General features: G+C 55.1%; 49 protein-coding genes and 2 tRNA genes (1 of these 51 only partly in view). 27 read left to right on the forward strand and 24 right to left on the reverse strand.

The genetic code is table 11. The annotated features are described in order from the left end of the window. The 4 genes in view from glmM to LG297_RS07370 are tightly spaced (at most 50 nt apart) and all read left to right on the forward strand, a layout consistent with a single transcriptional unit that may run on beyond the window. On the forward strand, positions 1 to 652 hold the 3' end of the coding sequence (gene glmM, locus LG297_RS07355; RefSeq protein WP_404426277.1) for a phosphoglucosamine mutase. Its footprint begins 698 nt before the window's first position; the window shows 652 of its 1,350 coding nt (coding positions 699-1,350); the start codon falls outside the window, past its left edge; its stop codon occupies positions 650 to 652. Positions 653 to 702: 50 nt separating this feature from the next. Next, on the forward strand, positions 703 to 1,503 hold the full coding sequence (thiD, locus tag LG297_RS07360) for a bifunctional hydroxymethylpyrimidine kinase/phosphomethylpyrimidine kinase (protein WP_404426278.1): 801 nt from the start codon (positions 703 to 705) through the stop codon (positions 1,501 to 1,503). A gap of 32 nt (positions 1,504 to 1,535) precedes the next feature. Then, positions 1,536 to 2,078 carry a DinB family protein gene (locus LG297_RS07365; RefSeq protein WP_404426279.1) on the forward strand — a complete coding sequence of 181 codons (543 nt, stop codon included), beginning with the start codon at positions 1,536 to 1,538 and terminating at the stop codon, positions 2,076 to 2,078. Beyond that, positions 2,075 to 2,431 carry a hypothetical protein gene (locus LG297_RS07370; protein ID WP_404426280.1) on the forward strand — a complete coding sequence of 119 codons (357 nt, stop codon included), beginning with the start codon at positions 2,075 to 2,077 and terminating at the stop codon, positions 2,429 to 2,431. Before LG297_RS07365 ends, LG297_RS07370 begins: the two co-directional genes overlap by 4 nt. A 2-nt stretch (positions 2,432 to 2,433) precedes the next feature. Here LG297_RS07370 and LG297_RS07375 read toward each other — a convergent pair whose 3' ends face one another. Beyond that, entirely contained in the window at positions 2,434 to 3,309 is an 876-nt protein-coding gene (locus LG297_RS07375) for an AEC family transporter (RefSeq protein WP_404426281.1), read from the reverse strand. A 224-nt stretch (positions 3,310 to 3,533) separates the two neighbouring features. Between LG297_RS07375 and LG297_RS07380 the strand changes: the two genes are divergently transcribed. Next, positions 3,534 to 4,178, forward strand: coding sequence for a D-glycero-alpha-D-manno-heptose-1,7-bisphosphate 7-phosphatase (locus LG297_RS07380; protein WP_404426282.1), 645 nt, complete (start codon positions 3,534 to 3,536; stop codon positions 4,176 to 4,178). 4 nt (positions 4,179 to 4,182) lie between these two features. Here LG297_RS07380 and LG297_RS07385 read toward each other — a convergent pair whose 3' ends face one another. Then, positions 4,183 to 6,246 (reverse strand): tetratricopeptide repeat protein, encoded by a 2,064-nt coding sequence (locus tag LG297_RS07385; RefSeq protein WP_404426283.1) that lies wholly within the window; start codon positions 6,244 to 6,246, stop codon positions 4,183 to 4,185. A 500-nt stretch (positions 6,247 to 6,746) separates the two neighbouring features. On the opposite strand from LG297_RS07385, the gene ilvD reads away from it, so the two are divergent. Continuing rightward, positions 6,747 to 8,600: a dihydroxy-acid dehydratase gene (ilvD, locus tag LG297_RS07390; protein ID WP_404426284.1), complete on the forward strand. Its 1,854-nt coding sequence runs from the start codon at positions 6,747 to 6,749 to the stop codon at positions 8,598 to 8,600. 73 nt (positions 8,601 to 8,673) lie between these two features. On the opposite strand, the gene LG297_RS07395 is transcribed toward ilvD, so the two are convergent. Beyond that, complete coding sequence (locus tag LG297_RS07395) at positions 8,674 to 9,339, reverse strand: LysE family translocator (protein ID WP_404426285.1); 666 nt, start codon at positions 9,337 to 9,339, stop codon at positions 8,674 to 8,676. A 128-nt stretch (positions 9,340 to 9,467) separates the two neighbouring features. Beyond that, positions 9,468 to 10,583: an alanine dehydrogenase gene (gene ald, locus LG297_RS07400; RefSeq protein WP_404426286.1), complete on the reverse strand. Its 1,116-nt coding sequence runs from the start codon at positions 10,581 to 10,583 to the stop codon at positions 9,468 to 9,470. 169 nt (positions 10,584 to 10,752) lie between these two features. On the opposite strand from ald, the gene LG297_RS07405 reads away from it, so the two are divergent. Beyond that, positions 10,753 to 11,211, forward strand: coding sequence for an Lrp/AsnC family transcriptional regulator (locus LG297_RS07405; RefSeq protein WP_007092109.1), 459 nt, complete (start codon positions 10,753 to 10,755; stop codon positions 11,209 to 11,211). A gap of 50 nt (positions 11,212 to 11,261) precedes the next feature. Here LG297_RS07405 and LG297_RS07410 read toward each other — a convergent pair whose 3' ends face one another. Both LG297_RS07410 and LG297_RS07415 read right to left on the reverse strand, forming a co-directional pair. Continuing rightward, positions 11,262 to 12,344: a M48 family metallopeptidase gene (locus tag LG297_RS07410; protein ID WP_404426287.1), complete on the reverse strand. Its 1,083-nt coding sequence runs from the start codon at positions 12,342 to 12,344 to the stop codon at positions 11,262 to 11,264. Between the two features lie 12 nt (positions 12,345 to 12,356). Continuing rightward, on the reverse strand, positions 12,357 to 13,622 hold the full coding sequence (locus LG297_RS07415; RefSeq protein WP_404426288.1) for a YjgN family protein: 1,266 nt from the start codon (positions 13,620 to 13,622) through the stop codon (positions 12,357 to 12,359). A 479-nt stretch (positions 13,623 to 14,101) separates the two neighbouring features. On the opposite strand from LG297_RS07415, the gene LG297_RS07420 reads away from it, so the two are divergent. Beyond that, positions 14,102 to 14,815 carry a TetR family transcriptional regulator gene (locus LG297_RS07420; protein ID WP_404426289.1) on the forward strand — a complete coding sequence of 238 codons (714 nt, stop codon included), beginning with the start codon at positions 14,102 to 14,104 and terminating at the stop codon, positions 14,813 to 14,815. An 89-nt stretch (positions 14,816 to 14,904) separates the two neighbouring features. Here the strand turns inward: LG297_RS07420 and LG297_RS07425 are convergent, their stop codons facing one another. The 5 genes from LG297_RS07425 to LG297_RS07445 all read right to left on the reverse strand — a co-directional run bounded on the left by LG297_RS07425 (position 14,905) and on the right by LG297_RS07445 (position 20,882). Next, positions 14,905 to 15,744, reverse strand: a complete 840-nt coding sequence (locus tag LG297_RS07425) for an ABC transporter permease subunit (protein ID WP_404426290.1) — start codon at positions 15,742 to 15,744, stop codon at positions 14,905 to 14,907. Next, the gene (locus LG297_RS07430; protein WP_404426291.1) at positions 15,741 to 16,670 is read right to left on the reverse strand and encodes an ABC transporter permease subunit; all 930 of its coding nucleotides are present in this window, start codon (positions 16,668 to 16,670) and stop codon (positions 15,741 to 15,743) included. Before LG297_RS07430 ends, LG297_RS07425 begins: the two co-directional genes overlap by 4 nt. Beyond that, entirely contained in the window at positions 16,667 to 17,827 is a 1,161-nt protein-coding gene (locus tag LG297_RS07435) for an ABC transporter ATP-binding protein (protein WP_404426292.1), read from the reverse strand. The genes LG297_RS07430 and LG297_RS07435 overlap by 4 nt, the downstream gene beginning before the upstream one ends. Positions 17,828 to 18,224: 397 nt before the next feature. Further along, positions 18,225 to 19,328 (reverse strand): polyamine ABC transporter substrate-binding protein, encoded by a 1,104-nt coding sequence (locus LG297_RS07440; protein ID WP_404426293.1) that lies wholly within the window; start codon positions 19,326 to 19,328, stop codon positions 18,225 to 18,227. 204 nt (positions 19,329 to 19,532) lie between these two features. Beyond that, entirely contained in the window at positions 19,533 to 20,882 is a 1,350-nt protein-coding gene (locus LG297_RS07445) for a glutamine synthetase family protein (RefSeq protein WP_404426294.1), read from the reverse strand. A gap of 270 nt (positions 20,883 to 21,152) precedes the next feature. On the opposite strand from LG297_RS07445, the gene dgcN reads away from it, so the two are divergent. The 3 genes from dgcN (at position 21,153) to LG297_RS07460 (ending at position 24,710) form a co-directional block, all read left to right on the forward strand. Then, positions 21,153 to 22,157 carry an N-acetyltransferase DgcN gene (gene dgcN / locus LG297_RS07450; RefSeq protein ID WP_404426295.1) on the forward strand — a complete coding sequence of 335 codons (1,005 nt, stop codon included), beginning with the start codon at positions 21,153 to 21,155 and terminating at the stop codon, positions 22,155 to 22,157. Position 22,158: 1 nt separating this feature from the next. Then, on the forward strand, positions 22,159 to 23,139 hold the full coding sequence (gene dgcA, locus LG297_RS07455; RefSeq protein WP_404426296.1) for an N-acetyl-D-Glu racemase DgcA: 981 nt from the start codon (positions 22,159 to 22,161) through the stop codon (positions 23,137 to 23,139). Between the two features lie 413 nt (positions 23,140 to 23,552). Next, positions 23,553 to 24,710 carry a diguanylate cyclase gene (locus tag LG297_RS07460; protein WP_404426297.1) on the forward strand — a complete coding sequence of 386 codons (1,158 nt, stop codon included), beginning with the start codon at positions 23,553 to 23,555 and terminating at the stop codon, positions 24,708 to 24,710. Positions 24,711 to 25,474: 764 nt separating this feature from the next. Here LG297_RS07460 and LG297_RS07465 read toward each other — a convergent pair. Beyond that, positions 25,475 to 26,086, reverse strand: coding sequence for a GNAT family N-acetyltransferase (locus LG297_RS07465; protein ID WP_404426298.1), 612 nt, complete (start codon positions 26,084 to 26,086; stop codon positions 25,475 to 25,477). Further along, positions 26,086 to 26,952, reverse strand: coding sequence for an N-formylglutamate amidohydrolase (locus LG297_RS07470; RefSeq protein WP_404426299.1), 867 nt, complete (start codon positions 26,950 to 26,952; stop codon positions 26,086 to 26,088). Before LG297_RS07470 ends, LG297_RS07465 begins: the two co-directional genes overlap by 1 nt. Positions 26,953 to 27,158: 206 nt before the next feature. On the opposite strand from LG297_RS07470, the gene LG297_RS07475 reads away from it, so the two are divergent. The 3 genes from LG297_RS07475 (at position 27,159) to LG297_RS07485 (ending at position 27,803) form a co-directional block, all read left to right on the forward strand. Next, positions 27,159 to 27,235, forward strand: a tRNA-Val gene (locus tag LG297_RS07475). A 17-nt stretch (positions 27,236 to 27,252) separates the two neighbouring features. Next, positions 27,253 to 27,329, forward strand: a tRNA-Val gene (locus tag LG297_RS07480). A 213-nt stretch (positions 27,330 to 27,542) separates the two neighbouring features. After that, positions 27,543 to 27,803 (forward strand): SemiSWEET transporter, encoded by a 261-nt coding sequence (locus LG297_RS07485; RefSeq protein WP_082824739.1) that lies wholly within the window; start codon positions 27,543 to 27,545, stop codon positions 27,801 to 27,803. A gap of 23 nt (positions 27,804 to 27,826) precedes the next feature. On the opposite strand, the gene LG297_RS07490 is transcribed toward LG297_RS07485, so the two are convergent. After that, positions 27,827 to 28,516: a FadR/GntR family transcriptional regulator gene (locus LG297_RS07490; protein WP_404426300.1), complete on the reverse strand. Its 690-nt coding sequence runs from the start codon at positions 28,514 to 28,516 to the stop codon at positions 27,827 to 27,829. Between the two features lie 177 nt (positions 28,517 to 28,693). Between LG297_RS07490 and LG297_RS07495 the strand changes: the two genes are divergently transcribed. The 5 genes from LG297_RS07495 (at position 28,694) to hydA (ending at position 33,710) form a co-directional block, all read left to right on the forward strand. Continuing rightward, complete coding sequence (locus LG297_RS07495) at positions 28,694 to 29,491, forward strand: ABC transporter substrate-binding protein (RefSeq protein WP_404426301.1); 798 nt, start codon at positions 28,694 to 28,696, stop codon at positions 29,489 to 29,491. Between the two features lie 71 nt (positions 29,492 to 29,562). After that, entirely contained in the window at positions 29,563 to 30,234 is a 672-nt protein-coding gene (locus tag LG297_RS07500; protein WP_404426302.1) for an amino acid ABC transporter permease, read from the forward strand. Continuing rightward, entirely contained in the window at positions 30,234 to 30,971 is a 738-nt protein-coding gene (locus tag LG297_RS07505; protein WP_404426303.1) for an amino acid ABC transporter ATP-binding protein, read from the forward strand. Before LG297_RS07500 ends, LG297_RS07505 begins: the two co-directional genes overlap by 1 nt. Before the next feature lie 38 nt (positions 30,972 to 31,009). After that, positions 31,010 to 32,275, forward strand: coding sequence for a cysteine desulfurase-like protein (locus LG297_RS07510; RefSeq protein ID WP_404426304.1), 1,266 nt, complete (start codon positions 31,010 to 31,012; stop codon positions 32,273 to 32,275). Between the two features lie 13 nt (positions 32,276 to 32,288). Continuing rightward, positions 32,289 to 33,710 carry a dihydropyrimidinase gene (gene hydA / locus LG297_RS07515; protein ID WP_404426305.1) on the forward strand — a complete coding sequence of 474 codons (1,422 nt, stop codon included), beginning with the start codon at positions 32,289 to 32,291 and terminating at the stop codon, positions 33,708 to 33,710. 40 nt (positions 33,711 to 33,750) lie between these two features. On the opposite strand, the gene LG297_RS07520 is transcribed toward hydA, so the two are convergent. The 5 genes from LG297_RS07520 to LG297_RS07540 all read right to left on the reverse strand — a co-directional run bounded on the left by LG297_RS07520 (position 33,751) and on the right by LG297_RS07540 (position 40,491). Next, entirely contained in the window at positions 33,751 to 34,893 is a 1,143-nt protein-coding gene (locus tag LG297_RS07520; protein ID WP_404426306.1) for an ABC transporter permease, read from the reverse strand. Positions 34,894 to 34,898: 5 nt separating this feature from the next. Next, positions 34,899 to 37,664, reverse strand: coding sequence for a ribosome-associated ATPase/putative transporter RbbA (gene rbbA, locus LG297_RS07525; protein WP_404426307.1), 2,766 nt, complete (start codon positions 37,662 to 37,664; stop codon positions 34,899 to 34,901). Beyond that, on the reverse strand, positions 37,661 to 38,674 hold the full coding sequence (locus LG297_RS07530) for an HlyD family secretion protein (RefSeq protein ID WP_404426308.1): 1,014 nt from the start codon (positions 38,672 to 38,674) through the stop codon (positions 37,661 to 37,663). The genes rbbA and LG297_RS07530 overlap by 4 nt, the downstream gene beginning before the upstream one ends. A gap of 186 nt (positions 38,675 to 38,860) precedes the next feature. Next, the gene (locus LG297_RS07535; RefSeq protein ID WP_404426309.1) at positions 38,861 to 40,003 is read right to left on the reverse strand and encodes an endonuclease/exonuclease/phosphatase family protein; all 1,143 of its coding nucleotides are present in this window, start codon (positions 40,001 to 40,003) and stop codon (positions 38,861 to 38,863) included. Between the two features lie 164 nt (positions 40,004 to 40,167). Beyond that, positions 40,168 to 40,491 (reverse strand): Dabb family protein, encoded by a 324-nt coding sequence (locus tag LG297_RS07540; protein WP_404426310.1) that lies wholly within the window; start codon positions 40,489 to 40,491, stop codon positions 40,168 to 40,170. A gap of 260 nt (positions 40,492 to 40,751) precedes the next feature. Between LG297_RS07540 and LG297_RS07545 the strand changes: the two genes are divergently transcribed. Continuing rightward, positions 40,752 to 42,239: a PAS domain S-box protein gene (locus tag LG297_RS07545; RefSeq protein WP_404426311.1), complete on the forward strand. Its 1,488-nt coding sequence runs from the start codon at positions 40,752 to 40,754 to the stop codon at positions 42,237 to 42,239. A gap of 83 nt (positions 42,240 to 42,322) precedes the next feature. Here the strand turns inward: LG297_RS07545 and LG297_RS07550 are convergent, their stop codons facing one another. Beyond that, on the reverse strand, positions 42,323 to 43,642 hold the full coding sequence (locus LG297_RS07550; protein ID WP_404426312.1) for an aspartate aminotransferase family protein: 1,320 nt from the start codon (positions 43,640 to 43,642) through the stop codon (positions 42,323 to 42,325). 123 nt (positions 43,643 to 43,765) lie between these two features. On the opposite strand from LG297_RS07550, the gene LG297_RS07555 reads away from it, so the two are divergent. Next, on the forward strand, positions 43,766 to 44,626 hold the full coding sequence (locus LG297_RS07555) for a LysR family transcriptional regulator (RefSeq protein ID WP_097050571.1): 861 nt from the start codon (positions 43,766 to 43,768) through the stop codon (positions 44,624 to 44,626). A gap of 250 nt (positions 44,627 to 44,876) precedes the next feature. Here LG297_RS07555 and LG297_RS07560 read toward each other — a convergent pair whose 3' ends face one another. Further along, a complete protein-coding gene (locus LG297_RS07560) occupies positions 44,877 to 47,969 on the reverse strand; it encodes an FAD-binding and (Fe-S)-binding domain-containing protein (RefSeq protein WP_404426313.1) in 3,093 nt (1,030 codons plus the stop codon). Between the two features lie 707 nt (positions 47,970 to 48,676). After that, the gene (locus tag LG297_RS07565) at positions 48,677 to 50,122 is read right to left on the reverse strand and encodes a hypothetical protein (protein ID WP_404426314.1); all 1,446 of its coding nucleotides are present in this window, start codon (positions 50,120 to 50,122) and stop codon (positions 48,677 to 48,679) included. A gap of 423 nt (positions 50,123 to 50,545) precedes the next feature. Between LG297_RS07565 and LG297_RS07570 the strand changes: the two genes are divergently transcribed. The 4 genes from LG297_RS07570 to LG297_RS07585 all read left to right on the forward strand — a co-directional run bounded on the left by LG297_RS07570 (position 50,546) and on the right by LG297_RS07585 (position 54,602). After that, a complete protein-coding gene (locus LG297_RS07570; RefSeq protein WP_404426315.1) occupies positions 50,546 to 51,751 on the forward strand; it encodes a LysR family transcriptional regulator in 1,206 nt (401 codons plus the stop codon). Positions 51,752 to 51,903: 152 nt separating this feature from the next. After that, the gene (locus tag LG297_RS07575; RefSeq protein WP_404426316.1) at positions 51,904 to 52,608 is read left to right on the forward strand and encodes a hypothetical protein; all 705 of its coding nucleotides are present in this window, start codon (positions 51,904 to 51,906) and stop codon (positions 52,606 to 52,608) included. Between the two features lie 207 nt (positions 52,609 to 52,815). Then, a complete protein-coding gene (locus LG297_RS07580) occupies positions 52,816 to 52,965 on the forward strand; it encodes a hypothetical protein (RefSeq protein ID WP_404426317.1) in 150 nt (49 codons plus the stop codon). A gap of 134 nt (positions 52,966 to 53,099) precedes the next feature. Continuing rightward, positions 53,100 to 54,602 (forward strand): AAA family ATPase, encoded by a 1,503-nt coding sequence (locus tag LG297_RS07585; RefSeq protein ID WP_404426318.1) that lies wholly within the window; start codon positions 53,100 to 53,102, stop codon positions 54,600 to 54,602. A 50-nt stretch (positions 54,603 to 54,652) separates the two neighbouring features. On the opposite strand, the gene vapC is transcribed toward LG297_RS07585, so the two are convergent. Next, positions 54,653 to 55,051 (reverse strand): tRNA(fMet)-specific endonuclease VapC, encoded by a 399-nt coding sequence (gene vapC, locus LG297_RS07590; RefSeq protein WP_404426319.1) that lies wholly within the window; start codon positions 55,049 to 55,051, stop codon positions 54,653 to 54,655. 3 nt (positions 55,052 to 55,054) lie between these two features. Then, a complete protein-coding gene (gene vapB / locus LG297_RS07595) occupies positions 55,055 to 55,285 on the reverse strand; it encodes a type II toxin-antitoxin system VapB family antitoxin (RefSeq protein ID WP_404426320.1) in 231 nt (76 codons plus the stop codon). A 282-nt stretch (positions 55,286 to 55,567) separates the two neighbouring features. Here vapB and LG297_RS07600 point away from each other — a divergent pair, with 282 nt between their 5' ends. Next, positions 55,568 to 56,689 (forward strand): patatin-like phospholipase family protein, encoded by a 1,122-nt coding sequence (locus LG297_RS07600; RefSeq protein ID WP_404426321.1) that lies wholly within the window; start codon positions 55,568 to 55,570, stop codon positions 56,687 to 56,689. A 456-nt stretch (positions 56,690 to 57,145) separates the two neighbouring features. Further along, the gene (locus LG297_RS07605) at positions 57,146 to 57,616 is read left to right on the forward strand and encodes a hypothetical protein (protein WP_404426322.1); all 471 of its coding nucleotides are present in this window, start codon (positions 57,146 to 57,148) and stop codon (positions 57,614 to 57,616) included. The last annotated feature ends 55 nt before the right edge of the window (positions 57,617 to 57,671 follow it).

The following is a 57,671-nucleotide window of genomic DNA, read 5'->3' on the forward strand; positions in this document are numbered from 1 at the left end:
CGAAAAGGCCGATGTGGGGATTGCCCTGGATGGTGATGCCGACCGGGTTCAGATGTGTGATGAAAAGGGCCAGCTGATCGATGGGGATCAGTTGATGGGCCTTGTCACCACGCATTGGAAACGCACCGGGCAGTTGCGGGGTAACGCGCTGGTGGCGACCGTGATGTCGAACCTTGGGCTTGAACGTTATCTTGAAAGCAACGGGTTGCGCCTGATCCGTACCAAGGTCGGGGATCGTTATGTTGTCGAACAGATGCGCGCCCTTGATTGCAATGTCGGCGGGGAACAGTCCGGTCATATCGTGCTGTCGGATTTTGCTTCGACCGGGGATGGATTGCTGGCGTCCCTTCAGGTTCTGGCGGTTCTGGCCGATCGCGATGGCCCGGTTTCGGAAGTCAGCCGTGTGTTTGATCCGTTGCCGCAGATCCTTAAGAATGTGCGGTATGCGGCGGGTTCCGATCCGCTGTCACACAGCAGTGTGGTCGATGCGATTTCCAGTGCCGAGCGGGCCTTTGACGGGGATGGTCGTGTTCTGATCCGTAAATCGGGGACCGAGCCGCTGATCCGCGTGATGGCCGAAGGGGACGACGCGATCAAGGTTGAACAGATTGTTGATGGCATTGTTGCCGAAATCATGGCTGTTGCAGGTTAACGCAGCGGCACTATCTTGAAGCGAATATCAGAAGTGCTTGGAGGTCGATCATGAAAGGTCGCGTCTTGATCATTGCCGGTTCGGATTGTTCCGGCGGGGCCGGAATTCAGGCCGACATCAAATCCGTGACCGTTCTGGGCGGATATGCGGCAACGGCGATTACGGCGCTGACGGTGCAGAATACCACCGGTGTTTTTGATGTGCTGGGCATTGATCCGAAACTGATCGTCCATCAGGCCGAAGTCACGATTGATGATATCGGGGCCGATGCGATCAAGACCGGTATGCTCCATAGCGTGCCGGTGATCGAAGCGGTTGCAAAATTCATCCGGGACAAAGCCGCCGATATTCCGGTTATTGTCGATCCGGTGATGATATCGCAAAGCGGATCGCGGTTGTTGAATGAAGATGCGGTTGATGCCCTGATCAAAAACATGGTGCCGCTGGCGACCGTCCTGACGCCCAATATTCCCGAGGCCGAAGTGCTTTCGGGGATGAAAATCACTGATGAGGGCGACATGATCGAAGCCGCCCGCAAGATCGGTGAACTGGGTGCCAAGGCGGTGCTGGTCAAGGGCGGCCATGCCGACGGCGAGCGGATTGTTGATATCCTGTGGCGCCATGATGGCGACATCGAAGGGTTTGAGGCAGATCGTATTCCGTCGGAAAACAATCATGGTACGGGATGCTCGCTTGCCAGTGCGATTGCCACGGGGCTTTCGCAGGGCATGGGATTGAGCGATTCGGTGGCGCGCGCGAGGGCATTTGTGCGCGAAGCGATCCGCACCGCACCTGATTATGGCAAGGGGAATGGTCCGCTTAATCACGCCCACCCCGTTACCGGCGAGTAAGGGGACGGGGTTTCGTGCAGGAAAACAATGCCATGCCGGGAACCTCTTTTTTCCATCAGGCGCGCAATAATGCGTGGTCCAATCATCGGTTGCTGACGGTCTGTTCCAGACTGTCAGATGCCGAACTGAACGCCGAACGCACGTCATTCTTTCCAACGATCCTGCGAACGCTTAATCATATTCTGATTATCGACTGGTATTACATCGATGCCCTTTTTGCCGGCGGGCGCGGGCGTGACTGTTTTGCTGATGAAAACCCGTTTTCCGATATCGCGGCACTTTCCGATGCCCAGCGTGACAGTGATCAAACATTGCTGAAATTCTGCGAAAAACTGTCGGATGCCGATGCGACCCGATTGGTGGCACTTGATCGCGGCCAGGGGAAGGTTGCGCATGAAACGGCGGGTGCGGTTTTATCCCATCTTTTCGTGCATCAGACCCATCATCGCGGGCAGGTGCATGCGATGTTGAGCGGCACATCGCAAAAGCCGCCGCAACTTGACGAATATCATCTTGATTGTGATGCCGAATTTCGCGGCACCGATTTTCACGACCTTGGCTGGGACGGCGTATGAAATTCAGACTGACGGATCGCACCAAACGGCGTCTTTTTCTGGTTGCGGTCACCGCACTGGTTGTTGCCGCGATTGCCGATGGATCGCGCCGTTTCGTGGCCGATCTGATCTGGACGGATGATGCTGCCCCTTGGGAAAAGGTCACGGCGGTTTATTATCCCGACACGCAGAAACAGACCGATATCCGTATTTCGGATGCACGGTTTGATGACGTTGCCGAATGCCGGGCGCATATCGGCAAACTTTCATCGGAAAATGGCGACCCGGACCTTAAAAAGGGACGATATGAATGTGCCATCGGGTTTTACCGCGATGGTACGGGCGAGGGCAGCTATCGCCTGATTGTCCAGTAGGTCTAAAGCACGTACCACAGCAGGCCGGGCAGGGCGATGGCGGCAAGGAAGCTGGAGCTGATGACAACACCGGCGACTTCTTCGGGTTCGCGGTTGTAAAGCTGTGCGAACAGATAGCAGAATACCGCGACCGGCATCGAACATTGCAGGATCACGACCCCGCGTTCAATCCCGGTAAGCCCCATGACTTCGGAAAGCCCAACGCCCACGGCAAAGCCCATCGCAAGGCGCAGCATGCTGAGTGCTGTGCTGCGTGCGAGGCTGACCGGGCGCAGGCGGGCAAGCGACACGCCCAATGTAAACAGCATTAACGGAATGGTGAGCTGCCCGATCAGGTTGGTCGTGTTGTAAAGCCATGCGGGGACTTCGGTATCGGTGGCAAGGAAGCCGGTTGCAATCAGGGTTGCCGGAATGATCGGCATCTTGATGATCGATTGAAGCGAGAAACTGCCAGAAACGAACGCGACCCCGATGGTCAGTTGCAAGACCACATAAACTGCAAAAAATGCAACCGAGAGCGCCAGACCATCCTGCCCATAGGCCAGCATGCAAAGCGGCAGGCCGACATTGCCGACATTCGGCCAGGCCAGCGATTGCAGATAGGTCCGCGGAGACAGTTTGAAAATCTTGAGGATCGGCCAGCCGATCAGGACGAAAATGATATTGGCGGCAAGGGCCGCCGTGCCCATCGATATCAGCGCATTTGCCCCCAGATCGACTGTCGCCAGGGCGGCAAAGGTCAGGCAGGGGGTAGCAAAATAGGTGACGATGGATGTCACCAGTCCCGTATCGAAATGCCTGCCGGACCGCGCCCAGATATAACCAAGACCTGCGGTTATGAAAACCGGTGCAAGAACGGCAAAGATATCGGCAAACATGAAATTCAGTATCCCCAAACGATCTGGCCCAACCGACCGTCGGTGAAATTGTCATGACCGGCAGTCAGGGGGCAAGCGAATAATGGTAATACCACTTGGTTTTCCACATCGCGGTATGGCTGCGTGATTCCGGTGGGGGAAAACTTGTCATTACCGATGCGAATGGTGCATGGTGGCGTGATATCGGCCTGAATGGATACAGTCACAAAGATAAAGACCCCGGCATGAGTCCCAGAAAATACGATTTCGTTCACCGCCATTTCATCGATCCCGCACCGCGCTGGCGCGATCTGCGCAATCCCGTGCCTGCGGTTTTTCTGGACCGTGACGGGGTGGTGAATGAAGAAGTGCATTATCTGTCAAAGATTGAGGATCTTGCCCTGATTCCCGGAATCGCAAGTGCGATCAGACAGCTTAACGATGCCGGTATTCCGGTGGTGATCGTGACCAACCAGTCGGCGGTGGCGCGGGGCCATCTGACCGAGGCGGGCCTGCGTGACCTGCATGAGGCGATGATTGCGATGCTGGCGCGCGCGGGGGCATCGGTGCAGGGGATTTATTATTCGCCCTATCACCCCGACGGGATTGAGGATTATCGCCGCGAAAGCACGTGTCGCAAACCCGGCCCGGCCATGATCCTTGCCGCGGCAGAGGATTTTGCGATTTCGCTGGCGGACAGCGTTCTGATCGGGGATCGCATCAATGATATTCGTGCCGGACGTGCGGCGGGAACCCATGCGGTGATCGTTCGGACCGGGCACGGTGCAAAGGAAACAACCTGGCCCGAGGCGGCAGAGGCCGACTTTATTGCCGATGATTTGCAGGCGGCCGTATCGGAATTATTCGCGCGCGGTGTTCTGGCGCGTTAGAAGATCACAACGCGCACCAGGTTTTCCACATATCCCGACAGGCTTCTTCAAGCTCGCGCGCGGTGGCCGCGCCGTTCATGGCCTTGCTGTTTTTCATCCGGTCGCGCATGCCTGCGCGAATGGTGGTAAGGGCGTTGATATCCTGTGTCAGAAGAACCGCCTTTTCGACGTAACCCTTTTGCGTTTCCGCCGCCAGCGCATCCAGCCCGATATCGGATAACAGGCAAAGCCCTGCGCGTGATGCCGGTGTTTCACCCGCCATCGTGACAAACGGAATACCGTGCCACAGCATAGCGAAATACCGCGCGATATCGATCATCGGGAACGGGGCGAGGCCGATATCGATCCGGGCATAAAGATCAGGGCGATCATCGGGACTGACTGCCCCGATCAGATTGACACGATCATTATGCAAACCGGCCTGTCGCAACCGGTCGAGCATCGTCTTTTTCGCAAACGAGTCACCCAGAACATCATCCTGTACGACAAGACGGCTGCCCTTGACCTTGTTCAGGATACGGGCAAAGCAGTTAAGGCTGGCATCGCTGATATTGGCGAGATGATCGAAACAGCCAAAGGTAATGCCTTCGTCAATTGCGGCGGGAAGCAGGCTGAGCGGGGCGGCATCATCCGCTTCGGCAAAGGCGAACGGTCCCGATCCCAGATGTTGCACATTTTCACAAAACAGTTTGTTTTCTGCCGGTTTGGCCGGGATCGCGCGATGATGAACAAGGATATAATCCATCTGGCTGATGCCAGTGGTCATTGGCGCGATGCTGGCCTGAACCGGGGCGGCGCGATGGGCAAAAACCGTGATCGGTTGATTTGCGACCGGGCCGGTCAGGTCAAGCAGGATATCAATCCGGTCCTTGCGGATGCGCTCAGCAATCTGAAGCGGGCTTTGGCCGTAAACCTCGCGCCAGCCATCGGCCATGACCTGCCATGATCGAGTGGTTTGATCCGGGCGCGGGGTAGCCGAATACAGAAACAGTTCGACCTCGTTGCGGTTAAGGTGCCGGGCGACACCTGATAGCAGGGTAAAGGACGGATGTTCGCAGAAATGCGGTGACAGCCACCCGATGCGAAGCCGTTTATCAACCTGTTTGCTGTTGGTGAATTTCGGTTCGGGCAATGCTGGCATGTGGCTTCGCGCCCATTGGCGGGCCTGTTTAAGGTATTCGACGCCGCCGATATCGGGCAGCTTGGCAACGGCGGCCAGAAGAGCGGTATGGGCATCCGTATTTGCCGGGTGTTTTTCCACCAGTATTGTCAGTTCGGCAATCGCACTTGCGATATCGCCGCACCGCAATTCGATATCGGCGATTTCAAGATCGATTTCGATCCTGCCTTTGGCAAGGCGTTTGGCGGTTTTAAGGATCGCAACCGCCTTGGCGTAATCGCCCTGTGCTGATAGTGCGCGGCCCAAACCGTGCAGGGCAGGGACATGACGGGGATCGATGCTGAGCGCGCGTTGATACAGGTTTTGCGCCATGCCGGGATACCCAAGGCGCAGAGAAACATCGCCGACACGGCAAATCATGTTTGGCGTAATTCCGGCTGCTTCGGCGGCCCGGTCAAGCGACGCCAGGGCGGCTTCTTCCTGCTCGAGGGCGTGCAATGCCTCGCCAAACAGCAGAAGACCTTCGTAATGATCGGGTTTCAGACCCAGCAACCGGCCCAGAAGGTCCACCGTCTGGCCGATATGGCCGCGCGGCATTTCAAGGCGCGCAAGATGATAAAGGGCAGTCGGGAAATCGCCGTGATAGCTGATGGCCTGGCGGAACTCGTCAATCGCCCGGTCGATCTGCCCGGTATGTTCCAGTGCGATGGCAAAATTGCATCGCACGGCCGGATTGGCACCAAGGCGCGGCAGGCAGCTGTCAAACAGTTCAAGCGCCTCGCGGTGGCGGTCAAGCCCGGTCAGAAGGGTCGCCAGCAGATGTTCGACTTCTGGATTGCCGGGCGACAGTGACAATGCGCGCCGGTATATCTTTTCAGCTTCGTCAGGACGGTTGCCTTCATGCGCGCTCAACCCGCGCCTGAGCAGAGTCTTGAGATCGGCCGACATCGATATGCTTTACCTCGTAAGATGGGCAGTCCTGATCGCTGCCATACTGACAAGCATGCAGAAAAAGGAACGTTCTGTCATTGCTTTAAAGCATTTCATTCTTTGGTCAAAAGGAATGATCGGGTTGGAAAACAGATAAAAAAAACCCCGAGCCTGCGATGCAGGCCGGGGCGAGAATGGGAGTGGGAGAATCGCCTGGCGGCGATAATCACCTGTTAAGATATGGATTACGGTCGAGGTCGTCGCCTATCTAATGGGATAGGATTTTGGGTCTTTGGTGTAGGTTGGGGATGTGAAGGTAGTGGAATTCCCGGACCTTAACCCGATGCTTGAAAGTGCTGCCTTTGGAATGGCGGCTATCTTTCAGGTAGCATTCGTTCCATATGGCGCAAAAACACGAAATTTTCGGGCAAAAAACTGTCATTGGGCGCGAAGACTGTGCTAGAACCCCTAAATATGTGACAATGATAAATACCCCGCGAAGATAGAGAGGTTCGACCATGCCGGAATATCGGTCCCGTACAACCACCCATGGCCGCAATATGGCCGGTGCGCGCGGCCTTTGGCGCGCCACGGGCATGAAGGATGAAGATTTTGACAAGCCGATCATTGCGGTCGTCAACAGTTTCACCCAGTTCGTGCCCGGTCACGTCCACCTGAAAGACCTTGGTCAGATGGTGGCCCGTGAAATCGAAGCCGCCGGTGGTGTTGCCAAGGAATTCAATACCATTGCGGTTGATGACGGTATCGCGATGGGCCATGACGGCATGCTTTACAGCCTGCCGTCGCGTGAAATCATTGCGGATTCCGTCGAATATATGGTCAATGCCCATTGCGCCGATGCGATGGTCTGCATTTCCAATTGTGACAAGATCACGCCGGGCATGTTGATGGCCGCCATGCGCCTTAACGTTCCGGCGGTGTTCGTTTCCGGTGGCCCGATGGAGGCCGGGAAGGTCACCATCGATGGCAAGGAACGTCATCTTGACCTTGTTGATGCGATGGTCGAAGCCGCCGATCCGAACATTTCGGACGAACAGGTTGCGGTTGTCGAACGGTCCGCATGCCCGACCTGCGGTTCGTGTTCCGGCATGTTTACCGCCAATTCGATGAACTGTCTGGCCGAGGCGCTTGGCCTTGCCCTGCCGGGGAATGGCTCGGTTCTGGCGACGCATGCCGCGCGTCAGGAACTGTTCCTTGAAGCGGCCCGCACGTCGGTCAAGCTGGCGCGGCGTTACTACGAGGAAGAAGACGTTACCGCGACCCCGCGTGGCATCGCGACGTTCAAGGCGTTTGAAAACGCCATGGCGCTTGATATCGCGATGGGTGGTTCGACCAATACGGTTCTGCATCTGCTGGCGATTGCGCGCGAGGCCGAGGTCGATTTTACCATGAGCGATATGGATCGTCTGTCGCGCCAGATCCCGCACCTGTCGAAGGTTGCGCCCTCGCATCCGCTGTATCACATGGAAGACGTCCATCGTGCCGGCGGTATCATGCGTATTCTGGGCGAACTTGAACGCGGTGGGTTGCTGCATACCGATGTGCCGACGGTGCATAGCAAAACCATGGCCGATGCCCTTGAAAAATGGGACATCCGGCGCACCAAGAACGAAGCAGTGCATAAATTCTTCCGGGCCATGCCGGGCGGCATCCCGACGCAGACGGCGTTCAGTCAGGAACGGTATTGGGATGACCTTGATCTGGACGAAAAAGAAGGCTGCATCCGCGATATCGAACATGCATACAGCAAAGATGGCGGTCTGGCGGTTCTGTTTGGCAATATGGCGGTTAATGGCTGTATCGTTAAAACCGCCGGTGTCGATGCCAGCATCCTGAAATTCACCGGTCCGGCCGTGATCTGCGAAAGTCAGGACGAGGCGGTTGCCAAGGTTCTGGGCGGCGAGGTCAAGGAAGGCGATGTTGTCATCATCCGGTATGAAGGTCCCAAAGGTGGTCCGGGCATGCAGGAAATGCTGTATCCGACCAGCTATCTGAAATCGATGGGGCTGGGCAAGGCCTGTGCGCTTGTCACCGATGGTCGTTTTTCGGGCGGGACGTCGGGTCTTTCGATTGGTCACGTATCGCCGGAAGCGGCGGCAGGTGGCGACATTGCCCTGATCGAGCCGGGCGATATCATCGAAATCGATATTCCGAACCGTTCGATCAAAATTGCGGTCGATGATGCGGTTCTGGCGGCACGTCGTCAGGAAATGGAAGCCAAGGGCAAGGATGCCTGGAAACCGGCCAAACCGCGCAAACGCAAGGTTACCACAGCCCTTCGTGCCTATGCCGCGCTTGCGACCAGTGCCGATCAGGGTGCGGTTCGCGATGTGACGCAGGTCGAATTTTAAATCGTCCAGATCATAACATCCAGAAAGCCGCCCGGTTCGTCGGGCGGCTTTTTTGTTTTGGCAGGGTAAATGATCAGGGTTTGCGCAAGGTGCCCAAACCGTGCAAAAGGCTGTGGCCAAGGTTTGGCAGGGCGTTGGCGATTGCCTGCACGGCAAAACCGATAAACAGAACGCCGGTTGCGCGCACGATCCAGATTTCATGGCGTTGATAGGCCCGGCGCAAAACGCCAAGCCCGACAAGCCAGATCAGGATCAGATCGGCGACGAGAAACCCGACGGCAGAGGCCAGCAACAGCCCCGTCATGCTGTCCCAGCCAAGCGACGCGGCATCCTGTGCCAGGAGGGCTGTGAACATCGCGACCGCGACCGGATATCCCTTTGGGTTGGTGATCCCGAAAATGATGCCGCGCCGCCACGGATGGCGAACCGTGATGGCAACCGCGCCATCGACCTTGCGCTTGGCGGTGACGGCCCGGATACCAAGCCAGAATAGATAGACCCCGCAAATCATCGCCAGAACATCAAACACCATCGGATCAAGGACGCGGGACCCGATGATCGCCACCAGCGCCAAACCCGCCCACATGATATCCCCGGCAAAATGCCCGAACAGAAAACCGGCACTTGCCCGGCGGCCCTGTGCGGCACCAATGCCCAGCATCGCCAAGAAGGCCGGGCCGGGTGTCAGGGTATAGATGGCGGCAGCGACCATCGCCCCGATCAGCATTGATATTTCCATGGTTGTTTCATCCCGAATGTATTTTTGTCGGCGATGCTAGCACAGCTTCAGACAGCACCCCCCGCCAAAATAACTGGCGGGGGGTGCTGGGGCAGGGTGACTAATCCCGCCGGGAGATTATTGCTGAATTACGCCAGTACACGATCAAGCGGTACATAGTCGTACCCAAGGTCACGTGCGACGGCCTCATAGGTGATGCGTCCTTCGTGAACGTTTAGTCCTGCGGCCAGGTGTGGGTCGTCCTGACAGGCTTTTTTCCAGCCCTTGTCGGCAAGGGCAAGGGTGAAGGGAAGGGTCGCGTTGTTGAGCGCAAAGGTCGATGTGCGGGCAACGGCACCGGGCATGTTGGCGACGCAGTAATGAACCACGTCATCGACAATATAGGTCGGATCGGCGTGGGTGGTGGCTTTGGATGTTTCAAAGCAGCCACCCTGATCAATCGCGACATCGACAATCACCGAGCCCGGCTTCATTTTCGAAAGCTGGTCCCGGCGGATCAGTTTCGGTGCAGCCGCACCGGGGATCAGAACCGCCCCGACAACCATGTCGGCATCATAGACCAGTGCCTCGGTATCATCGATGGTGGCATATTGCGTTTTGATGCGCGGGCCAAACACATCGTCAATATAGGTCAGGCGTTTGACATTCTTGTCGAGAATGATGACATCCGCCCCCATGCCTGCGGCGATGCGTGCGGCATTGGTGCCGACGACACCGCCGCCGATCACAACCACCTTGGCCGGGGCAACGCCGGGCACACCGCCGAGCAATACGCCACGCCCGCCATTGGCCTTTTGCAGGGCTGCGGCGCCGACTTGCGGGGCCATGCGACCGGCAACTTCGGACATCGGGGCCAGCAACGGCAGGCCGCCATTTTTATCGGTCACGGTTTCATAGGCGATGGCAGTCACACCGGATTTGACCAGACCCGCAGTCTGTTCGGGGTCGGGGGCCAGATGAAGATAGGTAAACAGCAGTTGCCCCTCGCGGAGCTGCTCGTATTCGACTTTCTGCGGTTCCTTGACCTTTACCACCATTTCGGATTTGGCAAAGATTTCGGCCGCGGTATCGACGATCTTTGCGCCGGCTGCGAGGTAATCATCGTTGCTGCAACCGATACCGGCACCAGCATTGGTTTCGATGATGACGTCATGCCCGTGTGCCGTGACTTCACGCACGGAACTCGGGGTCAGGCCGACGCGATATTCATGGTTTTTGATTTCTTTCGGAATGCCAATCAGCATTGTTTCTCTCCCGGACAAACGTGTCAGAAATGACGGGTTTTCCCGTTTTTAGTTGTCCGTGCAGGATACCCGAAAATTGTGGCAATTTCCCTTCAATCATCGGTGAGTTTGATGGTATTAATGCTATATAATTTTAAAAAACAAGCTCCAGACAGGGAGAATATTCGAAATGCAGATGGACGAACGTGATCGGATGATCCTGCGGCTGCTTCAACGCGATGGCCGTATCAGCAATGCCGAACTGGCCGAAAAGGTCAATTTATCGGCATCGGCCTGTTTGCGCCGTGTCAGGCTTCTGGAAGAAGCCGGTCTGATTGACCGTTACACGATGCTGCTTAATCCGGCCCGCATCGGCAAGCCGGGCAACGCATTCGTCAATATCTCGATCGCGCGACAGACTCGCGAGGCGCTTGAAACCTTTGAAAAGGAAATCCAGTCGGTTCCCGAAGTCGTGGAATGTTACCTTCTTGCGGGGCAAAGCGACTATCTGGTGCATGTGGTTTACAGCAACACTGCCGACTATGAACGCATTCACAGTGAAGTCCTGACCCAGCTTCCCGGGGTCGAACGCGTTCAGACGATCATCACGCTGCGCGAAGTCAAACGCACGACCGAACTGCCGGTCTGATCCGCTCAAGCGAGGCGGGCAGGTTTATGGCCTGTCCGGTTCCAACGTGGTTAGTCGCAGACCGTTTGCAAGGCTTTCCAGTCCTGCGGATTGATATCAAGCGTACCTGTGATGTCGCTTTGTTCAAACAGGTCGATCCGCCCGGTCATTTCCGGGTGAGAGCTTAGGATTTCCGGTAGTAAACTGGCGATTTCGGCATATTTGCTTTCGGTGGAAATTACGCGAAACAGCTTTGCCGTGCTTTGGGTTTCGATGCTGGCGTCACCCATCAGTTCAAGGGCAAAGTGATCGGCATCGGTTTCCATGTCCCGGGAATAGCTTTGTTCCATGACAAAGCCGACCGGAAGGTCGGCCCCGCCGGTCATCAATCGGACAAGCTGCCCAAGCGCGATGCCGGAAAACAGTTTTTTAAGGCCGTGCTGCATTTCGGTATGGCCGATTTCATGGGCCAGAACGCCAGCCAGGGCTTCGGGGTTTTCCGCCTTTTTTATCAGCTCGGAAAATACAATTATCTGCCCGCCGGGCAGGGCAAGGGCGTTTTCGATATCGCTGCGCAGTACGGTGGTTTGGTAGTCATATGTCATTACGCCGGTTTGTTCAAAGCGGCCCAGAATGGTGGTGATGACCTTTTGTGCGGTATCGTTGATTGCACACGCACTTGTCCCGTCGCGGTCTTCGCCCATGATCGCCACGATCTGTTCGCGCGCGTTGCGTCCCATGTCCATTTCCATGGAACGTGGATACACCGCGATGACCAGATCGATCATCAATGGCATGCCCTGCCAGATCAGTAGGGCAATTGCCGTGGAGAAACCGATGATACCAGCCGCAAGCCGGACTTTTGCCCGCGTTGCACCTTCGTCCACGGCAAGTCCGGGTAGGGTTTCAAGAATGAAGGCCTTGGAGTGCGGATCGTCAAAAATCAGGCGAAATCCATCATCCTTGCGCTTTCTCAAACGAAGCGGTTTTCCCTTTTCGATCCTTTCGCACAGATAAACACTGTCCTTTGGCAGTTCCTGTTCCCTGCCATCTGGCAGATACAGGGTAATGTAACGGTCGGATATGCCGACCGTTACATTCGTTGCCAACGATGTTTTACCGTCAAAAAGACGGGCATTGGGCAAGCTGTTCATCAAAATGCCTTGTTAAATCCCGCCCAGATCAAAGGCTTCTGCAAGGCCTTCGCCGGTGCGCGGGACGTTCTGTGCATCCGTGTTCTGATGCAGTTCCGCGATGTCACCGTCATATACCAGCGATGAAACATGCAGTGCCAGCATCGGATGGGTCAGCCCGACAAATGTCAGGATGCCGAAGACAGGCGTTGCAAGCAGCATCAGGATAAAGAACGGTGCCAGGATCGCCAGAACCTGTTCCGGGGGCATGTAGGATGCCGCGTTATTCGCGATGATCGAGAATGCGGCGAAACCACCGGTGACCGACAGCAGAGCAACAAAGACAATGCCCGCCAAAACCATCAGCAAAAGGAAGCGCAGCAACAGTTTGATATATTGCCCGGTTCCGAGTGTGCTGCCAAATTGCAGGCCAGCAAGGGTGGTATTTTCGCTTTGATACCGGAAGCACCATACATGGTACCAGGCCATCCCGAAGACGATCACGAGATACGGAATAAAGGCCAGCGGCACGATATAAAACGGGGAGTGTGTAAGGTTAACCGCCGCCGCAATAATGCCGCCCGATATGGCAATCGCGACCAGACACAGGAGCCAGGTCAGAATCCACTTTTTGAAGGCAGGGCCAAATGTGCCGGTAAAGCGTGCCTGATGGTCGCCGATCCAAGTGTTGTTTGTTTCATAGCGGGTCAGCGTGATAAAGCTGAGCGGCATCAGAATGCCCAGCGACAGGATGGCTGCCAAAAAGCTGCCAAAGCCGATCAGGGCATATTTGAAGGACGAACCGCCCAGTTTTCCACGAATGCCGCGCCAGAAGGTGCGGCTCATGCGATAGCGCGTGGCGCGATAGATCGCGACAAAAATCAGAAACAGAATGACGGCATACATCACGATAATCTGCAATCCCTGCATGGCCGGGGGCAGTTGGGCCGAGATAAAGCCCAGCAGCAGGGACGCGGGGATAAAGATGACCGAGATAATCAGGAAGCCAAGGAAAAGTTCCAACCCGCGGCCGGTATATTCCAACGCATCACCATCAATGACGATGTTGCTCCAGATATAGCGGCGCATCCGGGTTTTGGCCCAGAAACGGAATATGCCCAATGTCAGGATGGTCCAAAGTGTGTTCCAGCAGCAAAGTTTCAGAACGTCCTGCCAGCGACCGTAATATTGAATCTGGCCGTTATGGTATTCGGCGTTTTCGCTGTTTTCAGCAATATCTGCCGCCGCCTGAGAGCCATTATTGGCTTCAGGAAGTTCATTTTCGTCATGTGTGCTCATAGTCCCCTCGGTTCTAAGACCAGTTTCAGGATCAGTGGTAAAAATGACACCGCTTGTTTTCGCGGATTTTTGATCTTCCCCAAGTTTGATTTAACTTGGTTTATCAACAAGATCACTCACCCAAAAGGTTAGGGGCGTCTAATCAGGGCGATTTTTCTTTTTAAGAGAAACGGGCGGTTGGATGGTTTTCTTGCGCAGGCGGCAAACCAACTATTTCGGATGTGCTGCGAGAAGGGCTTCGCAGCCGCAGCGAATCAAATCTGTACAGATTCGCGATTTTTGTTCGCCGAGAACACTTTTTGATTGATGTGTTGTGACTGGTGTTCATCTATCGCGAGGGTCGGAAATGGGGGCGAACTGATTGTTTCTGCAAAGGTTCTTCGATTTTTTCTATTAAAAGCGGTCACGCGGTTTGACTTTTGAATGAATTAAAAGGCATTAATATAAGTTCAGGGAGAATGTTGGGGGAATAATTCTCTATGGAAAACGAATGTCTTGTTCGTGCGCGTAGCCACGAGCAAAAACTTAAACGTAGAAACGATATACTTGTCGCGGCCGAGGAACTTTACCTTGAGGGGGACGGACAACTGCCATCGGCAGCCGAAGTCGCCAAAAAGGCAAGCTTGGCCAAAGGTACGCTGTATCTTTATTTTTCAAGCAAGGAGTCCCTTTTTCTCGAAGTCCTGCGCGGATTTCTGAAGGGCTGGTTTGAAAACAATCTTGAAGTGATTGAGCAGGAAGCGTTGCGCCGTCCCGAAGACCGGGATTCGGCACGCGTTGCACAGCAATTCGTGCAGTATCTGGTCAAACGCAAGCAATTCCTGCATCTGGCGTCTCTGTCACAAGGGGTTCTGGAACAGGGGACTGACGACGAAGCCGTGCTCAGCCATCGCAGATTTGTCTCTTCGATGGTCAAGCGGACGGCCGATGCCCTGTCCGAACTTTATGACATCACACCGGAAGATGCCAACAAGCTGATGCGTACATCCTACGCACTGGTGATCGGCATGTGGCAAATGTCGCAAATTCCGACCCGTGTTGCCGAACTGATGCGCCAGAACGCGCTTGATAACCTGATTATCGATTTCAGTGTGGCAGCCGAGGAAGCGGTGGTGTCCTATTGGCGTGTGCTTGCACCGGGTATGAAATGCCGTGAATTCCTGCGTCAGATGGCAGAACAGAACCGGGCCTGATTTCAGGTTTTGCTATTCTTGTTTCGTCACGATCATAAAAAAAGCAGCACCTTTGCGGGTGCTGCTTTTTTGTCGGGTTTGGGGCGGTTCTAGCTGTCGATTGTGGCCTGATCCATGGATCGGGTCCGCGCCCGTTCTGAGCGCAGGATCAGCAGGCTGGAAATCACGATCATTACCGATACGGCAAGGATGATCAGTGTCGCAAGTGCGTTGATTTCCGGTGAAACACCAAGTCGTACGGATGAGAAGACCTTCATCGGCAGGGTGGTGGAGCCCGGACCGGCGACGAAGCTTGCAATCACCAGATCGTCAAGCGACAGGGTAAATGACAAAAGCCACCCGGCCAGCAGGGCCGGCAAGATCATGGGCAGAGTAATGACAAAGAAAATCTTTGCCGGTTTGGCGCCAAGGTCCATGGCGGCTTCTTCGACCGAGGTATCCATACCTGCCAGTCGCGATTGCACGACAACCGCGACATAGGCCGCACAGAAGGTCGTATGTGCGATCACGATCGTGGTTACACCACGCCCGGCTGGCCAGCCGATCAACTGTTCAAGGGTCACAAACAGCAACAGCAGGGACAGGCCGGTGATGACTTCGGGCATGACAAGCGGGGCGGCAACCATACCCGAAAACAGGGTGCGGCCTTTGAACCGGCCAAAGCGAGACATGACAAGCCCGGCAGGGGTCCCGACGGCAAGTGCCAGCGTTGCCGACATCACCCCGATCCGCAGGCTATTCCATGCGGCATCGATCATGCCGTCATTGGAAAACAGCGACACATACCATTTGAACGAGAAACCGGTCCAGACTGTGACCAGCTTGCCCTCGTTAAACGAATAGATGATCACCAGAAGGATCGGCACATACAGAAATGCAAATCCGAACACCAGCGCGCTTAGAAGGAACGTCGAACGTTTGCCGATCATTGTCCGTTTTCCTCCTGCTTGGTCTGGATATGCTGGAACCACATGATCGGCACGACAAGGAACAGCAACATCGCAATCGCGACCGAGGACGCAATCGGCCAGTCACGGTTGGCAAAGAACTCGTTCCAAAGCGTTCGACCGATCATCAGGGTATTCGGCCCGCCCAGAAGTTCGGGGATGACAAACTCGCCAACGGATGGAATGAACACCAGAAGTGACCCGGCCAGAATGCCGGGCATCGACAACGGCAACGTTACCTTCATGAAGGCCTTCCATGGCTTGCAACCAAGATCCAGGGCGGCCTCTATCAGGCTGACATCCATTTTCTCCAGCGTGGAGTAAAGCGGCAGGATCATGAAGGGCAGGTAGGTATAGACAATACCGATATAGACCGCGAATTCGGTCTGGCGCATGATCAATGGCTCGGAAATGATGCCGAGATTCAGCAACAGCGCATTGATCAGTCCCTCGCGGTCCAGAATGCCGATCCAGGCGTAAACACGGATCAGGAAGCTGGTCCAGAACGGTAGGATCACCATCATCAGCAAAACGCTGCGAAGTGATCCTTGCGCGCGTGCAATCCCGTAGGCCATCGGATAGCCGATCAGAAGTGTGACTACGGTTGAAATCGCCGCAATCCGGATCGAATTCAGATAGGCCGAGATATAAAGACTGTCGCTAAGCAGGAACAGGTAATTGCCGAAATTGATCGTGATATTGACGCCTTCGTCAATCCACGTGAACAGTGCGCTGTAGGGCGGCTGGGCATATTCGGCGGTGGCGAAGCTGATTTTCAGAACGATCAGGAACGGGATCAGGAAGAACAGCATCAGCCAGAGATAGGGCAGGCCGATCACAATGACCCGGCCATGCTTGAGCATCAGGCGATCATAACGTTGTTTCAGGGTTGGCTTGTCACTGCTCATTGGTTCAGAACCGAAGCAGCCCCGGCCTCCCACGTGACCCAGACGCGATCTTCCCACGTGTAACGCGGTTCGGTATGGCGGCTGGAATTGGGTTCGGTGACCTTGATGCGGAAACCGCTATCAAGGCGCACGTGATAGGTCGAAAGCCCGCCAAGGTATCCGATTTCCTCGACCTTGCCAGACAGGCAATTGTATTTCGTATCGGTCGGCTTTTCGGTCAGCAGGCGCAAACGTTCCGGGCGAAGCGCGATCCACAGGGTCGCACCTTCGTGGCCCTGAACGGCGTGGTCGATATAGATTTCGCCACCGGCATCATCGGACTGGATGACCGCGTATTTTTCGTCATCATCGACAAGCGTTCCTTCGATCAGATTGACCTGACCCAGGAAGTTTGCGGTAAAGCGGCTGTTGGGATATTCGTAAAGCTCGAACGGGGTGCCAAGCTGACGGATCACGCCGTCATTCATCACGGCAATGCGCGATGCCATGGTCATGGCTTCTTCCTGGTCATGGGTGACCATGACAAAGGTGGTGCCGACCTTTTCCTGAATATTGACAAGTTCGAACTGTGTCTGTTCGCGCAGCTTTTTATCAAGCGCGCCAAGCGGTTCGTCAAGCAGCAGCACCTTGGGTTTTTTGACCAGCGAGCGGGCCAGGGCAACACGCTGACGCTGCCCGCCGGAAAGCTGATGGGGTTTGCGTTTGGCAAACTTGGTCATCTGAACAAGGGCCAGCATATCGGAAACCAGTGTGCGGATTTCCGATTTCGGCAATCCGTCCTGATGCAGGCCAAAGGCCACATTCTGTTCGACCGTCATGTGCGGGAACAGGGCATAGGACTGGAACATCATATTGGTCGGGCGTTCATAGGCCGGGACGCCTGCCATATCGACACCATCGATATAGATTTTGCCCGAAGTGGGTTCCTCGAACCCGGCCAGCATGCGCAGAAGCGTTGTTTTGCCGCAACCCGATCCGCCCAGAAGGGCAAACAATTCATGCCGGTAAATATTAAGCGAGACATCGTCGACGGCATAAAAGTCGCCGAATTTCTTGGTCACATTCTCGAAACGGATAAACGGGACCGCATCGGGATTGTTCCAAGGCTGAGTCTTGTGCACATCTTCATGCGCTTTCTGCAAAGCCCCCTGCGACACCAAGCTTCTCCCCTTGTTTGTTGTCGAGATATACCCAAAACATCGGGCGACATGCCCGGTTGATCTTTTCAGTCCGATTGCGTTCGACTTGCCGTCCGATGTTTTGGTTTTGCCTGATTAACAGGATGAAGCAATTCCACAATCTGTAAAGAGGGGTGTGCGATATTTTGAACATTTTGTGACTGATACTGCGATAAATGGCGGAAAAGTCAGCAGGGGTGTTCAGAAAATGGGCATTGTTGATCGTTCTGTTTCTTCCGGTCACCGGTTCAGGCGGGTGACATATTTCTGGTAGGTATTACGAGTCACCCTGTCACACCCGTCACGAAAAAAGGGCGCTGCATCTGCGCAACGCCCCTTTGGATACATCGAGATAACCGGATCCATTCCTGATCGGTTACTGGCCGGTTTTAAGCTTGGTCCAAAGACGGGTACGGGTACGCAGCTCTTTCGGACCCGGCTCGATCTTGGAACGCAGACGTTCTTTTACTTCCTGGGTCGGATAAACGCCCGGATCTGATTTCAGGTCTTCGTCGATGAATTCCATGGCAGCCTCGTTCGGGCTGGCATATTCGACATAGTTGGCAAGATCCGCGCCGACATCGGCACGCAGGATGTAATCAATGAATTTGTGGGCCAGATCCGGATTCGGCGCGTCGGCCGGGATCATCATCACGTCAAACCAGATCAGTGTGCCTTCTTTCGGGATCACATATTTGATTTCGTTGCCATTGCCGGCTTCTTCGGCACGAAGGGCCGCCTGTCCAACATCACCCGACCAGCCGATGGATACACAGACGTTACCATTGGCAAGGTCGTTGATATATTGCGAACTGTGGAAATAGGTGATGTGCGGGCGAACTTTTTCAAGTTCGGCCATTGCGGCTTCGATGTCTTCGTTCGATTGTTTGGAATCCGGTTTGTCGAGATAGAAATTGACCAGCGGCACGATCTCGCCCGGATCGTCAAGCATGGTCAGGCCGCATTTCGACAGTTTTTCGGTATATTGCGGATCAAATACCAGCGCCCAGCTATCAAGCGGTGCATCGTCACCCAAGGCTTCCTGAACCTTGGCAACGTTATAGCCAAAGCCGTTGGTGCCCCAAAGATAGGGAACAGCATAATCGTTGTTCGGGTCATATTTGGCGGTCTGATCAAGGATGACCTTGTCCAGATTGCCAAAGTTTTCCAGTTTGGATTTGTCGACTTTCTGGAAAATACCGGCCTGGATCAGGCGCTGCGCATCGGCAAGTGTCGGAACGACAAGGTCGTAACCCGAATTGCCAGCCAGAAGTTTGGCTTCGACAACCTGGTTGCTGTCATAAACGTCGTAATTGACCTTAACGCCATATTCCTTTTCGAAATTGGCGACGGTCTCTTCACCGATATAGTCAGACCAGTTATAAACGTTCAGAACTTCCTGTGCCGATGCATTTGCGGCAAAGCCCGAAAGGGCTGTGGCAAGCACAACAAGGCTGGAAGATTTAAGAAGTGATTTCATTTCGCTGAGCCTCCCATGTGGCAGCGTTTGAAAATTTGAAGGTCCTGTTATTTATCTCTCCAGAACCTTCACATCCTTCGAATGCCTCAGGTTTTTGTCAAACACAAGATGGATTTTTGGGCATTTTTCGCATCAAGTGAAAAATTAGGCATTCATTATGCAACAATCTTGCGCCGGGGTTAATGCCCCGGCGCAAAACTTCAATCAAACGTTCAGAAGCAGGTGTTCACGCTCCCACGCGCTGATCACGGTCTGATAGGCGTCCCATTCAGCTTCCTTGACGGCCAGAACGGCGGCCGAAAATTCTTCGCCCAACAGGTCTTTTAGCGGCTTGCACCGATGGAATTTGGCAAGGGCTTCGTGGATGTGACGGGGCAGGGAATGCGCCCGGTCATAGCCCGAACCTTCAATCGGGGAAGTCGGATCGACTTCCTCGATAATACCGAGCAGGCCGCAGGCAAGGGATGCCGCAATCGCCAGATACGGATTGGCATCCGCACCCGGAATCCGGTTTTCGATACGACGAGCATTGGGCGGGCCGTTCGGCTGGCGCAGGCCGACCGTGCGGTTGTCAAGCGACCAGTGCATGTTGATCGGGGCATCCGACCAGGGCTGCAAACGGCGATAGCTGTTCATGTTCGGTGCCAGAAGCGGCATGGCAGCAGGCAGATAACGCTGCAAACCGCCGACATAGTTCAGGAACATCTGCGAATTGTCGCCATTGTCGTCGGCAAACAGGTTTTTGCCTGTCTTGATGTCGACGACACTTTGATGGATATGCATCGCACTGCCCGGATGGTTGCCCATCGGTTTGGCCATGAATGTGCCATAGACCCCGTGCTTGAGGGCGGTTTCACGCAGCGTGCGTTTGAACAGGAAGGCCTGATCGGCCAGTTCAAGCGGCGCACCGTGATTGAAGTTCATTTCAAGCTGGGCGGGGCCCGACTCGTGGCTCATGGTATCAGCGTCGATATTCATGGCCTCGCAATAGTCATAAAGGTCTTCGATCAGCGGGTCGAATTCGTTGATCGCATCTATGCCAAAGGCGTTCGATGCCCGTTCCGGGCGTCCCGAACGGCCGATTGGCGGTTCAAGCGGATTGTCCGGGTCGGTGTTTTTTGCCACCAGATAAAATTCAAGTTCCGGGGCAATGATCGGTTTCATGCCGCGTTCTTCAAACGCTGCCAATACGCGTTTGAGAACGTGGCGCGGCGAGATCGACACCTCGTCGCCATAAAAATGGTAACAGTCGCAAATAATCTGTGCTGTCGGTTCTTCGTACCATGGCACGACGCGGATGGTTTCCGGGTCGGGAACCATGACAACGTCTTTTTCCGCCGGGTCCAGAAATGCGTCGGTTTCTTCCGGATAACCCCCGGTGACTGTCATGGAAAAAATTGCCTCGGGTATGGCAAGGCTTTTGGCTTCAAGCCCGCGCAAAAACTTTTGCGTCGGCAGAACCTTGCCCCGCGCCACCCCGGACATATCCGGGACAATACATTCGACTTCTTCAATTTTGCGGTCAGAAAGCCACTTTTTGAGATCGGTACTCATGTGTAGTCGGACGCTTTCGCGCCAGTCCTTCAAAATTGCATTTTCTTGCTTTTTCCGGGCGTTTCCCGGTGAAATTCACAAGAAAGGAGGTTTGTCTTCGATGAATTCAGAATGTTTTTTTGTTATTTGTTTCGATATTCGAATTTTGTGCGAACATTTCGGTGGATAGTCGAAGATATCAATTCATATATCTGGATGACTCCCACCAAGTTGCGTTATAGTCGCCCCAGATTATAAGGGCAGCGGTTGGACGCTGGTCAAGGAGGTAAAATGAAAATCGAACATCCGTATCTTATGTTTCTTGGTGATGCACCGGACGAACTGGCGGCAAAAACCGCGATTGGCATCAAGCAGTGGCGTCCGGAATGGTGTGTCGCGCAGCTAAGCCTGCCGGGCTGTCAGGCCGATCTTGGCCTGCCGGAAATGTCGATTGCCGAAGCCAAGGCCGCCGGTGTCAAAACCATCGTTCTTGGTGTTGCCAACCGTGGCGGCGTGATCGGACCGGCATGGATGGAAACCCTTCTGGCGGCGATTGATGCCGGGATGGATATCGCTAACGGCCTGCATACCCGTCTGTCGACGATTCCCGAACTGGTCGAAGCCGCTGCTGCCAAGGGCGTAAAACTTTTCGACGTGCGCCACTTTGATGGCAAGCTGCCGGTCGGTAATGGTGAAAAGCGCCCGGGCAAACGCGTTCTGGCGGTTGGCACCGATTGTTCGGTCGGGAAAATGTACACCGCACTGGCCCTTGATGCCGAAATGAAAAAGCGCGGCATGAAGTCAACCTTCCGGGCGACCGGCCAGACCGGTATCTTCATCGCGGGCGAAGGCATTTCCGTTGATGCGGTGATTTCGGACTTCATTTCCGGCGCGGTTGAAACCATTGCCCCGGCCAACGAGCCTGATCACTGGGACGTTGTCGAAGGGCAGGGCAGCCTGTTCCATGCGTCGTTCGCCGGGGTTTCCATGGGCCTGATCCACGGGTCGCAGCCCGATGCGATCATCGTATGTCACGAACCGACCCGCACCCATATGCGCGGTCTGCCGGGGTATAAGCTGCCGGACCTGAAAACCACGATGGACGTCAATCTGATGCATGCGCGTCTGACCAACCCTGATTGCGTGGTTGCCGGTTTCGCCATCAACACCAAGTCGCTTGACGATGCGGCGGCCAAAAAGCTTCTGGCCGAGGTCGAAGCCGAATTTGGCCTGCCATGTGTGGACCCGGTTCGTACCGGTGTTGCATCAATCGTCGACAAATTGCAGGAGATCTGATGTGCCGCGCATAAGTGTCACATCCGAAGTCTGGCCGCTGCGCGGGGCGTTCAAAATCTCGCGCGGGGCCAAGACCGAGGCCCATGTCGTCAAGGTCACGCTGACCGACGGTGAATATACCGGATATGGGGAATGCGTTCCTTATGCCCGCTATAACGAAACCGTCGAGGGTGTCATCGCCGATATCGAGGCCCAGGCAGATGCCCTTTCGCGTGGTATGACGCGCAAGGAATTGCAGGACGCGATGAAGGCCGGTGCGGCGCGCAATGCGGTTGACTGTGCCTATTGGGACCTTGAGGCAAAGCGGTTCGGGCGTCGCGCCTGGGAGCTTGCGGAACGCAAGGCACCCGAAGGCCTGATTACGGCTGAAACGCTTAGTCTTGATACGCCCGATGCCATGCGCGAAGCCGCGCGCAAGGCTTCGTCGGCGCCGTTGCTGAAGCTCAAGCTTAATGGTGAAAATGTTCTGGAATCGGTGCGTGCGGTGCGCGAAGGTGCGCCGACATCGCGGTTGATCGTCGATGCCAACGAGGCATGGTCGATTGCGCTGCTTGAGGATATCGGGGCGGAGCTTGACGCGCTTGGTGTGGAAATGATCGAACAGCCGCTGCCGGCCGGGCAGGATGACGGTCTGATTGATCTTGATTGTCCGGTGCTGCTTTGTGCCGATGAATCGATCCATACCGTTGCCGATATCCCGCGCCTCGCGCAGCTTTACGACATGATCAATATTAAGCTCGATAAAACCGGTGGTCTGACCGGCGCGCTTGAGCTTGCCGATGCCGCCGCCAAGGTTGGCATGCAGATCATGGTGGGCTGCATGGTCGGGACCTCGCTTGCGATGGCACCGGCGATGATCGTTGCCGCCGATGCCCGCATTGTCGATCTTGACGGGCCGCTCTGGATGGCGAAGGACCGCGAAAACGGTCTGGCCTTTGACAAGGGTGTCATGGGGCTTCCTGATCGGGCGCTTTGGGGCTGATCCTGCCCAAAACAGGATTTCGACCTGCTTTGATTACTGCCGCCATACCGGGTTTCCGGTATGGCGGTTTCTTTTATCACACGACTGCCTTACCCAGTATTGCGAGTCGCGAACGTTTCTTAGTTCGCGTCTGGGTTTTGTTGGTGGCGTGCGCCGGAAAAACAACCTATGGGCGTGAATCTACGTTCGACTTTGTGTTAAAACAGGCGCTTGTTTGCATTTTTTTACCTGGCATTAGTTAAAAATTAATTCAAAATTATACTGCCACCTCTTCTGGATAGTTGAATTGGCGGTTAAATCAGGGAACGATCATAAAAATTTCGGGGCTGCTGTGGCTCCTTCGCATAGAGAAGTTGGAGCTGATCCGCGTGCTGTCTGGTCCCCGAAGAGATAGTCGGCGCTTCGCAGGCCCATTGCGTTGCCGCTATCGTGATTTCCTTTACACGCCCCGGCATGCGGAACTTCTGCATCTGCGGCGCAAGGAATCGGTCCAGCTGACCGCGCGCTTTGCTGCCTTCTTTACCCTTGTTCTGCTTGCGCTGGTGCCGTTCTGGGACGGGGCCTATGGCACCGGTTTCTGGCAATCGCAAACCGTGATCATGCGTTTTCTTGTGATGGCAATCGCCATTGCGGTGCTGTTGAACCGTGCGGTCAGTGCCAAATGGCGACGGCGTGCGCCTTATCTGCCGATGCTGTTTCTTGTCGTCGCCGCAACGCTTTTGTGCGGTTTCTCGGGCCTTGATTTCAGTGCCTCCCCGAAAATGCTGACTGCTCACAGCTTCCTTCTGCTCGGCCTTGTCGTGCTGGTGGCGATCATGCCGCTGACCTTGGCCGAGGCGGGGGTGATGGTATTCCCGATTCTGGTCTTGGTGGTTTTCGGGGCGCAGGGGCCGGTTGCCAGCGGCTATGTGCCGGTTGAAATGATTCTGGCGGTCCTGTTGCCGTTGGCCGTTCTGGCCGCTTTGGTGCAGCTTTACCGGACGATTGTCGCGGCACAGGAAATCGCGATTGATCCGCTGACCGGCGTTTATACCCGTGCCTTTGGTATGGAAATGCTGCGCCTGAATTTCGAAACGGCTTTCCGCAAGCGAAGCCCGCTTACCGTGGCCTTTGTTGATCTTGATGATTTCAAGAAAATCAACGACCAGTTTGGCCATGATTACGGCGACCGTATTCTCGAAGAAGCCGGGCGCAATCTGGCGCACCGGTTCCGGCGTGCCGATCTGGTGATCCGCTGGGGCGGGGAGGAATTCCTTGTTATTCTGCCCGACCTGACGCTGGCGCGTGCCGGAGAAGTCATGCATCGTGTCATGTTGCCCGGCCTTGCCGATCTTGCCAATGGCCTGACCCAGCAGGCCAGTTACGGTCTTGCCGAACGGATCGAAGACGCCATTTCACAGCCTCATAACCTGATTGATCTGGCGGATCAGCGCATGTATGACGCCAAAAAACGCCATGACCGCGAACAGATCGTTGCCGATGGCCTGTCGGGCCGCAAGGCGGCAAACCCGGCAGCGGTCAAATCATCGGCGCGGACGGACAGCAAGGTCGTCAACCAGACCCTGAACTAGAACCTTTTCCGTTTAGATTGAGCCGTTTTGCCGGTCACAGGTTTCTGTGGCCGTTTTTTCTGTCCAATTGGGTGTGACACAAATTTCGATGGGGTCGGTTCGGGCAATGTATTTTTCCACGATTTCACCGCCAGAATGACCCGATGGTCATGAAGCTGAGAGTTTCTGCGGGGTTTGAGCATATTCTCATGACGGGAATCGAAGGGGAAATTTTCGAATATATCGATAGAATCGCAGGGTTTCTGTCATTCTTTGGCCTGTTGATTTGTCATGAGTCGCCAAATTTTCACAAATGAACCGGGCCCGGAATTGGGGGCGATGCTGAAAAAATGACCTCGGACGGGCGGGATTCAGTTCGAAAAAGTGTCAGTTCGATGAAATTTTGATCAAAAAGAGGGCATTTATTTTTTTGATAAAAAAATAGTCAAAAACGTATTGCGTTCGCCCGATCTAATGGGTAATGTCTATTTGTGCGCTGCGGTAGGACGCAGTGCATTCCGGCGAGCGACTTGTCGCTCGTTTCTTGGACGTTTCCTCCCTAGACTTGGGCCGCTGTCACAGGCGGCCTTCTTTTTTGCCTGAATTCCAACGATTTGCGTGGTTTTTACGGCAGCGGGGAATTTCCCCTAAAATCCGGATATATGGTTTGAGGGAAATTGTGCGGTGCAAATCGCCTGTTGGTTGGGCATCATGAATGCCTGATGCAAAAGGCGCCGTCTTTCGAACGATGCCTTTGTTCGTTTTTCGCGATAGTTCCGTCGGGATTATTTCTCCCGCCCCGGATCTGCTTCCGGGAAGTTGCCGTCCCCGTCGCCAAGGCCGCGTTGCATGATCACGCTATCGACCCAGCGGCCAAGCTTGAAGCCTGCCGACTGCAATGTGCCCGCCACCCGGAAGCCGAGACGCGCATGCAGCCCGATCGAGGCCACATTGGCGCTGTCACCGATCACGGCGACCATCTGGCGATAGCCGAGCGCCGTGCAGCGTTTGATCAGTTCGGACAGAAGCGCGCGACCGGCCCCCTTGCCGACAACATCGGGCGCGATATAGATCGTGTCTTCGACGGTAAAACGATAGGCCGGGCGCGGGCGATAGGCCCCGGCATAGGCGAAACCTTCGACGCGACCATCAATTTCGGCGACCAGATAGGGCAGGCCGCGTTCACGGACATGCTGCCAGCGTGATGTCAGTTCGGCGATTTCAGGCGCACGTTCCTCGAACGAGGCCAGGCCATGCAGAACATGGTGGCCGTAAATCTCGGTGATGCGGCCAAAATCCTCCGGCTCGGCATCGCGGATCACAAGATCCTCCAGGGCGGCATCACCATTCGGCAGCGGCTTGCCCGATGGCACGGGGGAAACGGGGTGGCTGGTCATCAGAAAGGATTCCCGTCAAGATCGTGGAAGCACGAAATCAGATGTGTCATCTGTTCGCGCAGGATGTCAAATCCGCGGTGGGGCGTGATCGTGTCTTCGTCCATGTAAAGCGAGCGTGAAAGCTCGATCTGCAGGCTGTGCACGTGGTTTTCCGGTTGCCCGTAATGGCGCGTGCAGAACCCGCCTGCATATGGATCATTGTGCGACGGGCTAAAGCCCAGATCGCGGACACGATCTTCGACAAAGCGCGTCAAAGACGGATGGCAGGAACTTCCATAGCAATCGCCCAGAACCAGATCAACGCGGTTTTTGCTGCTGTCGACAGAATCACCGGGCATGGAATGGCAATCAATCAGGATGCAATAGCCAAACTGATCGCGCGTTGCATCGATCAGTTTGCGAAGCGCGCTGTGATAGGGGTGATAATAGGTATCGATCCGGTGCATCGCCTCGGCAACGGGCAGGCGCGCCTTGTAAATCTCGATCCCGCCGCTGACGACGCGCGGAATTGATCCCAACCCCGAAAGGGCGCGCATCGAATGAATATCGGCATCGGAGGGCAGGGGGCCGTCGAACATGCGCGGGTCCAATTCCAGCGCGCCGCGATTGACATCGACAAAGGCACGCGGAAACGTCGCGCATAGCATCGGCGCGCCAAGTTTGGGGGCGCTTGCAAAAATCTGATCGACAAAGGCATCCTCGGACGCGCGCAGTGCGAATGCGTCAATTCGGGCAATCTCGATCATTTCCGGCGGATAATGGCGACCGGAATGGGGTGATGCAAACACCACCGGCAGGGTTTGCCGGGATGGCAGGATGACGGTTGCCGGTCCACTGCCGGTAAGATCCGATGGCAACTGGTTCATTGTCGTTTGTTATGTCTTCCCTAAACTGGATGATGATCATAGCAACAGCGATCCATCCCGTCCCCCATAGATGAAGATTTTTTGTCAAAAAACCAATTGAGGGGTTGCACCTTTTTCTGCCTTGGGATAAATACCGCCTCGCCGTCACAAACGGCGCTGGCCAAGCCTTCCGCTTTGGAGGCCGGTCAGATGAAAGATGGGTTAGAGGGCCTATAGCTCAGTTGGTTAGAGCGTTCGCTTGACATGCGAGAGGTCACAAGTTCGAGTCTTGTTAGGCCCACCATCTTTCCCCAAATACAGGGGCCTATAGCTCAGTTGGTTAGAGCGTTCGCTTGACATGCGAGAGGTCACAAGTTCGAGTCTTGTTAGGCCCACCATTTCCTCCCCGCCGGTTTCCGAGCGGGGTCTTGTGTTTCTGGTCCCAGAAACCGTTCATTTCCCAAGGTTATCAAGGCTTCCGGCGCATCATGATCGGCCCGGATATTTCCCGCTTGAAGTTGGTTGTATTATGTGTTGAATGCATTCAATCAAGCGTTCTGTTTCGGCCCGATGCCTGATCGGCAGGCCGGACGATCTGACGGGGGCCTGCCATGATCATGTCTTTTGAAACCGTTCTTGGCCTTCTTGCCGGATCACTGACCACGATTGCCTTCCTGCCGCAGGTCATCCGCACCTGGCGCACCCGCTCGACCGCCGACATCTCGCTTGTGATGTTTCTGATCCTGTGTACGGGGATCGCGCTTTGGCTGGTTTATGGCCTGATCCGTGGTGACTGGCCGGTGATCATTGCCAACGGCTTTACCCTTGTCCTGGCCTCGACCATCCTCTTTTTCAAGCTGCGTCACGGATAGGGCGTTTTTCCCGACTGCCGAGTTCAGGGTTGCAGGCCCGCGCATCTGGCGGTGTTGCGGATATGGGTTTCCATTTCGCGGCGGGCGCGGGGGCCGTCATTGTCGCGAAGAGCGGCAGTGATCCGCCGGTGTTCAGCGATGGATGCCTTCATGCGTTCCGGATCGGTAATCGGGATCGGCTGGCGCTGTGTTTCGGTTAACTGGTCGCGAACATTCTGATAAAGTGCGCGCAACATCGCATTGCTGCATGCTGCGACAATCGTGTCGTGGAATGATAAATCGGCCTCGACATTGGCGATCAGGTCCTGATTGGCCCAGCAATCTTCCATCTGCTTGGTGGCCTGTTCCATATGGTCAAGCTGGTTGGCGGTTAGCCTGCCGCTTGCCAGTTCGGTAATCTGGCCTTCCAGCATGATGCGGGTCTGAAATACATCAAACACGGAATAGCTGTCGGAATAGCGCCACGGCGCCATGTCCGGTTTGGTCGCATTTGATGGGTCGGTGACAAAGGTGCCGCGACCAGCCTCGGTCTTGATCAGTCCAAGTGTTTCAAGTGTCAGCAGGGCCTCGCGCAGGGAAGCGCGGCTGACGCCGAACTTTTGCGAAAATTCACGCTGGGACGGAATCTTTTCCCCCGGCTTCAGCGCGCCGCTTTGGATCATTTCCTGAATTTCTCGCGCAACGGATTGCGGCAAGAACGTTTTTGTAAGCATGCCCTAGACCTTTATTCGTTATTATCCTTGGACGCGCCGACTTTCGTTGAAGGCGGCCTTTTTGATTTTTGCATGATCCAACTTGCAAATGCCATTGAAACATGTTTGTCTGGTCTAACCGGTCTGACCAGTTAGACCAGACTATTCAGGGACGGTTTAAAAAACAAGGGAAACATCATGCAACTCCTCTCGTACCTCAAATCATCACTCGTGGGTGGCGTTCTGGCCGTTTCGGCAATTGCGTCGGTAAATGCGGCAGATCTGACTGTTGGGGCCAATATCGGTAACGTTCCGTGGGAATTTCAGGATGCCGATGGCAAGACTGTCGGTTTTGAAGTCGATCTGGTAACCGAGGTCGCCAAGCGTCTTGGCAAATCTGTTGAATTCGTCAACATCCCGTTCAACGGCCTGTTCCCGGCGGTACAGTCGGGCCGTATCGATATGGCGGTATCGTCGATCACCATCACCGATAAACGTCTGGAATCGGTCACCTTCGCCCAGCCATATTACGACAGTGACCAGTCACTGACCGTTGCCGCGGCAAGCGGTATCGAGGGCATGGACGGTATGGCTGACAAGGTTGTCGGCGTCGATACAGGATCGACCGGCGATATGTGGGTCGGCAAGCATGGCGCGGACTATAAACTGGCTGAAACCCGCCGCTACGAAGGCCTTTCACCGGCGATGCTTGATCTGGTAGCCGGTCGTATCGACGGCTATATCAGCGACATTCCGGCACTACTGTATTACGTTAAGGACAAGCCGAACCTTAAAGTCGTTGAACGTATAACCACCGGTGAAAAATATTCGATCATGTTTAACAAGGACGCTCCGCTTGCGACCGAGGTAAACGACATTCTGACCGAACTGAAAAAAGAAGGCTTCATCGCACAGCTGCATGAAACCTGGTTCGGTGCAAAACCCGAAGAAACCACTTCGACCGTCGCGGTCATGGATATGCCGACCCTGAAGTAACAGGGCGTACCGTCTCGTCCGGCGGTGGGTTTCGGCCTGCCGCCGACACTCCTTATCGAAGTGGTAGTATTATGGACCTTCTATCGACATTCTTTAATGTCCCGGTGTTGCTTGCAAGCTTGCCGCAGCTGATGTCGGGGTTGCTGGTGACATTGCAAATCGGCGTCACCAGTATTGTTTGTGGCCTTATTGGCGGTCTTTTTCTTGCGGTGACGCGGCTTTATGCACCGGGTTTTGTGTGTGTAATTGTCAGGCTTTATATCGATATTTTCCGATCGATCCCGCTGCTCGTTCTGCTGATTGTTGTTTATTACGCGCTGCCGTTTGTCGGCATTCGTCTGTCGCCTTTTCTGTCTGCGATTATGGCGCTGACTTTGGTGTCATCGGCCTATACCGCCGAAATTTTCCGCGCGGGGATCGAGGCCATTCCACATGGCCAGTTCGAAGCATCGGCCGCGCTTGGTCTTTCCAATCGTCACACGATGATTGACGTGATTCTGCCCCAGGCCATCCGCATCGTGATCCCGCCACTGACCAACAATTGCATCAATGTGATGAAAGACACGGCACTGGCGTCGGTCGTTGCCATGCCCGACCTTTTGAAACAGGCGACCCAAGCGCAGGCATTGTCGGCAAACCCGACCCCCCTGATCGGGGCAGCACTGATTTATCTGATTTTGCTTTGGCCGATGGTGTGTGTCGTTACCCGACTTGAAAAACGTTACAGCAAGGGGAAACGATAATGGCGGCCCTGATCAGGATCAGTAATCTTAAAAAAGCATATGGTTCGTTCAAGGTTCTGCACGGGATTGACCTTGATATCGCACAGGGCGAAGTCGTCTGTGTCATCGGTCCGTCCGGGTCAGGGAAATCGACCCTGATCCGGTGCATCAATCATCTTGAGGCATTCGACGCCGAAAGCGAGATCACGGTGGATGGCATCCCGGTCAAGCCGGGCCGTGCATTGGCCAAGGTCCGCGCTGAAGTCGGCATGGTGTTTCAGTCCTTCAACCTGTTTCCGCATATGACGGTGCTGCGCAATGTCATGCTGGCCCCGATGCGGGTGCGCCATGCCAAAACGGCTGATGCCGAAAAACATGCACGCAACCTGTTGCAGCGGGTCGGCATTTCCGAACAGGCCGATAAATATCCCGGGCAACTTTCGGGGGGCCAGCAGCAGCGTGTCGCGATTGCCCGTGCGCTGGCGATGGAGCCAAAGGTTCTTTTGTTTGATGAACCGACATCGGCCCTTGATCCGGAAATGGTTGGCGAGGTTCTTGATGTCATGAAAAAGCTGGCCGGGACAGGGGTGACGATGGTGATTGTGACCCATGAAATGGGCTTTGCCCGCCAGGTCGCGGATCGCGTTATTTTCATGGATGGCGGCAACATCATCGAAGCCGGTCCCCCGGCGCAGATTTTTGATCAACCGGTCGAAACGCGCACGAAAAGCTTCCTGCACGCTGTTCTTGATCACTGAAAAACAAATAAAAACACGGACATTCCGGAGGATAGTTTATGACAACCAACAAACAGCTCGATATGGATTTTGTGCGCAGCCAGTTTCCCGGTCTGTCAAAGGGCTGGGTGCTTTTTGACAATGCAGGGGGCTCGCAAATCCTGAAATCGGCGGTGGAACGGATCAATACATTCCTGTTTGATAAAAACGTTCAGATCGGCGGTTCTTACGAGGTGTCGCAAAAGGCAGCTGAGGCGCTGCTTGAAGCACGAACCAGTGCGATGCATCTGGTCAATGCCAGCCGCCCCGAAGAAATCGTGTTCGGAAGCTCGACCACAGCACTATTACAGAACCTTGCCCGGGCCATGCAAAGCCAGCTGTCGAAGGGCGATGAAATCATTGTTACGGTTGCCGATCATGAATCCAATATCGGCCCGTGGGACAGACTGCAAAGTGCCGGGATCAAGGTGAAGTTCTGGCCACTGGATCGCGAACAGTTAAGGCTTGATCTGGCAGACCTTGAGCCGCTTATGACCGACCGCACCAAGCTTGTCTGTGTGACGCATGTGTCCAACATTCTTGGTGAAATCAATCCGATCCGCCAGATTGCCGATTTCGTCCATGCGCGCGGGGCGCGTATTTGCGTTGATGCGGTGGCCTATGCCCCGCATCGTGCGGTTGATGTGCAGGCATTTGACGCCGATTACTATGTCTTCAGCCTCTATAAGACCTATGGGCCGCATTATGCGCTGATGTATGGCAAATACGACCATCTGCTCGAACTCGATACGCTTTATCATTACTTCTACGGCAAGGATAAGGTGCCGGGCAAACTTGAATCCGGCAATCCGAATTACGAGCTTGCCTATGCCACCTGCGGCATTGTCGATTATCTTGTGAAACTTGGTGAAATGACCGGCGAAACCGGTTCGGTGCGGCAGAAAATCGTTGCGGCCTATGACGCCATCACCTTGCAGGAAAATGCCCTTGTTGACCGGTTGCTGGGATACCTTCGCAGCCGCAATGATTGCACGATCATTGGCCGTTCGGACAACCGCGATGGCATTCGAATTCCAACGATCAGCTTCCGCTTTGATGGCATGGATGCCGGCGAGGTCTGCAAAATCATTGATGACGAAAAAATCGCCATCCGGTTTGGTGATTTCCATTCCCGCCGTCTGGCGGAATATCTTGAAGTGACCGAGCATGGCGGCATGGTCCGGGTTTCGATGGTTCATTACAATACGGTTGAAGAAGTTGATCGTCTGACTGCGGCCTTCGACCGGATGCTCAATGCCGTTAAATCCGCCGCAGCCGCACGATAGGGGAGCCGATCACATGCAGTTTGACCGCATCATCAAAAACGGCACAATCGTTACCGCCAGCGACATTTACTGCGGCGATATCGGGATTGTCGACGGGCGCATTGCCGCGATTGCCGCAAATCTTGATGGCAGTGACGATATTGTCGATGCCACCGGGCTTTATGTGATGCCCGGCGGGATCGACAGCCACGTCCACATTTCCCAACCATCGGGCGACGGGATCGTCATGGCCGACGATTTCGAAACCGGAACGCGGTCGGCGGCGATGGGGGGCAATACCTCGATCCTGAGTTTCTGCATGCAGGAAAAGGGTGACAGCCTTCGGGAATCCTTAAAGGTCTATCACGCCAAGGCGGACGGCGAATGTCATATCGATGTCGCTTTTCACCTGATTGTCACCGATCCGACCCCGGCGGTTCTGGGGCAGGAGCTTCCGGCGCTGGTGGAGGATGGTTATACGTCGATCAAGGTTTTCATGACCTATGACGGGTTGCGTCTGCGTGATGATGAAATCCTTGATACGCTTGAAAGTGCGCGGCGTTCAGGTGCATTGGTGATGGTGCATTGTGAAAACGAGGATGCCATTCGTTTCCTGATCGGGCGGCACGAAGCCAATGGTGATCTGGCGGCGAAATTCCATGCCACGACCCGTCCGATTGCGGCTGAACGCGAAGCAACCCATCGCGCTTTATCGCTGGCCGAAATTGTCGATACGCCGATTGTCATCGTCCATGTTTCGAACCGCGAAGCCATGGAAGAAATCGAACGGGCCCGAATGCGCGGCAGCAAGGTTGTCGGGGAAACCTGCCCGCAATATCTGATGCTGACGGCCGATGATCTTGATCAGTCTGAAATGGAGGGGGCAAAGTTTGTCTGTTCCCCGCCGCCGCGTGACAAGGCCAGTCAGGATGCCTGCTGGGATGGGGTGGAACGCGGCGTCTTTGATCTGTTTTCATCCGATCATTGCCCATTCCGGTTTGACGATCCGGCGGGAAAGCTTAATGAAAAGGGCAGGAAAAACTTCCGTTGGATCCCCAACGGCATCCCCGGTGTTGCCACCCGCCTGCCGATCCTGTTTTCCGAAGGTGTTCAAAAGGGGCGGATTGATCTGTGCCGCTTTGTCGCCATCACCGCGACCAATCACGCCAAGCTTTACGGCATGTATCCGCAAAAGGGCACGATTGCGATTGGTTCGGATGCGGATATCGCCCTTTGGGACCCGGAAAAGAAGATCACCATCACCAATGATCTGCTCGCCCAGGGGGCCGATTATACCCCGTTCGAAGGGCTGGAAATTTCCGGCTGGCCGGTGCACACGATGGTGCGCGGCAAAACTGTTGTCAAAGACGGCAGGCTGGTCGGGGAAAAGGGATATGGGGCCTATGTCGCGCGTGAACGGTCATCCCTGACCGCGTCGCAAAAAACGGCTGGCTAGGTTCGGCATCAAAGATTTCAATGAATGGCGGCAATGCGTCCTATCGCATTGCCGCGATGCTTTTGCGGAACCTGATTGCGCTAAAGGCGAAGAACAGGGCGGCGATCACGAAGACGATCAGGAATTCCTTCCAGACGACATCGATCCCGGCATCGCGATACAGGATCGCCTGTGCGAAGTTGACAAAGTGGCTGGACGGGACGAACTGCATGATGTTCTGAAGCGTTTCGGGCATGCTTTCAAGCGGCGTATTCCCGCCCGACAACATCCGCATCGGCAATACGACAAGGATGAAGAGAAGCCCGAATTGCGGCATTGATTTCGTCATGGTCGCAAGGAAAATGCCAAGGGCGGTGGCAAAAAACAGATACAGCATGGTTCCGGCAAAGAACAGCAGCTTGGAGCCGATAATCGGCACGCCAAGCATAAGCTCGACGACGAAAAACAGCGATACCGCACTGGCGATCAGGATCACAAGCCCGTTGGCCCAGACCTTTGCCAGCATGATTTCAAAAGGATCAAGCGGCATCACCAGCAGATGTTCAATCGTGCCATGTTCGCGTTCACGTATAAGCGCCGCCCCCGAGAGGATGATCGACAGCATGGTGATGTTGTTGATGATCTCCATCGCGCTGGTGAACCATGAACTGGTGGCGTTTTCGTTATAGGCATAGCGCGTCACAAGCGTCGCCGGTGGTTCGTGACTGGCCGCGACATAGGCCGAAACCCCGCCCATGAAGGTCCGGACTTCCTGGGCGATGATATTGCTGACATAGCCCTGGCCGATCCCGGCCTGCATCATCGCGGTGGCATCGATGTTAAGCTGGATTTCCGGCTGATGACCGGCAATCAGATCCTTTTCAAAATCGGGTGGGATCACCAGCACAAAGGTATATTTGCCACCATCCATGGCGGCGTCGATGTCGCCTTCGCTGATTTCCCCGGGTGTCTTGAAAAATGGTTGCAGAAACGCATCGCCGATCTGGCGCGACAGTTTGGATTTATCCAGATCGGCAATCGCGATTGATGCGTTTTTAAGGTCATGGGAAAAGCCGGTGGCGGCATTGTAAATCGCAAATGAAAACGCCCAGCAGATCAGGATCAGCAACACGACATCGCGACGGAGGCTGAAAAGCTCCTTGATGCCAAGGCGATAGATATTTTCAATCCGTTTGCCAAACATCGATTTTACGCCTCCTGCTTTTTAAGCAGCAGCATCGAAAGGGCGGTCAATACCGGGAAGAAAATCACAAGCGTTATGATTTCCGGATAAAGTTCGGCAAAGCCAAGCGCCTTGGTAAAGACCCCGACACTGATCGACATGAAATGCGATGTCGGCATGATGGTCGACAGCACGGCGGGCACGCCTTCAAGCGACGAAATCGGCTGCATCATTCCGGAAAACATCACCGAAGGCACCATCGTCGCAATCGCGGTTCCAAACAGGGCGGCGATCTGGGTCTTGGTAAAGGACGAAATCAAAAGTCCCAAACCGGTTGTGGCAAACACAAACAGGAAGGCCCCGGCAACAAGTGCAAGCGGATTGCCCCGCATCGGGACTTCGAACCAGAACAGCGCCATTGCGACCATCAGAGCGAAATTGATCAGGCCCAACCCGACATAGGGTAATTGTTTGCCAATCAGGAATTCGATCCGTGTAACGGGGGTGACATAAAGGTTGGTGATCGATCCCAGTTCCTTTTCGCGCACCACGCCAACCGCCATCAGAACGGCGGGAATAAACATCAGCAGCAGCGCAATCACCGATGGCACCATGGCATAGATGCTTTTGAAATCCTGATTATAGCGATAGCGTGTCTCAATACTGACCGGCAGAGTTTGCGCGGGCAAACCTGTGTTGCGCATGCTGCGTTCGTTCAGATATTTGCTGTGAATGCCTTCGACATAGCCATGGATGGTTTCTGCGCGAAACGGCATGGTGCCGTCGATGGTTGCGGCGACTTCGGGGCTGCGTCCGGCTTCAAGGTCACGGCCAAATCCCGGCGGGATTTCAATTGCCAGCGCAATATCGCCCGACAGTAACCGTTGTTCGAGCTCGTCATTGCTGTTTAACGGTGGCTGTTCGCTGAAGTATCGCGACCCTGCAAGGTTTTCAAGATAGGTGCGGCTGGTTGCGGTCCTGTCGCGATCCAGTGCGGCATAGGTCAGGTTTTCGACATCAAACGTGATGCCATAACCGAAAACCGGCATCAGGATCGCGGTGCCCAGCAAGGCAAACATCAACCGGATCGGATCACGGATCAGTTCCATGGTTTCGCGCAGCGAATAGGCCCAAAGCCTGCGCAGGCTGAAAAGCGATGCCTTGGCCGGTTTCCATTTCGTGGTCCCGGTTTCGGTGTCGCCCTCCATTTCCGATGCATCGGGGGCAGGGGCGTTATCTTCAATACCACTGGCTTCTTCAAGATGGCTGATGAAGGCTTCTTCGAGGGTATCACAACCGCGTTTCCGGGTAATTTCATCGGGGGTGTCGCTGATCAAGACCTTGCCGGCATGCATCAGCGATATGCGATCACAGCGTTCCGCCTCGTTCATGAAATGGGTCGAGATAAAAATCGTCACGCCCTGATCGCGTGAAAGCTCGACCAGCAATTGCCAGAACCCGTCACGTGCCACCGGATCAACGCCCGATGTCGGTTCATCGAGTATCAGGATTTCCGGGCTGTGAATGATCGCAACCGCCAATGATAAACGCTGTCGCACGCCAAGCGGCAGGCTTTCGGCCAGATCATCGTGATAGTCGCGTAAGCCAAATCGTTCGGAAAGCTCCTTGATCCGGGGTTTTATTCTGTCGGTGGGCAGGTGAAACAGCCGCGCATGCAGTTCAAGATTCTGAAAAACTGTCAGTTCGGCATAAAGCGAAAAGGCCTGGCTCATATAGCCGACCCGTTTGCGCAGTTCGGTATCCTGTCCGTCGACCGGTTTGCCGAAAAGCTCTGCCGTGCCTTCGGTCGCGGGCAAAAGCCCGGTCAGCATCTTCATGGTTGTCGTCTTGCCGCACCCGTTCGAGCCGAGAAACCCGAAAATCTCGCCTTTTTCAATCCGGAAGCTGACATTATCAACCGCGGTAAAATCGCCAAACCGCATGGTCAGGCCATCCGCGACGATGGCCGGAACATCGCCATGTGTGGTACGCGGCGGAATGACAAGGTCCTTATGGCCTTTGCGTTCTTCTTCGGGCAGCAGCCTTACAAATGCGGTTTCAAGGTTATCGGCCCCGGTGCGCTCCAAAATCTCGCTTGCTGTGCCGCTTGCCAGCACCTTGCCGTCATTCATCGCAATCAGTTGGTCGAACCGGGCGGCTTCATCCATATAGGCTGTTGCGACCAGAACGGTCATGCCGCTTTGGGTTTTGCGGATCTGGTCGATCAGTTCCCAGAACTGCCGACGCGACAGCGGATCGACGCCGGTTGTCGGCTCGTCCAGTATCAATATTTCCGGATCATGGATCAGGGCACAACACAGGCCAAGCTTCTGCTTCATCCCGCCGGAAAGCTTGCCGGCTGCGCGTTCGGTAAAGGATTCAAGCCCGGTCGCCCTCACCAGCCGTTCAATCCGGTCCTTGCGTTCGCGCGCTGACTGGCCAAACAGACGGCCAAAGAATTCAAGGTTCTCGCGGATCGTCAGGTCCATATAAAGGTTCTTGCCCAGCCCCTGGGGCATATAGGCGATTTTGGGCAGGACGCTGTTGCGGTGGCCTGTATCGTCCATCGGCCCGCCCAGCGTTTCGACCGTGCCGCGTTGTAATTTTCGCGCCCCCGATATCAGGGCAAGGGCGGTGGACTTACCCACCCCATCCGGCCCGATAAAGCCGACGGTCCGGCCTGCGGGGATATCAAGGCTGATATCGTCAAGCGCATGAACATGGCCGTATTTGTGACTGACATGGTCCAGCCGCGCGGCAAGCTTTGCGCCATTTGCAGGAGCGTTGCTCATTCCTGAAGGCTCTGGTTCAGTGTCGCATCGTCGGGAACATTGGGGGTAAAGCGTTCCGGCCAGTTTTTATGATCAGCCAGCATGACATAGGCCTCGCCGGGCAGGCCGGTCTTGACCCGTTTGCTATGTTCTTCAAGCAATTCGCGCGCGATGCGGATTTTAACCCGGAACATCAGCTTGTCGCGTTCGCTTCTGGTTTCGACCTCGCGCGGAGTGAATTGCGCATCATCGGCAACGAATGACACATAGGCCGGGATCACAAAATTCGGTGCCGCATCCAGAACAATACGCGCCTCGTTGCCAACAAAGGCCAAACCCGCCTGCCGGGTTGGCAGGAAGATTGTCATGTAAACATCGGTCAGGTCCAGAACCGTCACCACCGGGTCGCCCCCGGCCAGAACTTCGCCCGGTTCGGCAAGACGGTATTGTACCCGCCCGCCGCGCGGTGCCTTAAGCACGGAATCATTGATCTGTACCTGAATGCGGTCAAGTTCGGCCTGAGCGGCTTCGACATTGCGTTCACTGCTTGTCAGGCGCGATTTTGCCGCCGCAAGGGCGGCTTCGGCCACGTCGCGGTCCGATTTGCGCTGATCGACTTGTTCGCGGGCGATATTGTTGTTTTTGACAAGCTCGTTGGCGCGTTCAAGCTGCCGTTCGGCAAAGGAAAGCTGGCTTTCCTTCTGAACGATATCGGCATTGGCTTCGAAAATGCCCTGCTTCGCGCTCGCGACCTCTGCGCGTGCCTTGGCAAGGTTTGCCTGAAGTTCGGCCGTATCCATGCGGGCCAGAACCTGACCTGCTTCGACCCGGTCTCCTTCATCAACCAGGACCTCGTCAACCCGACCGGCATATTTGGTTGCCACCCGGACTTCTTCGGCCTCGATCCGGCCATTGCCGCTGGCGATATGGTCGGGCAAGGTTTCCTGATTTTGCTGCCAGTAATAATAACCGGCTCCGGCAATCGCGATGATCACGACAAGAATCGCCAAAGGCACGCGCAGTTTGCTCATTCCGCCCTCCAAGACAGGATTGCCGGGCCGTTGGCAATGGATGCGCCACCGGCAAAATCGGGTATCGCAATTTAAACGCGATAAAGTCTGGAGTGATCCTGACCTGAACGGCAAGCTAAATCTTTGATCTTACGCAATTTAGAAAAGTATCAAGAATGCGCCGGAGGGTATTGTTATCGGCCGCGCTTAGATATCGATATCGGCCCAGATCAGGTGATGATCTGATGCTGCCTGATGTTTCCTGATCAGGTCGGGATAGATTTCCCAGCGCGGCGGGCGTGACCCCGGCCAAATACCCTTGCGGTAAATGCCGCCCTTGGTCACCCGATCAAACAGGGCGGGTGACAGCAGCAGATAATCGATTTTGTCGTCATCATTGCCAAGGCCATGCGTGCCGGTGCCCCGGTCGCCATTCCCGGCATTAAACTCGAATTCGGTAAAATTCGGATGGGCCGAAACATCGCGAAGGGCCGTGCCGTTCAGCAACGGATCAAGCTCCGCACTGTCGGGGGTGTCGTTAAGGTCGCCCAGAACCACAATATTTTCAAACCCTTCGGCGATCAGGCGATTGTAATAGGCGGCAACCGCCAATGATTGCGCCAGTCGCTTGGCGCGGCTTGCCGGATCATTGCCCCCATATTTGCTTTTGAAGTGGTTGGGCAGGACCATGATCTGGGCGCCCGATGGTGTGATGATTTCATATTCCGGGCAATCGCGGCTGAAAATCGGGGCACCGTCGGGTTTCAGGTCGTCGACGTGGCTTCGCATTTCACCAATCGGATAGCCTTCATGGGTGGCAAGGCCGACATCAATGCCGCGCCCGTCATTGCCATCAATGATCATCATGTGGCGATAGGGTACGGGCAAAACGCCCTTTTCACGCATGAAATCCTGAAACGCCAATAATACCGGGCGGCTTTCGATCTCGACCAGCGCCAGAACATCCGCCCCGACATCACCGATCATGCGCGCGGTGTTGAGCATCGCGGCTTCGTCCACCGGCCCCATGCGAAGCTCGCACCAGCCGACCCAGTCATCGCGGCCATCGGCCTTGATATAGGGCTGTTTTGGCGGGCGCGGGCGGGAAATCAACTGGCCGCGGATTTTGCGAATGCGGGTAAATTTTCCTTCATCACTGCGCAACATGCCAAGTTGTGTAATCAGTGTTAACATGCGTGCCGTGTCGGCATTGCTGTAAACCGGCTTTTCAAACAGCTTGTTTAATTCTGCATGAGCATCCAGCACATCGCGATGCGCTTCCGGGTCTTCATCGTTAAAGACTTTTGCCCGGTCAAACAGGTTTTCGACGTTAAACGCAGCAATCCGCATGACGCCCCCCGAAACTCGATGCGCCCGGCCATTGTGGCGGAGCACTGCCTGTGATGAGAATGCAATTCTACCACAGGTATTATGGGGCGATGGGCTCAATTATGAAGTGTTATGTTTGTGACAGCAGCCCGACGCGGGTGGGCGGTGGCTTGAAAAAGATCAGGCTACATCTCCAGATCAAACACAATCAGCCCTGAAATCTCGCCATCGGCGGCTTTGACCAGTTCGGCACCCAGCGCCTGATGGGTTGGATGCGAAAGATAGGCATCACGCGCCTTGGCATCGTCGAAATCGATGCAGAAACCGTGCGTGAAGCCTTGTTCCAGTTTTTCCGGGCTGACCGATATCCCGCCGTCAAACCCCCGCATCCCGGCGATCTGGTCGCCAAGGTCGGACAGCGCGTCAAAGAGGCTGTTGATCACCGTTTCCTCGATGCCGGGTTTGAATTTGATCAGGACGATATGGCGGATCATGGTGGGGGCTTTCATGTGACTGCGAGGATCGTTGATTGAGCCGGCATAATGCGTCGGGTGTCAATAGCGCGAACCTGGCATTCATCCGTGATCGAACACATGACCAGATTGGAGTTATTCAAAATTTAAGGTTGAAAAAATGTGATATTGGTCACTTTCAAGGATTTTTTCTCTTGAAAAATAACACCGAATATATACATAGGGATAGGTTTAGCTATGCAGGAGGGTGTTTTCTCTTGTGTAGTCGCAATCGGGTGAAAAAAGGGACTGGTCGTATGGCATTCAATATTTTCGGTAACGGAGCGTCCTCGCAGGGACAGCAGATTTACCAGGCACTTGGCCGGTCGATGGCCGTGATCGAGTTTTCGCTGGATGGTAAAATCCTGACGGCCAACGCCAATTTTCTGGCGACAATGGGCTATGAGCTTGGCGATATTGTTGGCAAACACCATGCGGTTTTCGTGACCCGCGATTACGCACAAAGTGCCGAATACCGCGATTTTTGGAAGAAATTGTCAAAGGGCGAGTTCGCCGCCGGCATTTTCCAGCGCGTGCGCAAGGACGGCGAAACCGTCTGGCTTGAAGCCACCTACAATCCGATTCTTAACGCGGCCGGGAAGCCGGTAAAGGTCATCAAGTTTGCCACTGACATTACCGCGCGCCGCAAGGAACGCGCGCTTAACGAAGGCATCCTGACCGCGATTGACCGATCCCAGGCGATGATTGAGTTTGATCTGACGGGCAAAATCCTTAAGGCCAACGGGAATTTCCTTAAAACCATGGGCTATTCCGAAGGAGAGGTTGTCGGCAAGCATCACAGCATGTTTGTCGAACCGGCTTACTCGAAATCTGCCGAGTACACGGATTTCTGGGCCAGCCTGCGCCGGGGCGATGTGCAGGCTGCACAGTTCAAGCGGCTTGCAAAGGGGGGCAGGGAGGTCTGGCTTGAAGCCACCTATAACCCGATTTTTGATCAGAATGGCAAACCCGAACGGGTGATCAAGCTTGCCACCGATATCACCGAACAGGTGGAGCTTCTGGTTGATTTGAAGGCGATGATCGATACCAATTTCGCCGAAATTGACGATAACATCGTAACCCTTGACGAGGCCGCCATGAGCGGCACATCCGCCGCCGCCCAAAGCTCCAACTCGGTGCAGACCGTTGCCGCCAGTGCCGAGGAACTGTCTGCCTCAATCGCCGAAATTTCGCGCAGTATGGCGCAAAGCCGTGATGAAACCGAACGTGCTTTCTCGCAAACCGTCAGTGCCAACCAGTCGACCCAGAAAATGGCCGATGTGGTTGCCGCAATGACGGGCATTGTCGAGGTCATTCAGGGCATTGCCGGGCAGATCAACCTGCTCGCCCTTAATGCAACCATTGAGTCCGCTCGTGCGGGTGAGGCTGGCAAAGGCTTTGCCGTGGTTGCGAACGAAGTTAAAAACCTTGCCAATCAGGCGGCCAAGGCCACCGATCAGATTTCGGCAGAAATCAGCGGGGTTCAGGAAATTTCAAACGAAGTCGTTAGCTCGCTTGAAACCATTCGCGGTTCCATCGAAACGGCACGCGACAGTGTCACCAGTATATCGGCATCGGTTGAAGAACAAAGTGCCGTGACCGAAAGCGTGTCGCAAAACATGCAGACAATGGCCGTCTCGGTCGATGAGCTTGCCCGGCGGCTTGACGAAATCCGCTCGATCTCGGGCGGGGTCGGGAGTTCGGTCAAGCGCACCCGCGAAGCTGCCGAAGTGCTGACGCGCTAGACCCGAAGACATCCGATACGATAAAAGCCCGGCTGGTTATGGGATCAGCCGGGCTTTTGTTTTTTGGGGAGATGAAGGGACGATTAGCGGCCCGACAATGCACCCTCTATCGATTTGGCAATGATCGACAGGCCAAGGTCTAGTTCTTCGTCACTGATCGTCAGCGGCGGGGCGATGCGGAATACGCCGCCCATGCCGGGCAGCTTGACGATATTCATGCTAAGCCCGTTTTTAAATGCTTCGGTCGCAACCGCCGCACCCAGATCATGATCGGGTTCCCGGAACTGTCCATCCGCGCCACGTTTGACGATTTCGACGCCCAGCATAAGCCCCCGGCCGCGCACATCACCGATACAGTCAAAACGGTCTTTAAGCTTTGACAATCCGTCAAACAGCTTTTTGCCCGATGTCCGGGCACGTTCGACCAGATTCTCATCCCGCACTACGTCAAGCACCGTCACACCGACCGCCGCGGGCAGGGGATCGGACACGTGGGTGGTATAAAACAGGAAGCCCTTTTCATGGGCGGCATCCTCGATCTCAGCCGTGGTCATGACGGCGGCCAGCGGCAGGCCGGCCCCGATGGTTTTTGACAGCGTCATGATATCAGGTGTCACGCCATCGCGTTCAAAGGCAAACATGTCGCCGGTGCGGCCCACACCCGTCTGGGCCTCGTCCAGGATCAGCAACATGCCACGTTCAACGCATTTCTGCTTAAGCGCGGCAAGGTATCCCTTGGGCAGGGGCAGCATGCCGCCCGATGACAGGATCGGCTCGGCAATAAAGGCGGCAAGATTGCCGGTCGACTGGCTGTCGACCAGATTGAATGCGTCATCAAGCTCCGTCTGCCAATCAAGTGACCCGTCGGCATGTTTGAAACGCGGGCGAAAGGCATTGGGGGCGGGAATGGCGAATGATCCGACGGCCGCCGGGCCATATCCCTTGCGCCCGGCGCTATAGGTTGCCGATGCGGCAACGCCGGTCATGCCGTGCCAGCTTTTGGAAAAGGCGACGATTTCATGCTTGCCGGTGACAAGCTTTGCCATGCGGATCGCGGCCTCGTTGGACTCTGCCCCGGTCGACAGCAGCAAAACCCGATCCAGTCCCGGTGCCAGTTCCGCCAACCGCTCCGCTAGGTCAACAACCGGGCGGGACAGCATGCCGCTAAACAGATGGGCGACTTTTTCGACCTGGCTTTGCACGGTTTCGACGATTTTCGGATGGCCGTGGCCCAGAAGGGCGCTCATCTGCCCGGATGTGAAATCCAGAATGGGGCGGTCATCGGCATCATAGACGAATGACCCTTTGGCGCGTTCGATGATGGCCGGTTCAAAGGTGCCGCCATAGCGGATCAGGTGTTTTTTGGCGGCGTCCCAGAACTTTGGATCGGTATTGCGTGACATGATGGGCTCCCTGAAAGCGTGTGTCTTTGGCTGATCTTGATCGTATCTGCTGGTGTCCTTCGCGTAAAATTGATAGTTATGGCATTCCGGTATTGGAAAAATTGATATGGTGCTGGTGCGGCGATGCAGACCCTGCTTGATCTCAAACTGCTTGCGACCTTTGTGCGGGCTGCGCATTCCGGCACGCTCAGTGCCACGGCTATTCAGGTTGGACGAACCCAGTCAACCGTGACGATGCAGATCCAGCGGCTTGAAGAAACACTCGGCCAAAGCCTGTTTCACCGAAGCGGTAGTGGCGTTAGCCTGACCGGGGCGGGGGAACGGTTTCTGGGCTATGCCGAACGGATATTGCGCCTGCATGACGAGGCGGTTTCGGCCTTTTCCGACAAGGGATTGCATGGCTCGATGGTGTTTGGCTGTCCCGAGGATTACCTGATCACGTTTTTTCCGGCCCTGCTTAAAAGCTTTGGCACCATCCACCCGGATGTCGAGATCAAGGTGGTATCGGCGCCAAGCCCGGAATTGAACCGACTGCTGCATGCCAGCCAGATCGATATGGCCATCACCTCGACCCCGGAAATCCATGACCGGCAAAAGATCGTGCGCACCGAACAGCTTGCCTGGGTCGGAAGCAAACCGACGCTGGAACTTCACGATTTCCCCGATGGCGCTATCCCGCTTGCGATGCCGGCCTCGAACGCCATGGATCACAAGGCGGCCTGCGATGCGATGGATGAGGCGGGGATGCGCTATAAAATATCCTATGCCAGCAACAGCCTGACCGGCCTGATCGCGGTGGCGCGCTCTGGCCTTGCGATCAGTGTGATGATGCAAAAAGCCGTCCCGGCGGACCTGTATATCCTCAAATCCCCCATGCCCGCCTTGCCGCAGCTTGGCTTGCAGGTCGTGACGTCAAACACCGCGCGCAGCCCGGCCATCAGTGCGTTTGGTGATCATATCCGCAATTTGTTGCCGTTTTTGTAATCGATACTCATGTAACGAATTAACTGAGTTCGGAGGAAAGAAACCCTTTTAGCTAAGGACGGCCACGGGGATCAGACGGCGGGTTGCTTGACCCGGAATAGTAGCGTGTACCCGGAAGCCCTTCGTGTTTTCGGCTACCACTTGAATGGCGATCTCGGCTACTTACCCAGAAAACACGAACAACGAATACCCCTATCGCTATAGCAAAAATGGTCCCGAGGATGTTTCGCAGGAGCTCCATTTCTCGTCCTCAAACTATGTGGTTAGCAAGATACTCGACCGGATGTTTCGGCTTCGCACCCTCAAAGCGCGCGACCTGACAGCGGCAGGAATAGCCGGTGACGAGCATGTTATCCAAGCCCGTCTGATCGACTTTCTTTTTCCAGCTTTGTTCATAGAGGGCACGGGATGTTTCCTGATGACGGGTTTCGTGGCCGTACACGCCGGCCATGCCGCAGCATCCGGTTTTCTCGGTCGCGAGTTTGATGCCGAAGGCCTCGAAAATCTTTTGCCATTTGACGCTGACATCGGGGATCGATGTTTTTTCCGTGCAATGCGGGAAGAGCGTTGCCAGGGATGACGCAGACGCAGGGTTTGCGCCGGTTGCGGGCAGGGTGAGGCGGCCTTCCGCGATCTCGCCCGCCAGCCATTCATGGAACAGATGCACGCGGTAATCCGGGCGGTCCGTCCCAAGGCGCTGGGCGTATTCCTGCCGATAGGTGAGCGTCACGCTGGCCTCGATCCCGATCAGGGGGGCGCCCGATTTTGCCAACCGGCCATAGACGATATCGTTTTGCCGCGCCTGATAATCAAAGCGTTTGAGGAAGCCCTTGACGTGCAAGGCCTTGCCATTCGGGCGGTAGGGCGGCACGAAAACGCGGTAGCCGAGCTTCTGCAGAAGATCGATATGGGCGATGAAAACATCGATGTCATAGTGGCTGGTGAAGCAATCCTGCAAAAGCACCACGGATTTGGCGCGATCGGCATCGGGAAGTGCCTCAAACTCGGCCAGTTTGAACGGGCCGATGCCGCGTTTGCGCAGGGCAGCGCCGACACTTTGGCGGCTGAGTTTCGGCAAATCGGTCAGGCCGATCAGGCTTTTGAAAATCCACGGCAGCGGCGGGATGGATTGCAAGGCATTGAAAAACAACGGGGCCTTTGCCATCAGGGGGGCGATGGTTTCAAGTTGTGCAATCACGTAATCCTTCACCGGCCGTTTGTAGCGGGTGTGATAGGCCTCGAGGAAACGTGATTTCATTTCCGGGATATCGACCTTGACCGGGCATTGCCCCGCACAGGCCTTGCAGGACAGGCAACCGGCCATGGCATCATAAACATCATGCGAGAAATCGCGCGCATTGATCACGGCGAGGTCCTGATTGCGCGGATCGGTGCCGACCGAAAGTTGCCGGATCCATTCGCGGATCAGGCCCGCCCGGCCCTTGGGCGAGTGAACACGGTCGCGTGTGACCTTGTAGGACGGGCACATCGCATCCATCAGGTCCCAGTTAAAGCAGGCCCCGTTGCCGTTACAGCGCGTTGCGTTGAGGTATTCATCACGCAGCCTGTCTTCGATCTGGCGGTCAAGCTGGCCGCGCATCGGGGCCGCATCAATTGCGGTGATCGGGGTGTTCTTCGAATAGGGGGAGGCGATCTTGCCGGGGTTTAATTGTCCTTCCGGATCAAAGGCTTCCTTGATGCGCTTAAGGACATCATAAAGCTCCGGCCCGAAATAGGTCGGCGAATATTCGCCGCGGAAACCCTTGCCATGTTCGCCCCAGATCAGGCCGTTATATTTCCTGGTCAGGTCAACGACCCTGTCCGACACACGGCGCAGGCGCGCTTCGTCCTGCTCGTCACACATGTCAAGCAACGGGCGCACATGCAGGCAGCCGACATCGACATGGCCAAACATGCCGTAATCAAGGCCCTCGGCATCGAGCAAAGCCCGGAATTCCGCGATAAAATCGGCAAGGTTTTCGGGTGGAACGGCGGTATCCTCGACAAAGGGGGTCGCGCGGCGCTTGCCTTCAAGATTGCCAAGCAGGCCGACCGATTTCGCCCGGATCGACCAGATAGCCGCGATCTGCGTGGGATCGGTGGCCTGGACAAAGCCGATAGGGGCGTGATCGGCATTCGGATGGGCGTCAAGATGGGCGCGCAATTCTGCCTGTTTGGCGGCGACGTCTTCGGGGGTTTCGCCAATGAATTCAACGACATTGAAGCCACGTGTCTGGACCGTGCTGCCCTCTGTGCCCAGCAATTTTCCCAGCAGATGCCAGCTTTCATCCTGCTTTGCCAGTTCCATGACCTTGTCATCGATGCTTTCGATGGCGACCGGGTCAAACTGCACGAGGGTGCCGACATGACGAAGGGCACTGTCGAAGCTGTCATAACGCACCACCGTGACCGCCTTGTGCTTTGGCAGGGGAATGACGCGGAGCGTGATTTCCTTGACCATGCCAAGGCTGCCCTCCGCCCCGGCGATCAGGAAGCTTAAATTCATATCCCCTTGATCTGAAACGGCTTCCTTGAGGTTATAGCCCGTAAGCCCGCGGTTCATTTCCGGGAAAATCGCGTTGATCTGACCCCGACGCGGCATGATTTCATCGTGGATTTTGCGGTAAAGCCGCCCGGTGCGGTCATCGCGCGCCATGATTTCGGCGGCCTCAGAGGCACTCATCGCGTGGGTGCGAAAATCGGTGCCGTCGATCAGAACCGTGGTCATGTCATTGATATAATGGCTTGTTTTGCCATAAATCCGCGATCCCTTGCCGGAGCTATCGGACCCGATCATGCCGCCGATGGTCGCCCGGCTGGCGGTGGATACGGCGGGCGGGAAGAAGAAACCGTGCGGTTTGAGCCACGCATTCAACTGATCAAGCACCACGCCCGGCTCGACATGAACCAGCCCCTTTTCGGCATCAAAACCCAGTATGTTATTGAGATGCTTGGATGTATCAAGGGTTATGGTGGTGTTGAGCGACTGGCCATTAGTGCCCGTCCCACCACCACGCGGGGTGATTTTGACCTCGCTGAATTCCTCGCGCCCGGCAAGTTCCATCACAACGTTGATATCATTGCGGTTTCTGGGTTGCAGGACGGCGGTTGGCATCACCTGATAGACGCTGTTATCGGTGGCATTGATCAGGCGGGACGGGAAATCGGCATGGATTTCACCGGCAAATTTGCCTTCTTTTTCAAGGGTTTTGAGGAAACCGAGCGTCAGACTGTCAAGCGACCGGTCCGGGGTCAGGACCGGCAGGCGGTTGAGCCGGGAAAAGCTGCGGGGGGCGGGTGTCGGCTTGGCGGTCGGCTTGGGCTTCGGGGCGGGCGCGGTCATGATGTCTCTCTGGGCTTTTTTGCGGCGCGGGCGGCGTCATTTCCTCCATTTGACAGGAGGTGGATTAAATAGACAAATTTAAAATTCCGAAGGATTATTCATTTTTAGTGAATAATCCGATTTTTCAACCCGGTCGGCAACCGCATGCCGACCGTGCCGAGGGGGCAAAAAAGGGCTCCGGGATCGGTTTTGTTAAAGTCGTATCATATGATTATAATGAGTTTGGTATAAATTATACCGCCGTTCTGGCGCGCAAATGGTCCCGATCCATCAGGAAAACGCTGGTGTTCAGCGCTTTGAGCCGCCGTCGGCGCGGGAAATTATAAAAGTATTATCATATGATTTTTATTGATGCTGTTGGAGCCATATTTCAGCCCTTGATTCTGGCTCGTCCCCCGGCCCGTACTCTGGCCCTGATCCGGTCCCGGCCCGATATTGCCACAAGGCGAAATCGGTTGCCTATGGTGCGATGGCGGCCGGGCCTGTGCCCGGAAGGGCGGGGCGGGGTGAACCGGAACCGGGGCGGCGAAGCACCGACGTGATCGCTTGTGCCAGCTATCGTGTGCCGCCCCCTCGTTCCGTCCCTCCCGCAGAGGCGGAAGTTCATGGGGCGGTGGGCTCGGGGACGATTTTGGCGGATACGGTACGGAGGACTGGATTCCCGCGTGCGCGGGAATGACGGGGGGGGGGATTGACCGTGCCGTGCCTTACAGACGGAACCGGTTGCGCAGGCCAAGGCCGATCAGGAACAGGAAGGCGAAACTGAGTACGCCTTGGGTGATCATGAGGGTGTTGACCCATAAGTCGGGGGTGGTGGTCGTGCCGTGAAGGGCTGTTAGCGCATCTTCGCGCAAGTCCCGTGATTGCGGGAGGAAGGGCAGGCTGTTGCTGGCGGATAGCAGGGCGGCTTGTGCCCAACCTTCCCACCCGGCGGCGGATGTTTCTGTCGCCAATGTTTTATACAGGCCCATGCTGGCGGCGGTGAGGATGATAAGGGCGACAAAGGGCCGCAGGATATTCTGGCCGTAATCGCTGAACGCGCTAAAGGCCATGTCGAGAACCGAGCCAAACCACGAGGTTTCAATCCAGCGTTTCGCCCGGTTTTCATCGGCGGAAAAGCGTAACGCGGCCTGATGATCCTTGTTGGTTTCGGCGATTTCTTTGAGGCGGCGCAACCTTGCCCAGTCTTGCTGATCTTCAGCTATACGCGATAGTTTTGGAGGCCAACTACGCCATTTCCAAATGCGCCGCAATTTAACGTTTAGGTCGCTGAGTTCAATCTGGTGAGAGGATCGTGTGGCCCTAATATCTGGGACGATGCCTAGATTGCCGGATAAAAACAGTGGGCCGTTAAATGATGCACCAAAAAGTTCAAAATGTTTCAATGCAGCAGCAGAAGGCGGGAGCATAAAAACAGCTCGGCTCTTGATCGATACACCTTGAGCTACAACGTGGTTTGATCCAATTTCTTTCGGATTAAAAAATAATTCTTTAAAACTCGCACCGGAGAAATCCAATCTACCGTCACCAAAAATTGTTTCTGAGAAGGACACCTCGCTGTTCTCTAGATTAGATGAGGAGAAATTAATTTCTCCATTCCCAAATGTAGCCCCAATAAAGTATAAATTCCCACCTTCGACGGTAGTATTTCTGAATTCAACTTTTCCATTTCCGAAATTTGATTCATAAAAATACACATTTCCTATACCAAAATTTGTTTCAGAAAATACTAAATCGCCATCTCCAAAATTAGTTCTTGAGAAGTAAATAATTCCATCGCCAAAATTAGTTCCTGAGAAGTAGATGTTGCTGTTGCCGAAAGTTGCGTTAGAAAATACTAAGCTGCCATTTCCGAAAGTGCAGCTAACGAAGTACAAGTTGCTATCGCCGAATTCGGCGTTGGAGAAGTAGACGTTGCCGTCGCCAAAAGTGGTTTTGGAGAAATTCACTTGACCACTGCCGAAGTGATAGCCCGAGAAGTGTAAATCTCCTTGGGAGTCCCGTTCAGTCGAGAAATCAATACCCCTGAAACTGATGTCCCAACCTGGATGCTGATCAACCCAACTGTTCCAAGCCGCTCGCCCTTGACGCCAAAGGTATAGGGCTTCGTTGCCTTCCAGCGTTGGTCTTTCCTGTTCGACTTCTTCCGTCATATCCCTGAATTCATTCTCTGTTTCGCGCGGGTGTGATTGCGCATCAGAATGCCCTTTAAAGTAGCGTTTGGCGATATAAAACCGGTGGGGGCGGGAGAGGTTTTGTCGTTGGCAAGCTCATCCCCTATCCGTCATTCCGGGCGAAGACCCGGAATCCATCTCGCCACGGGCACGGTTTTTGAAATGACCGGATGAAGTGGATGCGGCACCAAGGACTGGATTCCCGCGGGCGCGGGAATGACGGGGTGTGGGTGGTTTGATGCTGCGGGGCCGTGTGTTGTGCTCCGTGGTGCCGGGGGGGCGCGTGGTGTGGGCTTTTGGGGCGGTTTGGCGACGGGGGCGGGGCCGCATGCAGGAATAGCTGCACAATCGGCGCGTTACCCGTTAGTGTTGCAGTTCGGTCAATCAGTTAGCGGATGAAACATGCTGTCTTCCATCAGTTTGCGCCATATGCGGGTTTTTGTGGCGGTCGCCGATCATGGCACCTTTACCGCCGCGGCGGAGGTTTTGGGGCTGACGCCGTCGGGATTGACGGCGACGATCCGGCAGTTCGAGGATGTGGCGGGGACGCCGCTTTTTGATCGCACGACGCGACAGGTGACGTTAAGCGCCACCGGCGCGCGGTTTTTACCAACGGCACGCCGGTTGATCAGCGAGTTTGAAGAGGCGCTTGGCGATCTTGATGCGCTGTCCAAGGGCATTGGCGGGACGATCCGCATTGCCGCCGCCCCCTCGGTCCTGACGCGCATTCTGCCCGGCGTGATCAGCCGGTTTGTCGACGAACATCCCGATGCACGGCTTCGCCTGGACGAGCTGAATGCGGGCGAGGTGCATGAGGCGGTGGCGCGCAACGAGGCGGATTTTGGCATTGCCGGGGAATGGCATGCCCTGCCCGATATTGCGTTCAGCCCGCTGTTTTCCGACCGGTTCGGGGTGCTGTGCCGCCCGACCCATGCCTTTGCCAGACGCAGTGCGATTGCGTGGTCGGAACTGGCCGATCAGGCGTTTGTCGGGCTGGGCCCGGAATCGGGCACGCGCGCGATGATGGCGGCACAGGGAAGCTGGGCCGGTGACGCGGGTGACGCTGGTGGTGCTGCTGGTTCTGGCGGGCGCGGCGCGGGAGAGGTGCCGGTGGACCCGGCGGAGGTCACGGCATCGCCTGCGGTGAAGCGGGCCGCGGCCCTTGGTCTGCCCGAGGCGCAAATGGCCTTGCGCCGGGCGAATGCCAGCGAACGGGCGATTGAACGGGTGGCGAAGGCAACCCTTGCGAAGCGTGCCGAGGACGCCAAAAACGGCGGCCGTGCGGCGGACGGATCGGGTAGCACCATGATCGACCCGATCGCGCAATTGCGCCCGATTGTCGAAACATCCAACACGATCACGCTGGCCGCGATGGTGGCCGAAGGGGTGGGGATCACGGTCCTGCCGGAACTGGCAGCAAGGGTCGCCGACCTTGCGGCACCCGGAAAGCTGGCCTTCGTGCCGCTGTGCGACCCCGTCCGCAAACGCCCGATTGGCATCATCACGCGGCAAAGCAGAAGCCTGTCACCGATTGCGCGGATCTTCCTTGCGATGGTGATGGAACAGGCCCCGAAAATGGATTTGCCTGCGGCGATTGAGTGGGGGTGAGGGGGTAGTGGCCTTGTGTTCTGGAACTGTTTTTAGTGTAAGGATGTGTTGGGTGAACACGCAAAAGTTGAATTTAATTGCAGGTTATAATTGAATAGATTACGATAATTTCTCCTGAGATGCAGGGCATTCAACATGCGCAAGGGGCGATTATGACTTCTGTTTCCGGCCTTTCGACGGGTAGCTATTCCCATGTCTTGGCAAATGCCGGACAAAAACAGTCTCCTTCGCCAAAATCGGAAAATGCACCCGCCCCGGCAGAAAAATCGACGCCGGGAGCCACAAAAGCGCCCGCCGGTTCCCTTGCCAGTGCAGCCGCAACGGCAAGAGAAAAGATTGATGCCGGATATGCCAGACTTGGAACGACCGGCACTACGCGGACGACAGGTGATGAATGGGACGCTATCGGGTTCAAGGACTTTGATCGTCAAACGCTTTTTGCAATTTCCAGTAACGAAGGTGGCCTTTTCACAGACGACGAAATAGTTGCAGCCAAATACCAGGTTTCGGCCAGAATTTCGGATATCATCAATGCAAACGATCCGCTTTCTGACAACGGTACAAAAGCGTACCGAGCCATTCTGGATTTCTTAGACGCGGCAAGTGACGACGAAAAAGCCTCTTTTGAATGGGCGGTCGGGCGGGCTTCGGTCCAGAAAGCGTATATGCTGAGTGGTGGAACAGAGGAAGTCGGTACGGGCGACCGGGTTGTGGACAAGCTGGTGGAAGCTTGGGATCAGGTGATTGCCAGAGGTGGTAACTCGAACGATTATCCGAATATGCCCGCCTATCGTGAAGCTTTGACGTGGTGGGAGCAGACGAATGACGGTGCGCATCGCGTTGATTTGAGTGCGTGACGCTAAAGTACCGGTTCTTGCCCCCGTTACGATCCGCATTCTCAAGCGCCAAGCCGGTTCATATTGACGGATGGTCGGGCCGGTGCCATTTCGATGCTGGAGGTTTGGCCCGAAGATGGTCCGCTAGGCGTTAGCCTTGAGGGATGATTGTTCGGGGCTTTACCTCCTTTTTTATGTGTCGCGTTGCGGTCCTGAAAGCTGGCATTCGTGCCACTATGCGACCCCATCCGCAAACGCCCGATTGGTATCATCACCCGCCAAAGCAGAAGCCTGTTACCGATTGCACGGATATTCCTTGCGATGGTGATCGAGCAGGCCCCGAAAATGGATTTGCCTGCGGCGATTGAGTGGGGGTGAGGTTGGGGAAAGATTAAGCTGCTAACTTTTACTTTAAATAGAAAATTGTACAGGATTTATCTATTAAATGTTTCTTTTTTTGTATCCTTCATCCATGATTCTCGATGGGATTAATAGTTTTTCATGGGGACGGAATGACTGGGAAGATTACAATTACTGAACTTCGTAATATTAAGCGGCTAGAGTTTACCATGCCTAAGCCGGGAGTGCGTTTATTGTGCGCAGGTAATGGAGCAGGAAAAACATCACTTCTCGGTTGCTTGCGCCGTATCGGTTATCCTCAAGCGTTTGCAACTCATTTCCCATCTTCAATAGAATCTGATCGCCTTGATAATTTTGCTGGAGCGAATATTTCCTATTCCATTGGCAACCGTACTGTTAATTACGCTTACGGAGGAGCACGTTGGACACCGAGACCTCGAAGAAATAGTAAGTTGTTAAATCAATTTGGTTATCCAAGTGTGATTTATGTTGGGGCAACTGCAGATAGAATTACCCCGCGTCCAGATGATTTTGAACCCGTCAGAGTTCGAAAAGCTCCAGCCGATATAATTGAGGCTGCAAACAAAATATTTGAAACCAACAAATTTGACGATTTGAAAACAATAAATTTAACAACAGGAGCAGGTAACCGTGCTTACCTTTTAAAGGTTAAAGAACATCCTGCTGCATATCATTCGGAAAAAAATTTTAGTTTAGGTGAGTTGTGTGTTTTGAAGCTTCTCGAGAAAATTGGTCAATGCCCAGAAAAATCACTTGTGTTGATTGATGAACTTGAAATGGCTCTGCATCCACGGGCCCAAATTCAATTATACAATTATCTTGTCTCAATGGCCTCAAGTAAAAATTTAACAGTATTGTTCTCAACGCACTCGGTAAGTCTATTAAAAGTTGTTCCGAGAGAAATGATTATATTTCTAGAGCGAAATATTGACAACGAGGTGGTGGCATTGGAAGGGTGCTTTCCTACTTTTGCGTTGGGAAACATAACTTTAGGTGAGGAGAGGGCACCTGATGTTGTATTCTATGTTGAAGACGAGATGGCCCGAGAAATTGTAGAGGCCTTAATAAAAGAAGTGTCTTCAGTCATCTTTGATAACCCTTCTATGTGTCCAACTACACGTGTGGCACCAATCGGAGGGTATGATGCTGTTATTCGATTTTTACATTATCATGGAGCTATGTTGCCTCAAGGAACCCGTTGTTGTGCGCTTCTTGATCAAGACGTTCAGGCTGAAACTCTTGCTAAATGGGAAGTCGATGAGGACCATGAACAATTAGCAATATTGAAGGGGCTCGGAGAAAAAATCGCTTTTCTACCTTGGACGCCAGAGGTGGGCCTTATTGAGTGCTTCCAACAAAACAGAGTTGTTTCGGAAAACATGTTACGGAGGCAGTTTGATAATAATTTACTGGTACTAAAACAGGAATTGTTGAATTCCATAAATGGATTTGCTGGAAAAGAACGTAGAAAACGCGCGAAAAAGGCAGTTGGCGATATAATAAATGATCTTTCCGTTCAGCTTGCTCGACCAAAAGAAGCAATTCGTGCAAAATTATGCGCGCAGTTTGTTGTTCAAGATTTTGAGCATAGGAGGGATGATATTCTGAACTTGATAGCCCCGAAGTTAAGGTGAACAAGAAAATGAGAATCTGGGAACCGATGGAGTATTTGAATGAGAGTTAGTCAAACCCAATCCTCAGCCCGCAATCCATCCACCCGCTCAAACTCCCGCATATTATTCGTGACCAGCGTCAGTCCTTGACTGCGCGCGTGGCCTGCGATCATGAGATCGTAGGGGCCGATGATGTTGCCCCGTTTTTCAAGGATGCTGCGGATATCGCCGTAATGACCGGCGGCGTTGGTGTCGAAATCCAGCACCGAGAGGCGGGCGGCGAATTCTTCGATGGTTTTGAGGTTTCTTTCGGGCTGGGCCGATTTCATTGCGCCATAGATCAGTTCGGCCTGTGTGACGGTCGAAATGCACATTGCCCCGCTGTATCGGTTGAACTGTTCGCGCACCGATGGCGGGCGGTTTTTGATCGTATAGATGCAGATATTGGTATCGAGCATGAAGCGCAGCATTGCCTAGAAATCCTCGCGCTTTTGCATGTCCGGCTGGTTGCGGGTGCTCATGAAATCGTCCGAGACGCTATGCGCGTCAAAGAAGCTGTCCCATAACTGATCGGCGGGCACGATCACGCGGGTATTGCCGACCGCGAAGACCTCGACCGATTTGATGCCTTCGGGGAAGGCAACGTCTTTGGGCAGGCGGACGGCCTGGGTTTTGTTGTTCAGAAAGATGGATGCCTGGGTCATCGCGGGGGCTCCGGTTGGTATATACGTGTTGCATATATTTTGTTATGCGGAGCAGTATATGTCAAGGGTATATACATAGTGCGGAGCCTGTGGCGCGATGGACCCCTGCGTTCGCGAGGGTGACGGGGAAGGGCGGATGGTGGGGCTCATATATTGGCGGACGGGGTGCGTTCCGTAAAAGGCACCATTTTCTTTTAACCCTTCCAAACTGGTAATTCTTCGCATGTGCAACATATGATCAGGGTGGGCGTGGCCCGCGTGTGAGATGGTGCAGGAGTTGGCATGAGCGAGAGTGCGAAGAAACCGACCGCGAAGACCAAGGCGAACGGGAGCGGGAAAGCGAACGGCAAAACCGGCGGCAAGACCAACGGCAACGGGAACGGCAAGGCCAAGAAGCCGCGCAAGCATATCAGTCTGGCGTTGCAGGGCGGCGGGTCGCATGGGGCGTTTACGTGGGGCGTGCTTGACCGGTTGCTGGAGGATGAGGAAATCACGGTTGAGGCGATTTCGGGCACCTCGGCCGGGGCGATGAATGCCGCGGTGGTGACGTCGGGCTTTGCCAAGGGCGGTTATGAGGGCGCCCGGATCGACCTTGAGACATTCTGGCGCGCGGTATCGGAGGCCGCACGGTACAGCCCGCTTCAGCGCAGCCCGATGGATATTCTGTTTGGCAACTGGTCGCTTGAAAACTCGCTGGCTTATATGTGGCTTGATATGAGTGCGCGGGTGTTTTCGCCCTATGACCTGAACCCGGCGGGGGATAATCCGCTGGCCGCGATTTTGAACGAGGTCGTCGATTTCAAGGCGCTCAATGAAAGCCCGGCCAAGCTTTTTGTCACTGCGACCAATGTTGAAACCGGGCAGGGGCGGGTGTTTCGCAACCCGGATATCACGGTTGATGTGCTGTTGGCATCGGCCTGTCTGCCGACGATTTACAAGGCGATTGAGATTGACGGGGTGCCCTATTGGGACGGTGGATATTCCGGCAATCCGAGCCTGGGGCCGCTGGTGCGCGAATGCGGATCGGATGATACGGTACTGGTGCAGATCAACCCGGTCAAACGGGCCGGTGTGCCGAAATCATCGCGCGAGATTTCCAACCGGTTAAACGAGGTATCGTTCAACAGCAGCCTGATGAAAGAGCTTCGGATGATTTCGATCCTGCGCCGCGACATGCCCGACCATGCGTGTGAAGCGAGCAAATGGGGAGCGATGCGGATGCATTGCATCGCAAGCGATGTGATGCTGGAGCTTGATCAATCCTCCAAGCTCAATGCCGAATGGGATTTCATGACCATGCTGCGTGACAAGGGGCGCGAGGCGGCCGCACAGTTTTTGAAAAAGCATCGCGGCGATATTGGCCAACGGCCGACACTGGACCTTGATCAGTTTGCGCCGGATTGACGCGGGAGGGCTTGCGGGGTCGGCGGTGGGGTTTGAGGATGCGGCACGGAGGGCTGGATTCCCGCGTGCGCGGGAATGACGGTTTTTGGGGGTGTTGCTTTTCCATCCGTTCGTCACTCTTGCGGAGGCGGGAGTCCATGGGGCTTGCGGGCTCGGTGGCGGGGTTTGAGGTTGCGGTGCGGAAGACTGGATTCCCGCGTGCGCGGGAATGACGGTTTTTGGGGAGGGGTTTTCCGCCCGTTCGTCACTCCCGCGAAGGCGGGAGTCCATGGGGCTTGCGGGCTCGGTGGCTGGTTTTGAAGTTGCGGAACGAAGGACTGGATTCCCGCGTGCGCGGGAATGACGGGGGTGGGCGGCTGCTCTCGCGCGGCTCTCCAACCTGTGATCGGGGCTTGATTTCCGATTAGCGGCAAAGCCGTTTACACCGGATGGAAAGATCAATCCGGAGATAAGCAGATGTTGAAATCGGTTATTGTCGCGGGCGGCGCGTTGGGGGCTGCCATGGTCATGATGGCGGGGGCGGCATCCGCAGCCCCGCAGGTGATCGAGATTACCCAGGTGCCGTGCCAGTTTCTGGAGCCCGAGGGCACCAACCATCATTACACCAGCACCAAGAAAGCCGATTGCGTTGCGATCAATAACGAAAGCGGTGATCAGCGGGTGGAAAAGGCCGGTGAAATGACGCTGGCCCCCGGTGATTACATTTTCCGGGTGGCGAATGACGGCGTGCCATACGAGGTCGGTTTCTGGCTGCGTGACAAGGATTACGACTGGACCGACAAGATACTGAGCCAGAAAATTTCGGTGTCGGGCGGCGGCCTTTTGCAGGGCAAGACCAAGGATTATGCCGTGACGCTTGAACCCGGCGAGTATCTGTATAGCTGCCCGCTTAATACCACGCCGAATTACAAGCTTGTGGTGAAGTAAACGTTTTTGCCTCCTCCCTGAAGACCCGACTGGCAGGTTTGAAGACGTCTCCCTG

This window comes from Thalassospira australica, assembly GCF_044790785.1.
Classification (GTDB): domain Bacteria; phylum Pseudomonadota; class Alphaproteobacteria; order Rhodospirillales; family Thalassospiraceae; genus Thalassospira; species Thalassospira australica_A.

Excerpts from the sequence above, each read along its gene's own strand:
- vapC (WP_404426319.1), bottom strand. The coding sequence starts at position 55,051 with ATGCTGCGCTTCATGCTCGATACCAATATCTGCATCTATACGATCAAA.
- LG297_RS07370 (WP_404426280.1), top strand. The coding sequence starts at position 2,075 with ATGAAATTCAGACTGACGGATCGCACCAAACGGCGTCTTTTTCTGGTT.
- LG297_RS07445 (WP_404426294.1), bottom strand. The coding sequence starts at position 20,882 with ATGAGTACCGATCTCAAAAAGTGGCTTTCTGACCGCAAAATTGAAGAA.
- LG297_RS07470 (WP_404426299.1), bottom strand. The coding sequence starts at position 26,952 with ATGAACCAGTTGCCATCGGATCTTACCGGCAGTGGACCGGCAACCGTC.
- LG297_RS07425 (WP_404426290.1), bottom strand. The coding sequence starts at position 15,744 with ATGATCGGCAAACGTTCGACGTTCCTTCTAAGCGCGCTGGTGTTCGGA.
- LG297_RS07560 (WP_404426313.1), bottom strand. The coding sequence starts at position 47,969 with ATGACCGCGCCCGCCCCGAAGCCCAAGCCGACCGCCAAGCCGACACCC.
- LG297_RS07570 (WP_404426315.1), top strand. The coding sequence starts at position 50,546 with ATGCTGTCTTCCATCAGTTTGCGCCATATGCGGGTTTTTGTGGCGGTC.
- LG297_RS07500 (WP_404426302.1), top strand. The coding sequence starts at position 29,563 with ATGGACCTTCTATCGACATTCTTTAATGTCCCGGTGTTGCTTGCAAGC.
- LG297_RS07530 (WP_404426308.1), bottom strand. The coding sequence starts at position 38,674 with ATGAGCAAACTGCGCGTGCCTTTGGCGATTCTTGTCGTGATCATCGCG.
- LG297_RS07510 (WP_404426304.1), top strand. The coding sequence starts at position 31,010 with ATGACAACCAACAAACAGCTCGATATGGATTTTGTGCGCAGCCAGTTT.
- LG297_RS07505 (WP_404426303.1), top strand. The coding sequence starts at position 30,234 with ATGGCGGCCCTGATCAGGATCAGTAATCTTAAAAAAGCATATGGTTCG.
- thiD (WP_404426278.1), top strand. The coding sequence starts at position 703 with ATGAAAGGTCGCGTCTTGATCATTGCCGGTTCGGATTGTTCCGGCGGG.
- LG297_RS07600 (WP_404426321.1), top strand. The coding sequence starts at position 55,568 with ATGAGCGAGAGTGCGAAGAAACCGACCGCGAAGACCAAGGCGAACGGG.
- LG297_RS07440 (WP_404426293.1), bottom strand. The coding sequence starts at position 19,328 with ATGAAATCACTTCTTAAATCTTCCAGCCTTGTTGTGCTTGCCACAGCC.
- LG297_RS07585 (WP_404426318.1), top strand. The coding sequence starts at position 53,100 with ATGACTGGGAAGATTACAATTACTGAACTTCGTAATATTAAGCGGCTA.
- LG297_RS07555 (WP_097050571.1), top strand. The coding sequence starts at position 43,766 with ATGCAGACCCTGCTTGATCTCAAACTGCTTGCGACCTTTGTGCGGGCT.
- LG297_RS07410 (WP_404426287.1), bottom strand. The coding sequence starts at position 12,344 with ATGAACAGCTTGCCCAATGCCCGTCTTTTTGACGGTAAAACATCGTTG.
- LG297_RS07520 (WP_404426306.1), bottom strand. The coding sequence starts at position 34,893 with ATGTTTGGCAAACGGATTGAAAATATCTATCGCCTTGGCATCAAGGAG.
- LG297_RS07430 (WP_404426291.1), bottom strand. The coding sequence starts at position 16,670 with ATGAGCAGTGACAAGCCAACCCTGAAACAACGTTATGATCGCCTGATG.
- LG297_RS07405 (WP_007092109.1), top strand. The coding sequence starts at position 10,753 with ATGCAGATGGACGAACGTGATCGGATGATCCTGCGGCTGCTTCAACGC.
- LG297_RS07380 (WP_404426282.1), top strand. The coding sequence starts at position 3,534 with ATGAGTCCCAGAAAATACGATTTCGTTCACCGCCATTTCATCGATCCC.
- LG297_RS07375 (WP_404426281.1), bottom strand. The coding sequence starts at position 3,309 with ATGTTTGCCGATATCTTTGCCGTTCTTGCACCGGTTTTCATAACCGCA.
- LG297_RS07395 (WP_404426285.1), bottom strand. The coding sequence starts at position 9,339 with ATGGAAATATCAATGCTGATCGGGGCGATGGTCGCTGCCGCCATCTAT.
- LG297_RS07385 (WP_404426283.1), bottom strand. The coding sequence starts at position 6,246 with ATGTCGGCCGATCTCAAGACTCTGCTCAGGCGCGGGTTGAGCGCGCAT.
- dgcN (WP_404426295.1), top strand. The coding sequence starts at position 21,153 with ATGAAAATCGAACATCCGTATCTTATGTTTCTTGGTGATGCACCGGAC.
- LG297_RS07420 (WP_404426289.1), top strand. The coding sequence starts at position 14,102 with ATGGAAAACGAATGTCTTGTTCGTGCGCGTAGCCACGAGCAAAAACTT.
- LG297_RS07490 (WP_404426300.1), bottom strand. The coding sequence starts at position 28,516 with ATGCTTACAAAAACGTTCTTGCCGCAATCCGTTGCGCGAGAAATTCAG.
- rbbA (WP_404426307.1), bottom strand. The coding sequence starts at position 37,664 with ATGAGCAACGCTCCTGCAAATGGCGCAAAGCTTGCCGCGCGGCTGGAC.
- LG297_RS07540 (WP_404426310.1), bottom strand. The coding sequence starts at position 40,491 with ATGAAAGCCCCCACCATGATCCGCCATATCGTCCTGATCAAATTCAAA.
- LG297_RS07365 (WP_404426279.1), top strand. The coding sequence starts at position 1,536 with ATGCCGGGAACCTCTTTTTTCCATCAGGCGCGCAATAATGCGTGGTCC.
- LG297_RS07550 (WP_404426312.1), bottom strand. The coding sequence starts at position 43,642 with ATGTCACGCAATACCGATCCAAAGTTCTGGGACGCCGCCAAAAAACAC.
- LG297_RS07535 (WP_404426309.1), bottom strand. The coding sequence starts at position 40,003 with ATGCGGATTGCTGCGTTTAACGTCGAAAACCTGTTTGACCGGGCAAAA.
- LG297_RS07415 (WP_404426288.1), bottom strand. The coding sequence starts at position 13,622 with ATGAGCACACATGACGAAAATGAACTTCCTGAAGCCAATAATGGCTCT.
- ald (WP_404426286.1), bottom strand. The coding sequence starts at position 10,583 with ATGCTGATTGGCATTCCGAAAGAAATCAAAAACCATGAATATCGCGTC.
- LG297_RS07495 (WP_404426301.1), top strand. The coding sequence starts at position 28,694 with ATGCAACTCCTCTCGTACCTCAAATCATCACTCGTGGGTGGCGTTCTG.
- hydA (WP_404426305.1), top strand. The coding sequence starts at position 32,289 with ATGCAGTTTGACCGCATCATCAAAAACGGCACAATCGTTACCGCCAGC.
- LG297_RS07575 (WP_404426316.1), top strand. The coding sequence starts at position 51,904 with ATGACTTCTGTTTCCGGCCTTTCGACGGGTAGCTATTCCCATGTCTTG.
- LG297_RS07565 (WP_404426314.1), bottom strand. The coding sequence starts at position 50,122 with ATGACGGAAGAAGTCGAACAGGAAAGACCAACGCTGGAAGGCAACGAA.
- LG297_RS07465 (WP_404426298.1), bottom strand. The coding sequence starts at position 26,086 with ATGACCAGCCACCCCGTTTCCCCCGTGCCATCGGGCAAGCCGCTGCCG.
- LG297_RS07605 (WP_404426322.1), top strand. The coding sequence starts at position 57,146 with ATGTTGAAATCGGTTATTGTCGCGGGCGGCGCGTTGGGGGCTGCCATG.
- vapB (WP_404426320.1), bottom strand. The coding sequence starts at position 55,285 with ATGACCCAGGCATCCATCTTTCTGAACAACAAAACCCAGGCCGTCCGC.
- ilvD (WP_404426284.1), top strand. The coding sequence starts at position 6,747 with ATGCCGGAATATCGGTCCCGTACAACCACCCATGGCCGCAATATGGCC.
- LG297_RS07545 (WP_404426311.1), top strand. The coding sequence starts at position 40,752 with ATGGCATTCAATATTTTCGGTAACGGAGCGTCCTCGCAGGGACAGCAG.
- LG297_RS07485 (WP_082824739.1), top strand. The coding sequence starts at position 27,543 with ATGATCATGTCTTTTGAAACCGTTCTTGGCCTTCTTGCCGGATCACTG.